Source organism: Enterobacter asburiae (assembly GCF_007035645.1).
In the GTDB taxonomy this organism is placed as follows: Bacteria; Pseudomonadota; Gammaproteobacteria; order Enterobacterales; family Enterobacteriaceae; genus Enterobacter; species Enterobacter asburiae_B.
In genome coordinates this window covers 3,494,796-3,550,874 of sequence record NZ_AP019632.1, presented here as the reverse complement: position 1 = coordinate 3,550,874, position 56,079 = coordinate 3,494,796, and the positions used below count along the sequence as shown (strand labels likewise).

At 55.3% G+C, this 56,079-nt stretch carries 58 protein-coding genes and 1 other RNA gene (2 of these 59 running past the window's edge); 37 read left to right on the top strand and 22 right to left on the bottom strand.

What is annotated here, in order from left to right; genetic code table 11:
* The 7 genes from queA to FOY96_RS16995 all read left to right on the top strand — a co-directional run.
* On the top strand, nt 1-662 hold the 3' portion of the coding sequence (gene queA / locus FOY96_RS17025) for a tRNA preQ1(34) S-adenosylmethionine ribosyltransferase-isomerase QueA (RefSeq protein ID WP_143347476.1). Its footprint begins 409 nt before the window's first position; 662 of the gene's 1,071 nt are visible here — the last part of the coding sequence; its start codon lies off the left edge, out of view; the stop codon is at nt 660-662.
* Between the two features lie 53 nt (nt 663-715).
* Nucleotides 716-1,843, top strand: a complete 1,128-nt coding sequence (tgt, locus tag FOY96_RS17020) for a tRNA guanosine(34) transglycosylase Tgt (protein WP_003859110.1) — start codon at nt 716-718, stop codon at nt 1,841-1,843.
* A 22-nt stretch (nt 1,844-1,865) separates the two neighbouring features.
* A complete protein-coding gene (gene yajC, locus FOY96_RS17015; RefSeq protein WP_003859109.1) occupies nt 1,866-2,198 on the top strand; it encodes a preprotein translocase subunit YajC in 333 nt (110 codons plus the stop codon).
* A 27-nt stretch (nt 2,199-2,225) separates the two neighbouring features.
* Entirely contained in the window at nt 2,226-4,073 is a 1,848-nt protein-coding gene (secD, locus tag FOY96_RS17010; protein WP_071884810.1) for a protein translocase subunit SecD, read from the top strand.
* Nucleotides 4,074-4,083: 10 nt separating this feature from the next.
* Nucleotides 4,084-5,055, top strand: coding sequence for a protein translocase subunit SecF (gene secF / locus FOY96_RS17005; RefSeq protein ID WP_033144760.1), 972 nt, complete (start codon nt 4,084-4,086; stop codon nt 5,053-5,055).
* 142 nt (nt 5,056-5,197) lie between these two features.
* A complete protein-coding gene (locus tag FOY96_RS17000) occupies nt 5,198-5,563 on the top strand; it encodes a VOC family protein (protein WP_143347475.1) in 366 nt (121 codons plus the stop codon).
* 14 nt (nt 5,564-5,577) lie between these two features.
* Entirely contained in the window at nt 5,578-6,258 is a 681-nt protein-coding gene (locus FOY96_RS16995) for a helix-turn-helix transcriptional regulator (protein ID WP_047061231.1), read from the top strand.
* A 145-nt stretch (nt 6,259-6,403) separates the two neighbouring features.
* On the opposite strand, the gene FOY96_RS16990 is transcribed toward FOY96_RS16995, so the two are convergent.
* On the bottom strand, nt 6,404-7,267 hold the full coding sequence (locus tag FOY96_RS16990) for a nucleoside-specific channel-forming protein Tsx (protein WP_028015691.1): 864 nt from the start codon (nt 7,265-7,267) through the stop codon (nt 6,404-6,406).
* A 267-nt stretch (nt 7,268-7,534) separates the two neighbouring features.
* The gene (locus FOY96_RS16985; protein WP_143347474.1) at nt 7,535-8,074 is read right to left on the bottom strand and encodes a SadB/YajI family lipoprotein; all 540 of its coding nucleotides are present in this window, start codon (nt 8,072-8,074) and stop codon (nt 7,535-7,537) included.
* Between the two features lie 152 nt (nt 8,075-8,226).
* Between FOY96_RS16985 and nrdR the strand changes: the two genes are divergently transcribed.
* The 5 genes from nrdR to thiL all read left to right on the top strand — a co-directional run bounded on the left by nrdR (nt 8,227) and on the right by thiL (nt 11,832).
* Nucleotides 8,227-8,676, top strand: coding sequence for a transcriptional regulator NrdR (gene nrdR / locus FOY96_RS16980; RefSeq protein ID WP_008503337.1), 450 nt, complete (start codon nt 8,227-8,229; stop codon nt 8,674-8,676).
* A gap of 4 nt (nt 8,677-8,680) precedes the next feature.
* Nucleotides 8,681-9,784, top strand: a complete 1,104-nt coding sequence (gene ribD / locus FOY96_RS16975) for a bifunctional diaminohydroxyphosphoribosylaminopyrimidine deaminase/5-amino-6-(5-phosphoribosylamino)uracil reductase RibD (RefSeq protein ID WP_143347473.1) — start codon at nt 8,681-8,683, stop codon at nt 9,782-9,784.
* Nucleotides 9,785-9,871: 87 nt separating this feature from the next.
* Nucleotides 9,872-10,342: a 6,7-dimethyl-8-ribityllumazine synthase gene (gene ribH, locus FOY96_RS16970; RefSeq protein ID WP_006176874.1), complete on the top strand. Its 471-nt coding sequence runs from the start codon at nt 9,872-9,874 to the stop codon at nt 10,340-10,342.
* A 21-nt stretch (nt 10,343-10,363) separates the two neighbouring features.
* Complete coding sequence (gene nusB / locus FOY96_RS16965; RefSeq protein ID WP_006809908.1) at nt 10,364-10,783, top strand: transcription antitermination factor NusB; 420 nt, start codon at nt 10,364-10,366, stop codon at nt 10,781-10,783.
* A gap of 77 nt (nt 10,784-10,860) precedes the next feature.
* The gene (gene thiL, locus FOY96_RS16960) at nt 10,861-11,832 is read left to right on the top strand and encodes a thiamine-phosphate kinase (protein ID WP_033144764.1); all 972 of its coding nucleotides are present in this window, start codon (nt 10,861-10,863) and stop codon (nt 11,830-11,832) included.
* Nucleotides 11,833-11,933: 101 nt separating this feature from the next.
* Here the strand turns inward: thiL and FOY96_RS16955 are convergent, their stop codons facing one another.
* From FOY96_RS16955 to xseB, 4 genes are all read right to left on the bottom strand, one after another.
* Nucleotides 11,934-12,908 carry an aldo/keto reductase gene (locus FOY96_RS16955; protein ID WP_143347472.1) on the bottom strand — a complete coding sequence of 325 codons (975 nt, stop codon included), beginning with the start codon at nt 12,906-12,908 and terminating at the stop codon, nt 11,934-11,936.
* A 63-nt stretch (nt 12,909-12,971) separates the two neighbouring features.
* Nucleotides 12,972-14,834, bottom strand: a complete 1,863-nt coding sequence (dxs, locus tag FOY96_RS16950) for a 1-deoxy-D-xylulose-5-phosphate synthase (protein WP_039263929.1) — start codon at nt 14,832-14,834, stop codon at nt 12,972-12,974.
* Nucleotides 14,835-14,858: 24 nt separating this feature from the next.
* Entirely contained in the window at nt 14,859-15,758 is a 900-nt protein-coding gene (gene ispA / locus FOY96_RS16945) for a (2E,6E)-farnesyl diphosphate synthase (RefSeq protein WP_143347471.1), read from the bottom strand.
* Nucleotides 15,759-16,001, bottom strand: coding sequence for an exodeoxyribonuclease VII small subunit (gene xseB / locus FOY96_RS16940; protein ID WP_008503331.1), 243 nt, complete (start codon nt 15,999-16,001; stop codon nt 15,759-15,761). It lies immediately after the preceding gene.
* 191 nt (nt 16,002-16,192) lie between these two features.
* Between xseB and thiI the strand changes: the two genes are divergently transcribed.
* Nucleotides 16,193-17,641, top strand: coding sequence for a tRNA uracil 4-sulfurtransferase ThiI (gene thiI, locus FOY96_RS16935; protein WP_048978945.1), 1,449 nt, complete (start codon nt 16,193-16,195; stop codon nt 17,639-17,641).
* 68 nt (nt 17,642-17,709) lie between these two features.
* On the opposite strand, the gene yajL is transcribed toward thiI, so the two are convergent.
* Both yajL and panE read right to left on the bottom strand, forming a co-directional pair.
* Complete coding sequence (gene yajL, locus FOY96_RS16930) at nt 17,710-18,300, bottom strand: protein deglycase YajL (RefSeq protein WP_033144768.1); 591 nt, start codon at nt 18,298-18,300, stop codon at nt 17,710-17,712.
* Nucleotides 18,263-19,174 carry a 2-dehydropantoate 2-reductase gene (gene panE / locus FOY96_RS16925; RefSeq protein ID WP_045887930.1) on the bottom strand — a complete coding sequence of 304 codons (912 nt, stop codon included), beginning with the start codon at nt 19,172-19,174 and terminating at the stop codon, nt 18,263-18,265. The genes yajL and panE overlap by 38 nt, the downstream gene beginning before the upstream one ends.
* 121 nt (nt 19,175-19,295) lie before the next feature.
* Between panE and FOY96_RS16920 the strand changes: the two genes are divergently transcribed.
* Nucleotides 19,296-19,787, top strand: coding sequence for a YajQ family cyclic di-GMP-binding protein (locus tag FOY96_RS16920; RefSeq protein WP_023334701.1), 492 nt, complete (start codon nt 19,296-19,298; stop codon nt 19,785-19,787).
* A gap of 32 nt (nt 19,788-19,819) precedes the next feature.
* Here the strand turns inward: FOY96_RS16920 and FOY96_RS16915 are convergent, their stop codons facing one another.
* The 8 genes from FOY96_RS16915 to FOY96_RS16880 form a co-directional block, all read right to left on the bottom strand.
* Entirely contained in the window at nt 19,820-21,181 is a 1,362-nt protein-coding gene (locus FOY96_RS16915; protein WP_023310566.1) for an MFS transporter, read from the bottom strand.
* A 148-nt stretch (nt 21,182-21,329) separates the two neighbouring features.
* Nucleotides 21,330-22,217 (bottom strand): heme o synthase, encoded by an 888-nt coding sequence (gene cyoE, locus FOY96_RS16910; RefSeq protein ID WP_013095848.1) that lies wholly within the window; start codon nt 22,215-22,217, stop codon nt 21,330-21,332.
* A gap of 11 nt (nt 22,218-22,228) precedes the next feature.
* Complete coding sequence (locus tag FOY96_RS16905; protein ID WP_006176899.1) at nt 22,229-22,555, bottom strand: cytochrome o ubiquinol oxidase subunit IV; 327 nt, start codon at nt 22,553-22,555, stop codon at nt 22,229-22,231.
* Nucleotides 22,555-23,169, bottom strand: coding sequence for a cytochrome o ubiquinol oxidase subunit III (locus FOY96_RS16900; RefSeq protein ID WP_023334703.1), 615 nt, complete (start codon nt 23,167-23,169; stop codon nt 22,555-22,557). Before FOY96_RS16900 ends, FOY96_RS16905 begins: the two co-directional genes overlap by 1 nt.
* Nucleotides 23,159-25,150, bottom strand: coding sequence for a cytochrome o ubiquinol oxidase subunit I (cyoB, locus tag FOY96_RS16895; protein WP_014168864.1), 1,992 nt, complete (start codon nt 25,148-25,150; stop codon nt 23,159-23,161). Before cyoB ends, FOY96_RS16900 begins: the two co-directional genes overlap by 11 nt.
* Before the next feature lie 16 nt (nt 25,151-25,166).
* Nucleotides 25,167-26,114 carry a cytochrome o ubiquinol oxidase subunit II gene (gene cyoA / locus FOY96_RS16890; RefSeq protein WP_014882770.1) on the bottom strand — a complete coding sequence of 316 codons (948 nt, stop codon included), beginning with the start codon at nt 26,112-26,114 and terminating at the stop codon, nt 25,167-25,169.
* 477 nt (nt 26,115-26,591) lie between these two features.
* Nucleotides 26,592-28,067 carry a muropeptide MFS transporter AmpG gene (gene ampG, locus FOY96_RS16885; protein ID WP_143347470.1) on the bottom strand — a complete coding sequence of 492 codons (1,476 nt, stop codon included), beginning with the start codon at nt 28,065-28,067 and terminating at the stop codon, nt 26,592-26,594.
* A 46-nt stretch (nt 28,068-28,113) separates the two neighbouring features.
* Entirely contained in the window at nt 28,114-28,692 is a 579-nt protein-coding gene (locus FOY96_RS16880; protein WP_023310568.1) for a lipoprotein, read from the bottom strand.
* A gap of 305 nt (nt 28,693-28,997) precedes the next feature.
* Between FOY96_RS16880 and bolA the strand changes: the two genes are divergently transcribed.
* The 11 genes from bolA (at nt 28,998) to FOY96_RS16825 (ending at nt 40,078) form a co-directional block, all read left to right on the top strand.
* Nucleotides 28,998-29,315 carry a transcriptional regulator BolA gene (gene bolA / locus FOY96_RS16875; RefSeq protein WP_021241655.1) on the top strand — a complete coding sequence of 106 codons (318 nt, stop codon included), beginning with the start codon at nt 28,998-29,000 and terminating at the stop codon, nt 29,313-29,315.
* Nucleotides 29,316-29,645: 330 nt separating this feature from the next.
* Nucleotides 29,646-30,944 carry a trigger factor gene (gene tig / locus FOY96_RS16870; protein ID WP_023310569.1) on the top strand — a complete coding sequence of 433 codons (1,299 nt, stop codon included), beginning with the start codon at nt 29,646-29,648 and terminating at the stop codon, nt 30,942-30,944.
* Nucleotides 30,945-31,204: 260 nt separating this feature from the next.
* A complete protein-coding gene (gene clpP / locus FOY96_RS16865; RefSeq protein ID WP_010428105.1) occupies nt 31,205-31,828 on the top strand; it encodes an ATP-dependent Clp endopeptidase proteolytic subunit ClpP in 624 nt (207 codons plus the stop codon).
* Nucleotides 31,829-31,954: 126 nt separating this feature from the next.
* Nucleotides 31,955-33,229 (top strand): ATP-dependent protease ATP-binding subunit ClpX, encoded by a 1,275-nt coding sequence (clpX, locus tag FOY96_RS16860; protein WP_023310570.1) that lies wholly within the window; start codon nt 31,955-31,957, stop codon nt 33,227-33,229.
* A gap of 182 nt (nt 33,230-33,411) precedes the next feature.
* Entirely contained in the window at nt 33,412-35,766 is a 2,355-nt protein-coding gene (lon, locus tag FOY96_RS16855) for an endopeptidase La (RefSeq protein ID WP_023334706.1), read from the top strand.
* Between the two features lie 210 nt (nt 35,767-35,976).
* A complete protein-coding gene (gene hupB, locus FOY96_RS16850) occupies nt 35,977-36,249 on the top strand; it encodes a nucleoid-associated protein HU-beta (RefSeq protein ID WP_002444653.1) in 273 nt (90 codons plus the stop codon).
* 212 nt (nt 36,250-36,461) lie between these two features.
* Nucleotides 36,462-38,333 (top strand): peptidylprolyl isomerase, encoded by a 1,872-nt coding sequence (gene ppiD, locus FOY96_RS16845; protein ID WP_033144773.1) that lies wholly within the window; start codon nt 36,462-36,464, stop codon nt 38,331-38,333.
* Between the two features lie 148 nt (nt 38,334-38,481).
* The gene (locus FOY96_RS16840) at nt 38,482-38,862 is read left to right on the top strand and encodes a helix-hairpin-helix domain-containing protein (RefSeq protein ID WP_064673450.1); all 381 of its coding nucleotides are present in this window, start codon (nt 38,482-38,484) and stop codon (nt 38,860-38,862) included.
* 99 nt (nt 38,863-38,961) lie between these two features.
* Nucleotides 38,962-39,360: a YbgC/FadM family acyl-CoA thioesterase gene (locus tag FOY96_RS16835; protein ID WP_143347469.1), complete on the top strand. Its 399-nt coding sequence runs from the start codon at nt 38,962-38,964 to the stop codon at nt 39,358-39,360.
* A gap of 48 nt (nt 39,361-39,408) precedes the next feature.
* Nucleotides 39,409-39,762: a type II toxin-antitoxin system RelE/ParE family toxin gene (locus tag FOY96_RS16830; protein WP_143347468.1), complete on the top strand. Its 354-nt coding sequence runs from the start codon at nt 39,409-39,411 to the stop codon at nt 39,760-39,762.
* Nucleotides 39,749-40,078 carry an addiction module antidote protein gene (locus FOY96_RS16825; RefSeq protein ID WP_143347467.1) on the top strand — a complete coding sequence of 110 codons (330 nt, stop codon included), beginning with the start codon at nt 39,749-39,751 and terminating at the stop codon, nt 40,076-40,078. The genes FOY96_RS16830 and FOY96_RS16825 overlap by 14 nt, the downstream gene beginning before the upstream one ends.
* 2 nt (nt 40,079-40,080) lie before the next feature.
* Here FOY96_RS16825 and queC read toward each other — a convergent pair whose 3' ends face one another.
* Both queC and FOY96_RS16815 read right to left on the bottom strand, forming a co-directional pair.
* Nucleotides 40,081-40,776, bottom strand: coding sequence for a 7-cyano-7-deazaguanine synthase QueC (gene queC, locus FOY96_RS16820; RefSeq protein WP_023310577.1), 696 nt, complete (start codon nt 40,774-40,776; stop codon nt 40,081-40,083).
* Between the two features lie 66 nt (nt 40,777-40,842).
* Nucleotides 40,843-42,543, bottom strand: coding sequence for an SgrR family transcriptional regulator (locus tag FOY96_RS16815; RefSeq protein WP_143347466.1), 1,701 nt, complete (start codon nt 42,541-42,543; stop codon nt 40,843-40,845).
* 101 nt (nt 42,544-42,644) lie between these two features.
* Between FOY96_RS16815 and cof the strand changes: the two genes are divergently transcribed.
* Nucleotides 42,645-43,463: an HMP-PP phosphatase gene (gene cof, locus FOY96_RS16810; RefSeq protein ID WP_143347465.1), complete on the top strand. Its 819-nt coding sequence runs from the start codon at nt 42,645-42,647 to the stop codon at nt 43,461-43,463.
* 40 nt (nt 43,464-43,503) lie between these two features.
* Here cof and FOY96_RS16805 read toward each other — a convergent pair whose 3' ends face one another.
* The gene (locus FOY96_RS16805) at nt 43,504-44,553 is read right to left on the bottom strand and encodes a PLP-dependent cysteine synthase family protein (RefSeq protein WP_221177595.1); all 1,050 of its coding nucleotides are present in this window, start codon (nt 44,551-44,553) and stop codon (nt 43,504-43,506) included.
* Between the two features lie 112 nt (nt 44,554-44,665).
* On the opposite strand from FOY96_RS16805, the gene FOY96_RS16800 reads away from it, so the two are divergent.
* The 5 genes from FOY96_RS16800 (at nt 44,666) to amtB (ending at nt 50,586) form a co-directional block, all read left to right on the top strand.
* Nucleotides 44,666-45,124, top strand: coding sequence for an Lrp/AsnC family transcriptional regulator (locus tag FOY96_RS16800; RefSeq protein WP_023310581.1), 459 nt, complete (start codon nt 44,666-44,668; stop codon nt 45,122-45,124).
* 30 nt (nt 45,125-45,154) lie between these two features.
* Entirely contained in the window at nt 45,155-46,927 is a 1,773-nt protein-coding gene (locus FOY96_RS16795) for a SmdA family multidrug ABC transporter permease/ATP-binding protein (protein WP_033144778.1), read from the top strand.
* Nucleotides 46,920-48,701, top strand: a complete 1,782-nt coding sequence (locus FOY96_RS16790; RefSeq protein ID WP_143347464.1) for a SmdB family multidrug efflux ABC transporter permease/ATP-binding protein — start codon at nt 46,920-46,922, stop codon at nt 48,699-48,701. The genes FOY96_RS16795 and FOY96_RS16790 overlap by 8 nt, the downstream gene beginning before the upstream one ends.
* 221 nt (nt 48,702-48,922) lie before the next feature.
* Nucleotides 48,923-49,261, top strand: coding sequence for a P-II family nitrogen regulator (gene glnK / locus FOY96_RS16780; protein ID WP_008503304.1), 339 nt, complete (start codon nt 48,923-48,925; stop codon nt 49,259-49,261).
* Between the two features lie 35 nt (nt 49,262-49,296).
* Nucleotides 49,297-50,586, top strand: a complete 1,290-nt coding sequence (gene amtB / locus FOY96_RS16775) for an ammonium transporter AmtB (protein WP_023310584.1) — start codon at nt 49,297-49,299, stop codon at nt 50,584-50,586.
* Between the two features lie 189 nt (nt 50,587-50,775).
* Here amtB and tesB read toward each other — a convergent pair whose 3' ends face one another.
* Entirely contained in the window at nt 50,776-51,636 is an 861-nt protein-coding gene (gene tesB / locus FOY96_RS16770) for an acyl-CoA thioesterase II (RefSeq protein WP_023334719.1), read from the bottom strand.
* A 200-nt stretch (nt 51,637-51,836) separates the two neighbouring features.
* On the opposite strand from tesB, the gene FOY96_RS16765 reads away from it, so the two are divergent.
* Complete coding sequence (locus FOY96_RS16765; RefSeq protein WP_008503301.1) at nt 51,837-52,364, top strand: YbaY family lipoprotein; 528 nt, start codon at nt 51,837-51,839, stop codon at nt 52,362-52,364.
* Between the two features lie 33 nt (nt 52,365-52,397).
* Here the strand turns inward: FOY96_RS16765 and FOY96_RS16760 are convergent, their stop codons facing one another.
* Nucleotides 52,398-52,709 (bottom strand): MGMT family protein, encoded by a 312-nt coding sequence (locus FOY96_RS16760; RefSeq protein ID WP_029741631.1) that lies wholly within the window; start codon nt 52,707-52,709, stop codon nt 52,398-52,400.
* A gap of 170 nt (nt 52,710-52,879) precedes the next feature.
* Here FOY96_RS16760 and ffs point away from each other — a divergent pair.
* The 3 genes from ffs to FOY96_RS16745 all read left to right on the top strand — a co-directional run bounded on the left by ffs (nt 52,880) and on the right by FOY96_RS16745 (nt 53,700).
* Nucleotides 52,880-52,976: signal recognition particle sRNA small type (gene ffs, locus FOY96_RS16755), an RNA gene on the top strand.
* 260 nt (nt 52,977-53,236) lie between these two features.
* Nucleotides 53,237-53,488, top strand: coding sequence for a hypothetical protein (locus FOY96_RS16750; protein ID WP_023310587.1), 252 nt, complete (start codon nt 53,237-53,239; stop codon nt 53,486-53,488).
* Nucleotides 53,485-53,700, top strand: coding sequence for a hypothetical protein (locus tag FOY96_RS16745; protein WP_023310588.1), 216 nt, complete (start codon nt 53,485-53,487; stop codon nt 53,698-53,700). The genes FOY96_RS16750 and FOY96_RS16745 overlap by 4 nt, the downstream gene beginning before the upstream one ends.
* An 81-nt stretch (nt 53,701-53,781) precedes the next feature.
* On the opposite strand, the gene yczR is transcribed toward FOY96_RS16745, so the two are convergent.
* Complete coding sequence (gene yczR, locus FOY96_RS16740) at nt 53,782-55,203, bottom strand: MocR-like transcription factor YczR (protein ID WP_143347463.1); 1,422 nt, start codon at nt 55,201-55,203, stop codon at nt 53,782-53,784.
* Between the two features lie 86 nt (nt 55,204-55,289).
* On the opposite strand from yczR, the gene yczE reads away from it, so the two are divergent.
* Nucleotides 55,290-55,901 (top strand): membrane protein YczE, encoded by a 612-nt coding sequence (gene yczE / locus FOY96_RS16735; RefSeq protein WP_143347462.1) that lies wholly within the window; start codon nt 55,290-55,292, stop codon nt 55,899-55,901.
* A gap of 77 nt (nt 55,902-55,978) precedes the next feature.
* Nucleotides 55,979-56,079 carry the beginning of a LacI family DNA-binding transcriptional regulator gene (locus tag FOY96_RS16730; RefSeq protein ID WP_143347461.1) on the top strand. The gene runs 970 nt beyond the window's last position, so the window shows 101 of its 1,071 coding nt (coding positions 1-101); its start codon is at nt 55,979-55,981; its stop codon lies off the right edge, out of view.

The window sequence follows — 56,079 nt, the reverse complement described above, 5'->3', positions numbered from 1 at the left end:
TGCTCGATATCCTGAACGCCATCGGCCACATGCCGCTGCCGCCGTATATTGAGCGTCCGGACGAAGAGGCCGACCGCGAGCTGTACCAGACCGTATACAGCCAGAAGCCTGGCGCCGTCGCTGCGCCGACCGCGGGCCTGCATTTTGATGAGCCGCTGCTGGAGAAACTGCGCGCGAAGGGCGTGGAGATGGCGTTCGTGACGCTGCACGTCGGCGCGGGAACCTTCCAGCCGGTGCGCGTGGACAGCATTGAAGATCACATCATGCACTCTGAGTATGCTGAAGTGCCTCAGGATGTTGTGGACGCGGTGCTGGCGGCGAAAGCGCGCGGTAGCCGCGTCGTGGCGGTCGGTACAACGTCCGTGCGCTCACTCGAGAGCGCCGCGCAGGCGGCGAAGCGCAACCTTATCGAGCCGTTCTTTGGCGATACGCAGATCTTTATCTACCCGGGCTATCAGTACAAAGTGATTGACGCGCTGGTGACCAACTTCCATCTGCCTGAATCAACGCTGATTATGCTGGTGTCGGCATTTGCCGGTTATCAGCATACGATGGCGGCCTACAAGTCTGCGGTAGAACAAAAATATCGCTTTTTTAGCTACGGGGACGCGATGTTTATCACGTACAATCCGCTGGCTTTGAATGAGCGTGTCGGGGAATAAGTCCGCGGCACCGTTTTACAACGTTGGACTGTTTTTCTGACGTCGGAGAAAAAATGAAATTTGAACTCGATACCACCGATGGCCGAGCGCGTCGCGGTCGCCTGGTGTTTGATCGCGGCGTGGTGGAAACCCCCGCGTTTATGCCTGTGGGCACGTACGGCACCGTCAAAGGGATGACGCCGGAAGAAGTCGAAGCCACTGGCGCACAGATTATCCTCGGCAACACCTTCCACCTGTGGCTGCGTCCGGGTCAGGAGATCATGAAGCTCCACGGCGACCTGCACGATTTCATGCAGTGGAAGGGCCCAATCCTGACCGACTCCGGCGGCTTCCAGGTCTTCAGCCTGGGCGATATCCGCAAGATCACCGAGCAGGGCGTACACTTCCGTAACCCGATCAACGGCGATCCGATTTTCCTCGATCCCGAAAAATCGATGGAGATTCAGTACGATCTCGGCTCTGACATCGTGATGATCTTCGACGAATGTACGCCGTATCCGGCCGACTGGGATTACGCAAAACGCTCCATGGAGATGTCTCTGCGCTGGGCGAAGCGTAGCCGTGACCGTTTTGACTCCCTGCAGAACAAAAATGCGCTGTTCGGCATTATCCAGGGCAGCGTTTACGAAGATTTACGCGATATCTCTGTTAAAGGTCTGGTAGAGATAGGTTTTGATGGCTACGCTGTCGGCGGTTTGGCTGTGGGTGAACCGAAGGAAGACATGCACCGCATTCTGGAGCATGTCTGCCCGCAAATCCCGGCGGATAAACCACGATACCTGATGGGCGTGGGTAAACCAGAAGATCTGGTTGAAGGCGTACGCCGCGGCATTGATATGTTCGACTGCGTCATGCCAACCCGCAACGCGCGTAACGGTCATTTGTTCGTTACCGATGGCGTGGTGAAAATCCGTAACGCGAAGCATAAGAGTGACACCAGCCCGCTCGATTCCGAGTGCGATTGCTATACCTGTCGCAATTATTCTCGCGCGTATCTGCATCATCTCGATCGTTGCAACGAGATTTTGGGCGCGCGTCTCAATACCATTCATAATCTTCGTTATTATCAGCGCTTAATGGCTGGTTTACGTAAGGCTATCGAAGAGGGTAAATTAGAGAGCTTCGTGACCGATTTCTACCAACGTCAGGGGCGGGATGTTCCACCGTTGAACGTTGATTAATTTTAATAATGAGGGAATTTGAATGAGCTTTTTTATTTCTGATGCGGTAGCGGCAACAGGTGCTCCAGCGCAGGGCAGCCCGATGTCTCTGATTCTGATGCTGGTTGTGTTCGGTCTGATCTTCTACTTCATGATCCTGCGTCCACAGCAGAAGCGCACCAAAGAGCACAAAAACCTGATGAACTCCATTGCCAAAGGCGATGAAGTACTGACTAACGGTGGTCTGGTGGGTCGCGTAACCAAAGTGGCTGAAAACGGCTACATTGCTATCGCCCTGAACGACACCACTGAAGTGGTCATCAAACGTGACTTCGTAGCTGCCGTTCTGCCGAAAGGCACCATGAAGGCGCTGTAATCCCAACTTTTCCCAAAGGGAACTGCCGTGTTAAACCGTTATCCTTTGTGGAAGTACATCATGCTGGTCGTCGTGATTCTCGTCGGCCTGCTGTACGCGCTTCCCAACCTGTATGGTGAGGATCCGGCTGTTCAAATCACTGGCGCGCGCGGTGTCGCCGCCAGTGAGCAAACGCTGATCCAGGTCCAGAAAACGTTACAAGAAGAAAAAATTACCGCTAAGTCTGTGGCTCTGGAAGAGGGTGCAATTCTTGCTCGCTTCGACACCACCGACACGCAGCTCCGCGCTCGCGAAGCGCTGATGGGCGTGCTGGGTGACAAATACGTCGTGGCGCTTAACCTTGCCCCTGCAACCCCGCGTTGGCTGGCTGCGATGAAAGCAGAGCCAATGAAACTCGGTCTTGACCTGCGTGGCGGCGTTCACTTCCTGATGGAAGTGGATATGGATACCGCGCTCGGCAAGCTGCAGGAACAGAATATCGACAGCCTGCGCAGCGATCTGCGTGATAAAGGCATCGCTTACACCACCGTGCGTAAAGAAGATAACTACGGCATGAGCATCACGTTCCGCGACAGCGCGGCGCGCGATCAGGCTGTAGATTACCTGACCCAACGTCACCGTGACCTGGTAATCACCTCTCAGGGCAGCAACCAGCTGCGCGCGGTGATGACCGATGCGCGTCTGAAAGAAGCGCGTGAATATGCCGTTCAGCAGAACATCAATATTCTGCGTAACCGTGTAAACCAGCTGGGCGTGGCTGAGCCGCTGGTACAGCGTCAGGGTGCTGACCGTATCGTGGTTGAACTGCCGGGTATCCAGGATACCGCGCGTGCGAAAGAGATTCTGGGTGCGACCGCAACCCTGGAATTCCGTCTGGTGAACTCCAACGTCGATCAGTCCGCTGCCGCCGCAGGGCGTATTCCGGGTGACTCCGAAGTGAAACAGACCCGCGAAGGTCAGCCAGTTGTGCTGTACAAACGCGTGATTCTGACCGGTGACCACATCACCGACTCCACGTCGAGCCAGGACGAATACAACCAGCCGCAGGTTAACATCTCGCTGGATAGCGCGGGTGGTAACATCATGTCTAACTTCACCAAGGACAACATCGGCAAACCGATGGCGACCCTGTTCGTGGAGTACAAAGACAGCGGCAAGAAAGATGCAAACGGTCGTGCGGTGCTGGTGAAAGAGGAAGAGGTGATTAACATCGCCAACATCCAGTCTCGTCTGGGTAACAGCTTCCGTATTACCGGTATCAACAACCCGAACGAAGCGCGTCAGCTTTCTCTGCTGCTGCGTGCCGGTGCGCTGATTGCGCCAATTCAGATTGTTGAAGAACGTACCATTGGTCCAACTCTGGGTATGCAAAACATCCAGCAGGGTCTGGAAGCGTGTCTGGCCGGTCTGGTGGTCTCTATCCTCTTCATGATCTTCTTCTACAAGAAGTTTGGTCTGATTGCGACCTCCGCGCTGATCGCCAACCTGGTGCTGATCATCGGCATTATGTCCCTGCTGCCGGGGGCGACGCTGACCATGCCGGGCATTGCAGGTATCGTTCTTACCCTTGCGGTGGCGGTCGACGCCAACGTACTGATTAACGAACGTATCAAAGAAGAGTTGAGCAACGGTCGCTCTGTTCAGCAGGCGATTGACGAAGGCTATAAAGGCGCGTTCAGCTCCATCTTCGATGCGAACGTAACAACACTGATTAAGGTTCTTATCCTGTATGCAGTGGGTACTGGCGCGATCAAAGGCTTTGCGATTACAACCGGTATCGGTGTCGCAACGTCAATGTTTACCGCTATTGTCGGCACCCGTGCCATCGTGAACCTGCTGTACGGCGGCAAGCGCGTCAAAAAGCTGTCTATCTGAGGAGTGCGTTGTGGCACAGGAATATACTGTTGAACAATTGAACCACGGCCGTAAAGTCTGGGACTTTATGCGCTGGGACTACTGGGCCTTCGGCATTTCAGGTTTCCTGCTGATTCTGTCCATCGGCATTATGAGCGTGAAAGGCTTTAACTGGGGTCTGGATTTCACCGGTGGTACGGTCATCGAGATCTCCCTGGAAAAACCGGTCGATATGGACCAGATGCGCGAATCGCTGCAGAAAGCGGGCTTTGAAGAGCCGCTGCTGCAGAACTTCGGCAGCAGCCGCGACATCATGGTGCGTATGCCGCCGGTGCACGATGCCAACGGCAGCCAGGAGCTGGGCAGTAAGGTTGTTAGCGTGATTAACGAAACAACCAGCCAGAACGCGGCGGTCAAGCGTATTGAGTTCGTCGGCCCAAGCGTGGGTGCTGACCTGGCGCAGACCGGTGCGATGGCGCTGCTGGTAGCGCTGATCTCCATCCTGGTGTACGTCGGTTTCCGCTTTGAGTGGCGACTGGCGGCCGGTGTGGTTATCGCTCTGGCGCACGACGTGGTGATCACCATGGGCATACTGTCGTTGTTCCACATTGAGATTGACCTGACGATTGTGGCATCCCTGATGTCCGTTATCGGTTACTCACTGAACGACAGTATCGTGGTATCTGACCGTATCCGTGAAAACTTCCGTAAGATCCGTCGCGGTACGCCGTACGAAATCTTTAACGTGTCGTTGACCCAGACGCTGCACCGTACCTTGATCACATCCGGTACCACTTTGATGGTGATCCTGATGCTGTTCCTCTTCGGTGGTCCGGTACTGGAAGGCTTCTCACTGACCATGCTGATCGGTGTCACCATCGGTACGGCGTCGTCTATCTACGTCGCATCCGCTCTGGCACTGAAACTCGGCATGAAGCGCGAGCACCTGCTCCAGCAGAAAGTCGAGAAAGAAGGGGCGGATCAGCCGTCCATTCTGCCGTAAGGCGAGGTTTAGCGCGTTATCGAAATCCCGGTCTGTTGACCGGGATTTTTTTTATCTGCTCCTGACAAACACTCCTGACAGTATGCTGTCAGGAGCCCTGTCGTAGACTTCTTCTGAACCCAAACAACAGGCAGGAGAATATATGAAAAGCGTCATTAACTGGTTTGAAATTCCGGTCGCGGATATGGATCGCGCCATCAAATTTTATGAGCCGGTGATGCAGCTCGCGCTGCGTCGCGAGAAAATGGACTGTGCGGAGCTGGCCGTTTTCCCGCATGAGGATCCGTATACCGGCGGGGCGCTGGCAAAATTTGACGGCGTTACACCGTCTTTGCAGGGCACTATTATCTACCTGCATACTGACAATCTGGCGGCCACGCTCGATCGCATCGCCTCTGCGGGCGGCGAGTGCGTGTTTGGCCCGCTGGAACTGCCGCATGGCATTGGCACTATCGCATTGTTTACCGACAGCGAGGGTAACCGCGTCGGCCTCCATCAACCTGCCTGAGAGCGGAATAAGATATGACCCGACGCGCTGACCGTTTGTTTCAGATTGTGCAGATCCTGCGGGGCAGGCGTCTGACAACGGCAGCGCATCTGGCGGACCGGCTTGGCGTGTCCGAGCGCACGGTCTACCGCGATATCCGCGATCTGTCGCTTTCCGGCGTGCCGGTGGAAGGTGAGGCGGGGAGCGGATATCGGCTGATGTCGGGTTTTGACCTGCCGCCGCTGATGCTGACAAATAAGGAGTCAGAGGCGCTGATCGTCGCGATTCGCCTGCTCAAAACCTGGGGAGGGGAATCGCTTTCGCGCGAGCTGGAGTCGGCTCAGGAGAAGGTGCTGGCTATCCTGCCCGAGGAGAGTCGTCGAAAGGCGGAGCAGACGCGGATCTACGCCCCGGATTTTTGCATGCAAAGCCACTCCCGCAGCGATTTTGACATGATCCATCAGGCGATTTCCGCCCAGCGCGTGCTGGCGCTGCATTACCGTGATGAAGCCGGACAGCTCTCAAAGCGCGAGGTTCAGCCGCTGGGCTTGTTCTTCTGGGGGGAGCGCTGGCTGCTGGCGGCGTGGTGCGAACGGCGCGACGACTATCGCTGTTTCCGGCTCGACCGCTGTCTCAATATTGTGCAGACGGAGAGGCGGTTTAGCGAGAGTGCGGACAGATCGCTGGCGGATTTTTTGCGGAAGGTTAAGCAGTAAAAAGCCAGCTCTTGAGCTGGCTTTTTTTGCCCGGCGGCGAGGTAAAAGTAAAACGGCAACGAATGTTGCCGTTTTTTGTATTTGTTCCCTCTCCCTGTGGGAGAGGGTCAGGGTGAGGGCATCAGCCCGCACAGTCCCGAACAGGTTAGAAGTTATAACCTACAACCAGGTAGCCACCCCAACCGGTTGATTTTGACGTGAAGTCACCATCACCCCAGTTCACGGTATCTCCACCTTTCCACTGGCCGCCATTATGGAAATAACGCGCGACTACGGAGTAGTGCCAGTGATCGTAGTTCAGAGCCAGAACGTGGCTGGACGCGATTGAGTTGCTGGTACGGTTCTTGTCATCACCCAGATCTGAGCCCCAGTCGAAGTTGGTGAAGCCGATGTAGGTCAGCTGCCCACCCCAAACCTGAGTGATTGGCACAAAGTATTTCACTTTGAAACGGTAGCCATCCCACTCGTTTTCGTTGGAAGCGCCATAGTTCTGCCACTGGTATTTCGCGTACACGTTCAGAGACAGTCCCATAGGCAGACCGGTATCGATGTCTGTACCCAGACCCATGTACCAGGTGCTCTGACGGCTGCCTTTGTTATCGCCCATATCGTAGATATAGTTGTTGGCGAAGTACCATTCCTTGAACGGACCAAAACTCAGGTCAGTGCCCGTCAGCTTATCGATAGAGAAACGCGGTTCGATTTCCATGAACATCGGGGAACCGTCTGACCAGATACCTTTATCGTTGCCGTTGCCCCAGTCAAAAGTCTTAGGAATATCGATGTAGCCGTAGAAATCAAACCAGTCTTTTTTAGCAAACGCTTCGTATTCCAGGTAGACGTCGTTGTTCAGCTTTGGAGAAAAGCGCGTGTGGTAGCTGCCGACCACGTTAACGCTCTGGTGCCACCAGTCGGAGAGGTATTGTGGTTTATCGTTTTCCGCTGCGTTAACAGTGAAAGAGGAAGAAAGTGCCAGCACGGCGCCGGCTGCGAGTAATGTTTTTTTCATAATCATGCCACTGATTGAAATTCCCTTCCGGGAGTGAAAAATGCGCGAATTGCGTTTCTAAATATTTCGTGTTTCTGCGGTGCCTATTATAGGAATCCCTGCTCACAAAAATATGTGTTGTTTCACATATCTCTCACACGCGTAATCGATTGCGTTCACGTTTGCGTACTTTAAACGGGCGGGATTGTAGCGGCAATCATTTATGTTGCCAATCCATACGAAATGTAAATGTTAGCGGAGTGACATTTCACTCCGCTAAAGGGAGGGTTATTGCGCGGCGGGCTGGATATCGTGAATGCGGATGAAACCTAACCGATCCGGAGTGAGTCCGTTAAGCTGCAGCGGAATGTCAACATCGCTCGGAGCCAGCACGCTGGCCGGTGCGGTGAACAGCTGACTGTTAACATTCACCTCCTGGTAGCTCTCAGTGGTGCCCTGGATCTGTCCCCATTCGACGGTACCACTGAAGGCAGGCAACGGATCGTTGGACTCGCCCTGAATGCGTAATGTTGCGCGAGTACCATTTGCATTCGCCGCCACATTCACCAGAGACATTTTTAGCATGCCAATCTGACTATTGAGACGCGCAGGCGTATTCGCTCCCGGCAGCAGATAAACCCCGCTGCTGGATTTGGCGTTTAGCGCGTTTTGCTGGGTGATCTTCACCGTTTCTTTGTTCAGTTTGTCCATCGCCGCATTGAGCGTGTTCACGCTCTGTTTCATCTGGCGGACTTCGGTTTGCTGTGCACAGGCGCTAAGGGTGAAGAGGCTCCCCACCAGCAAAATTTTAAGGTAACGTCTTGTCATTGCGTTTATTTCCTTGAAATAACGGATCGCCTTAATGGTAGCCAGACTCGACGTGTCAGACATAGATCCTTTGTCTCAAAAAGCTCTTCCTTTGTTGTCAGGCCAGATCAGGGTAAAATGAAAATTAGTTAACCACATAACAGGGATACCGTATGCATTGCCCATTCTGCTCCGCTGTGGATACCAAAGTCATCGACTCTCGTCTTGTGGGCGAAGGGTCCTCCGTACGCCGTCGTCGGCAGTGTCTGGTGTGCAACGAGCGTTTCACGACCTTTGAGGTTGCAGAGCTGGTAATGCCGCGCGTGGTGAAAAGCAACGACGTGCGCGAGCCGTTTAACGAAGAGAAACTGCGCAGCGGGATGCTGAAGGCCCTGGAAAAACGTCCCGTCAGCGCGGATGACGTTGAGATGGCGTTAAACCACATAAAATCTTACCTTCGTGGTTTGGGTGAGCGTGAAGTGCCGAGCAAAATGATCGGTAACCTGGTGATGGAGCAGCTGAAAAAGCTCGATAAGGTTGCCTATATCCGCTTCGCCTCGGTCTACCGCAGCTTCGAAGACATCAAAGAGTTTGGCGAAGAGATCGCCCGCTTACAGGATTAAGCTCATGCAGGATGAGATTTACATGGCGCGAGCCATGAAGCTGGCGCAGCGCGGTCGTTTTACCACCCATCCCAACCCGAACGTCGGGTGCGTTATCGTTAAAGATGGCGAGATCGTGGGGGAGGGGTTTCACTATCGTGCCGGCGAGCCGCATGCCGAGGTTCATGCGTTGCGCATGGCGGGTGAGAAGGCGCGCGGCGCCACAGCCTACGTCACGCTGGAGCCCTGCAGCCATCACGGGCGTACGCCGCCGTGCTGCGAAGCGCTGATCGCGGCAGGCGTTTCACGCGTGGTCGCATCGATGCAGGACCCGAATCCGCAGGTTGCCGGACGCGGTCTGTATCGCCTGCAGCAGGAAGGCATCGACGTCAGCCATGGGCTGATGATGCAGGATGCGGAAGCGATCAACAAAGGCTTTCTGAAGCGCATGCGCACGGGGTTCCCGTATATTCAGCTCAAGCTGGGCGCCTCGCTGGACGGTCGTACGGCGATGGCAAACGGCGAAAGCCAGTGGGTAACCTCACCACAGGCAAGGCGCGATGTGCAACGTCTGCGCGCGCAAAGCCATGCTATTCTCACCAGCAGTGAAACCGTTCTGGCTGACGATCCGGCCATGACCGTGCGCTGGGACGAACTGAATGCCGATACCCAGGCGCTGTACCCGCAGGAGAACCTGCGCCAGCCGCTGCGTATTATTATTGATAGCCAGAACCGGGTGACGCCGGAGCACCGCATCGTCCAGCAGCCGGGTGAAACCTGGATTGCCCGCACTAAAGAAGATACGCGCGAATGGCCGGAAGGCGCGCGCAGCATTATGGTGCCGGAGCATAACGGTCATCTGGATCTGGTGGTGCTGATGATGCTGCTCGGCAAGCAGCAGGTGAACAGCATCTGGGTTGAAGCGGGGCCAACGCTCGCCGGTGCGCTTTTACAGGCCGGACTGGTGGATGAACTGATTGTTTACGTTGCGCCTAAACTGTTAGGTCACGACGCGCGCGGCCTGTTTGTGCTGCCCGGCCTTGAAAAACTGGCCGACGCACCGCAACTCAAATTTAGCGAGATTCGTCCGGTAGGCCCGGATGTCTGCCTGCACTTAACGACAGCGTAATTGCTCCTGAAATAGGGAAGCAGTGCGCAAAGTATTATGATAAAATCCGCCCCCCTGCGGGGCCAAATGAACCCGTAAAGGAAGAGTATGAACATTATTGAAGCTGCTGTAGCTACCCCGGACGCTCGCGTCGCCATCACCATTGCGCGTTTCAACAACTTCATCAACGACAGCCTGCTGGAAGGTGCGATTGACGCCCTGAAACGTATCGGCCAGGTTAAAGATGACAACATTACCGTTGTTTGGGTTCCAGGCGCTTACGAACTGCCACTGGCGGCGGGCGCGCTGGCGAAAACCGGTAAATACGACGCGGTGATTGCGCTGGGTACCGTTATTCGTGGCGGCACTGCGCACTTCGAATACGTTGCGGGCGGTGCAAGCAACGGTCTGGCACACGTTGCGCAGGATGCTGAAATTCCTGTCGCGTTCGGCGTGCTGACCACCGAAAGTATTGAACAAGCCATCGAACGTGCTGGCACCAAAGCCGGTAACAAAGGTGCAGAAGCTGCACTGACCGCGCTTGAAATGATCAATGTATTGAAAGCCATCAAGGCCTGATTTTTTTGTAAGGGGAATTCCGTGAAACCTGCTGCTCGTCGCCGCGCCCGTGAATGTGCCGTCCAGGCACTTTACTCCTGGCAGTTGTCCCAGAACGACATCGCTGATGTCGAATACCAGTTCCTGTCAGAACAGGACGTAAAAGACGTTGACGTTCTGTACTTCCGCGAACTGCTGTCGGGAGTGGCGACTAATAGCGCGTATCTCGATGGCCTGATGAAGCCATACCTGTCCCGTCTGCTCGAAGAGCTGGGCCAGGTGGAAAAAGCAGTGTTGCGTATCGCGCTGTTTGAGCTGTCTAAACGTGATGATGTGCCGTATAAAGTGGCCATCAACGAAGCGATCGAGCTGGCGAAAACCTTCGGCGCTGAAGACAGCCACAAGTTTGTAAACGGCGTACTTGATAAAGCTGCACCTGCGATCCGTCCCCACAAAAAGTGATCCGCAAACCGGAGTCCTGCATTGCCTGACGGGCAGTGCGGCTCCGGTTTTTTCTTTTATTTGCTGAGGCATAACGTATGGCATGCGGCGAATTCTCCCTGATTGCCCGTTATTTCGACCGTGTCAGAACCTCTCGTCTTGATGTTGAAACCGGCATTGGCGATGACTGTGCACTACTCAATATTCCCGAAAAACAGACGCTGGCAATCAGCACCGACACCCTGGTGTGCGGCCGTCATTTCTTACCGGATATCGATCCTGCCGATCTGGCGTATAAAGCCCTGGCGGTTAACGTCAGCGATCTGGCGGCGATGGGTGCCGATCCCGCGTGGCTGACGCTGGCTCTGACCCTGCCTGAGGTAGATGAAGCCTGGCTGGAAGCCTTTAGCGATGCGCTGTTTGAGCAGCTTAGCTATTACGATATGCAGCTGATTGGCGGCGACACGACTGCCGGTCCGCTGTCGATGACGCTGGCGATCCACGGCTACGTGCCGCTCGGCCGCGCGTTGAAGCGCTCAGGTGCAAAACCGGGCGACTGGATCTACGTGACCGGTACGCCGGGCGACAGCGCGGCAGGGCTGGCGATCCTTCAGAATCGTTTAACGGTTGAAGATGCTGACGACGCGGCGTATCTGGTGAAACGCCATCTGCGGCCAACGCCGCGTATTTTGCACGGCCAGGCGCTGCGCGAACGGGCAAGCTCGGCTATCGATCTCTCTGACGGGCTGATCTCGGATCTCGGGCATATCCTGAAGGCCAGTGGCGTAGGCGCGCGCGTTGACCTGGATCTCTTCCCGCTGTCGGAGCAACTGCTTCGCCATGTAGAGCCTGAGCAGGCCCTGCGCTGGGCGCTGTCCGGTGGTGAAGACTATGAGCTGTGCTTCACGGTGCCAGAGCTCAACCGTGGAACGCTGGACGTGGCGTTAGCGCATCTCGGCGCGAAGTTTACCTGCATCGGTCAGATCATGCCGGAGAGTGAAGGGCTGAAGTTTGTGAAAGACGGTGCGCCCGTTACGCTGGACTGGAAAGGGTACGATCACTTCGCGTGAGTTTGTGCGCTCTGTATTGCCGGGTGGCGCTGCGCTTACCCGGCCTACAAACAGGGTGCGATCGTAGGCCGGGTAAGGCGGAGCCGTCACCCGGCAAGTGTTTACTTAAACCCCACTACCGGATGCTGCTGATACGGCGTCTCCAGCTCGGCAACCTGCTCCGGCGTCAGCGTGATATCCACCGCATTCAGCAGCTCATCCAGCTGTTCTTCCCGCGACGTTCCAATAATCGGTGCCGCGACCCCGCGCTTGCCCAGCAGCCACGCCAGGGCCACCTGAGCGCGGGTTGCACCGGTATCGTCGGCGATCCCGGCTAAACGTTCGGCAATCAGCGCATCGCTGGCTTCTGTACCGCCATAGAGATTCTTTCCCACTTCATCCGATACCAGCCGAGCCGTGGTTTCACCCCACGGACGGGTCAGGCGACCGCGCGCCAGCGGGCTCCACGGGATCACCGCCACGCCTTCCTGATGGCATAGCGGCAGCATCTCGCGTTCTTCTTCACGATAAATCAGATTGTAGTGATCCTGCATGGTGACAAAGCGCGCCCAGCCGTGCTGCGCCTGGAGATCCAGCGCCTGAGCAAACTGCGACGCGTGCATAGACGACGCGCCGATGTAGCGTGCTTTACCGGCTTTGACCACGTCGTTCAGCGCTTCAAGCGTCTCCTCGATCGGCGTGTTGTAATCCCAGCGGTGAATTTGCAGCAGGTCGACGTAATCCATGTTCAGGCGTCTGAGGCTGTCATCAATGGAGCGCAGGATCTGCGCGCGAGAAAGGCCCTCAGCCAGGTCGCCCACCGGGTAGTAGACCTTGGTGGCGACGACGACGTCATCACGGCGGGCAATGTCGCGCAGTGCGCGGCCGACAATTTCCTCGCTGCTGCCGTCGGAGTAGCTGTTGGCGGTGTCAAAGAAGTTAATGCCGCCCTCGATGGCGCGTTTGATAATCGGACGGCTGCTCTCTTCCGGTAGCGTCCAGGCGTGGTTTCCCCGATCGGGCTCGCCAAAGGTCATGCATCCCAGACAAAGTCGGGAAACCTTAAGGTCCGTTCTTCCTAATGTTGTGTATTGCACGGTTCCGCTCCTGCTGTTTAAACACCAGCTTTAAGCATAGCAGGAGCGGAAAAGGGGGAGGGGTCAGTCCAGCCAGGTACGGATTTTGGCTTCGATACCGGCGGCGTCCAGGCCAATCGCCGCACGGGCTTCGTCCTGAGTACCTTGCGGAATGAAGCGATCCGGCAGGCCGAGGTTCAGCACCGGCACGGCTTTACGGTTCGCCATCAGTACCTCATTCACGCCGCTGCCCGCGCCGCCCATGATGGCGTTTTCTTCCAGCGTGACCAGCACATCATGCGTCTCAGCCATACTCAGGATCAGAGAGTCGTCGAGCGGCTTCACAAAGCGCATGTCCACCAGGGTGGCATTCAGCGCTTCAGCCGCTTTCGCGGCCTCGGGCATCAGCGTGCCGAAGTTCAGGATCGCCACTTTCTCACCGCGACGCTTCACCAGACCTTTACCGATCGGCAGTTTTTCCAGCGGCTGCAGCTCAACGCCTACCGCATTGCCGCGCGGGTAGCGAACGGCGCTTGGGCCATCCTGATAGTGATAGCCGGTAAACAGCATCTGACGACATTCGTTCTCGTCGCTTGGCGTCATGACAACCATATCCGGAATACAGCGCAGGAACGACAGATCAAACGCGCCCTGGTGCGTCTGGCCGTCGGCACCGACGATGCCCGCACGATCGATAGCAAACAGTACCGGCAGCTTCTGAATCGCCACATCGTGGATCACCTGATCGTAGGCGCGCTGCAGGAAGGTGGAATAGATAGCGACAACGGGCTTGTAGCCGCCAATCGCCAGGCCCGCTGCAAACGTCACCGCATGCTGCTCGGCAATGGCGACGTCAAAATACTGGTCAGGGTATTTTCTGGAGAACTCCACCATGCCGGAACCTTCACGCATGGCCGGGGTGATCGCCATCAGCTTGTTGTCTTTGGCTGCGGTTTCGCACAGCCAGTCGCCGAAGATTTTGGAATAGCTCGGCATGCCGCCGCTGCTTTTTGGCAGACAGCCGCTGGACGGGTCAAATTTCGGTACCGCGTGGAAGGTGATCGGATCTTTTTCCGCTGGTTCGTAACCGCGCCCTTTTTTAGTCATGATATGCAGGAACTGCGGGCCTTTCAGGTCGCGCATGTTCTTGAGCGTGGTCACCAGGCCCAGCACGTCGTGACCGTCAACCGGGCCAATATAGTTAAAGCCCAGCTCTTCAAACAGGGTGCCCGGCACCACCATACCTTTGATGTGTTCTTCGGTACGCTTGAGTAGCTCTTTAATCGGCGGTACGCCGGAGAAGACTTTCTTGCCGCCTTCGCGCAGCGAGGAGTAAAGCTTGCCGGAGAGCAGCTGGGCCAGATGGTTGTTAAGCGCGCCGACGTTCTCGGAGATCGACATTTCGTTATCGTTGAGGATAACCAGCATGTCCGGCTTGATATCGCCCGCGTGGTTCATGGCTTCGAAGGCCATACCGGCGGTAATGGCGCCGTCGCCAATCACGCAGACGGTGCGGCGCTGCTTGTTCTCTTTCTCGGCGGCAACGGCAATACCGATGCCCGCAGAAATGGAGGTGGAGGAGTGGCCGACGCTCAGCACGTCGTACTCGCTCTCACCGCGCCACGGGAACGGGTGCAGGCCGCCCTTCTGACGAATGGTGCCAATTTTATCGCGACGTCCGGTCAGAATTTTGTGCGGATAGGCCTGGTGTCCCACGTCCCAGATGAGCTGATCGAACGGCGTGTTATAGACGTAGTGCAGCGCCACGGTCAGCTCTACCGTGCCAAGCCCGGAGGCGAAATGGCCGCTGGAGCGGCTTACGCTGTCGAGCAGGTAGCGACGCAGCTCGTCGCACAGCTTCGGCAGGCTCTCTTTCGGCAACAGACGTAACTCCTGGGTGGAGTCAACTAACGCCAGTGTCGGGTATTTGGCAATATCAAAACTCATCAAAGGCTCATCGAGATATATAGTTTATTTATCACGCTGGATTATATAGTCCGCTAGCGCTTCCAGTGCCGAGGTATCCAGCGATTGCGCGGCCAGTTCATTTAGCGACTGGCGGGCATCGTCAATCAGATCCCGGGCTTTACGTTGGGCTTGCTCAAGACCCAGCAGGGCGGGGTAGGTACTTTTGCCAAGCTGCTGGTCCGCACCCTGACGTTTACCCAATGTTGCAGTATCGCCCACCACATCCAGAATGTCATCCTGAACCTGGAACGCCAGACCGATACTTTCTGCGTATCTGTCCAGAATCGGCAGGGCTTTGCGCCCTTGTTCACCCGCGCTCAGCGCGCCCAGGCGAACGGCGGAACGAATCAACGCCCCGGTTTTATGGCGATGAATACGCTCCAGCTGTTCCAGATTAACCTGACGTCCTTCCGCTTCAAGATCCAGCGCCTGTCCGCCGCACATGCCGGCCACGCCGCTGGCCATTGCCAGTTCGGAGATCATCGCCAGGCGGTCGCGGTCGGCCACTTCCGCCATCGGCGCGTCGCTCAGAATCGAGAACGCCAGCGTTTGCAGGGCATCACCCGCCAGAATGGCATTCGCCTCGCCAAACTTGATATGGCAGGTGGGTTGACCCCGACGCAAATCGTCGTCGTCCATGGCCGGGAGATCGTCGTGGATCAGCGAGTAGGCGTGGATGCACTCAACGGCGGCTGCCGGGGCGTCCAGCGTGTTATCGCTGATGCCAAACATATTGCCTGTGGCGTACACCAGGAACGGGCGCAGGCGCTTTCCACCCAAGAGTGCGCCATAGTACATGGCTTCAACCAGAGGAGTGTTCTGAAAAGGCTGTGGCGCAATAAAACGGCGCAGGGCGTCGTTGGCGCGTACGACACGCGCCTGAAGCTCGTTGGCAAAATCCATTTACTCGGCGTCCGGTGTGAAAGGCGTGGTTTTCGCGTCTTCGCTGTCGGAAAGCAGGATCTGCACGCGCTGCTCGGCCTGCTGCAGTTTGACCTGCCCCTGGCGCGCCAGCTGCACGCCACGCTCGAATTCATTGAGCGCCTCTTCCAGCGGGAGATCGCCGCTCTCAAGACGGGTAACGATTTGCTCCAGTTCACTCAGCGCAGTTTCGAAACTGGCCGGTGCGTCGTTCTTCTTCGGCATAGTGAATTGACTCTTATATTCTCAGCCCCGACATGGTAACGGACTCAGGGCAATTATCAAATAACGCGCAATGTGCACAGGAGCGGCGCGATGGTGGTATACTTGCGCGCCTGGATGCAGCCACGGGTGTGGGCTGCTGTACTCTTTTCCATTACAAGCCTTAATACGCTTGCCTAAGAAACATTGCCGCCATGAAGTTTATCATTAAATTGTTCCCTGAAATCACCATCAAAAGCCAATCTGTGCGTTTGCGCTTTATTAAAATTCTCACCGGGAACATTCGTAACGTATTAAAGCACTACGACGAAACCCTCGCCGTGGTGCGCCACTGGGACCACGTAGAGGTCCGTGCGAAAGACGAAAACAAACGTCAGGATATTCGCGACGCGCTGACCCGTATTCCGGGGATCCACCATATCCTGGAAGTGGAAGATGTTCCGTTCAGCGATATGCACGACATCTTCGAGAAAGCGCTGGTCCAGTACCGCGACCAGATCGAAGGCAAAACCTTCTGCGTGCGCGTGAAGCGTCGCGGTAAGCACGAGTTCAGCTCTATTGAAGTGGAACGTTACGTCGGCGGCGGTTTGAACCAGCACGTTGAAACGGCGCGCGTTCGTCTGACCAACCCGGACGTAACCGTGAACCTGGAGATCGAAAACGATCGCCTGCTGCTGGTGAAAGGGCGCTATGAAGGTATCGGCGGCTTCCCGATTGGCACCCAGGAAGACGTATTGTCTCTGATCTCCGGCGGCTTCGACTCCGGCGTCTCCAGCTATATGCTGATGCGTCGCGGCTGCCGTGTGCACTACTGCTTCTTCAACCTGGGCGGCGCGGCGCACGAAATCGGCGTTCGTCAGGTCGCACATTACCTGTGGAACCGCTTCGGCAGCTCCCACCGCGTGCGTTTCGTGGCGATCAACTTCGAACCTGTGGTCGGCGAAATCCTCGAAAAAGTGGACGACGGCCAGATGGGCGTGGTGCTGAAGCGCATGATGGTGCGTGCGGCGTCCAAAGTTGCCGAGCGCTACGGCGTACAAGCGCTGGTCACCGGTGAAGCGCTGGGCCAGGTCTCCAGCCAGACGCTGACCAACCTGCGTCTGATCGACAACGTGTCTGATACGCTGATCCTGCGCCCGCTGATCTCCCACGATAAAGAGCACATCATCGATCTGGCGCGCGAAATCGGTACCGAAGATTTTGCCCGCACCATGCCGGAATACTGCGGCGTGATCTCAAAAAGCCCAACGGTGAAAGCGGTGAAGGCGAAGATCGAAGCGGAAGAAGAGAACTTCGATTTCAGCATTCTGGAAAAAGTGGTGGAGGAAGCCTCCAACATCGACATCCGCGAGATTGCCCAGCAGACCGAGCAGGAAGTCGTTGAAGTTGAAACCGTGAGCGGTTTCGGCGCTAACGATGCGATTCTGGATATCCGCTCCATTGACGAGCAGGATGACAAGCCGCTGCAGGTTGAAGGCGTCGACGTGGTTTCTCTGCCGTTCTATAAGCTGAGCACCAAGTTTGGCGATCTCGACCAGAGCAAAACGTATCTGCTGTGGTGTGAGCGCGGGGTGATGAGTCGCCTGCAGGCGCTGTATCTGCGCGAGCAGGGCTTTGCGAACGTGAAGGTGTATCGCCCGTAGTTCATTGCCGGGGAGTGCGGCCTGAAGCCCTCACCCCCGGCCCTCTCCCACAGGGAGAGGGAGAACACCTATTCGTAATAATTATAAATCCCCGCCGGCATCACCAGCGACGACGCCACTTCGTACGCTTTCTCGCGCCCGACCAGCAGGTCAATAATCTTTAAGCCAAAATCAATCGCGGTGCCTGGCCCCTGGCTGGTCAGCAAGTTGACGCGCGGATCCCAGACGACGCGTTTATCCACCCAGTGCTCTTCCGGGATCGTATCCTTCAGCCCCGGGAAGCCGGTCATGTTGCCGATGGGGAAGATATCGTGCGGAACCAGAACCGTTCCTGCTGCGGCACAGATTGCCGCGACGATGCGGCCGGATAAATGAAACTGACGCACGGTCTCGACCAGCAGCGGGCTATCGCGAAAACATTCCGCGCCTTTTAAGCCGCCGGGCAGCACGATGATGTCGTAATCGCCGTCAGCCACCTGAACGAGGGGGGCATCCGCAAGGATTTTCACCCCGCGCGAGCAGGTGATTGCCAGATTACCGTCGCTGGCGACGCTGGCGGTGGTGACCTTAATGCCGCCGCGCACCATCAAATCAATGGTGGTGACCGCTTCCATCTCTTCGCTACCAGGGGCGAGGCAGATCAGTGCTGACGCGCTCATATTCACTCTCCTTACGTTTAACCAGGTCATACAGACGGGCGTTTTCCGGCACGGAAATGCCGTGCGCGCGGGCGCGTTTTAGCAGATAGCCGGTAATGTAGTCGATCTCCGTGTGGCGTAAAGCCCGAACATCCTGCAGCATCGAGGAGATGTTTTCTGCCGTGCTCTCAATGACCTGCTCGACATAACAGCGCAAATCGTCGGCCGAGGTATGCAGGCCTTCCCGCTCAACGACCGCCGCGACTTCCGCACACAAAATCGCAACGTCCTGCGGATGATTTTTCAGCTCCCCGTTCGGGCAGTTCCACAGCGCCGTCAGCGGGTTGATTACGCAATTTACCGCCAGCTTGCGCCACAGCTGAGGGCGGATGTTGTTGTGCCAGGCGACGTCCGGCAGCACCTTCTGCAGCACATCGGCAAGATAGCTGTAATCTCCATCCTGAGTTCTGGCGGGCCCGATGTGCGTCACGCCGCTGGCGACATGCACGATGATGTTGCCGTCGCGACGGGCAGCGTGCGTGGTCGTCGCCATCAGCAGGGGCTGCGGTACGCTTTTCAGCTCATCAAGGGTCCCCATGCCGTTATGCAGCAGCAGTATGGGCGAAGTGGGGGGGAGCTGCGCGGCCAGTGTCTTTACCGCGTCTGAGACCTGCCACGCTTTGAGCGTCACCAGTAAAAGATCGCTTTGCGCCAGGAAATCAGGATCGTTCGCGGTGAGGGATTCGTTAAAGATGCTTCCGTCTTCACCTATCAGGTTTACACTGCAATAGGGCTGGGGCACGCGCAGCCAGCCCTGAACCTCATGTCCGTGCTTGCACAGCGCGGTCAGCCACAGCTGACCAAGCGCTCCGCATCCGAGCACCGTAATTTTCATTGTTCCTCCTCACCTGCAACTGCGCCAGGTGTTACAGCTTAATTATACAGCTAAGCTTCTGTTGAGTTATGCCTCGTAGCGGGTATTATGCAACGCAACAAAAGTGAAGGGAGAAGAAAAGATGCCATCTTTCGATATTGTTTCCGAAGTTGATATCCAGGAAGTTCGCAACGGCGTTGAGAACGCAACCCGCGAAGTTGAGTCACGTTTCGATTTTCGTGGCGTTGAGGCGTCGTTTGAGCTGAACGACGCAAATAAGACTATTAAGGTGCTGAGCGAGTCTGATTTCCAGGTGAATCAGCTGCTCGACATTCTGCGCGCCAAGCTGTTAAAGCGCGGCATCGAAGGGACGTCTCTGGACGTGCCGGAAGAGTTTGTGCACAGCGGTAAAAACTGGTTTGTTGAAGCCAAGCTGAAGCAGGGCATCGAGAGCGCGGTGCAGAAGAAGATCGTTAAGCTTATTAAAGACAGCAAGCTGAAGGTGCAGGCGCAGATCCAGGGCGAAGAAATTCGCGTGACCGGTAAGTCCCGCGATGACCTCCAGTCCGTAATGGCGCTGGTGCGCGGCGGCGATCTTGGGCAACCGTTCCAGTTTAAAAACTTCCGCGATTGATATAAAAAAGCCCGGTTTAACCGGGCTTTTTTTCACGCTTTGAGCGCCTGCTCAACCTCGAAGCGGTTGGTCATTTTACTGTCTATTTTGACGTAAGCGCTGCGCTCTTCCGGGACGATGAGCACTTCTGTCACACCCTCTTTGGCTTCCAGACGCTGCTTCAGCATATCGCTGATTTCCACATCATCCGGGATTTCCACGCGCAGGCTGCTCACGTAGCGCGGCTCTTTCATGGTGCTGGCGACCAGTAGCCAGACTGTTGCCAATAGCGCACCGGCGAGGAACACGGTTTGTGAATCAAACAGGCCGTCCACCCAGCCGCCGAGCGAGCCGCCGATCGCCACGCCGAGAAACTGGCTGGTGGAGTAGATGCCCATCGCGGTGCCTTTATATCCGGCGGGGGACTCTTTGCTGATCAGCGACGGCAGTAGGGCTTCCATCAGGTTAAAGGCCAGGAAGAACAGCTGTACGCCGGCAATCAGTTCCCAGAAGTGCGGGCCGGCACCCCAGAGCACAATTTCGGCAATCAGCAGGACCGCCACGCAGCCCACGAAGACGCGCTTCATTTTGCGCTTCACTTCGGCGTAGATGATGAACGGCACGACGGAGACAAACGAAATCAGCATCGTGACCAGATAGATTTTCCAGTGCTCAGCCGCCGGGAAACCCGCTGCGGCAAGCTGGCCGGGCAGGGCGACAAAGGTCGACATCAGCAGGATGTGCAGACACATAATGCCAAAGTTAAGCTTGAGCAGGCGCGGCTCGACAATCACTTTGCTGAAGCAGCCTTTTACCATCCCCGATTCGCGGTTCAGGACGTGGTTTTTGCTGTCCGGCACGACCCACAGGGTTAAGGCAATACCGATGGTCGCCAGCACGGCAATCATCCAGAACAGGGCGTGCAGACCCAACGTGTGCGTAATGATGGGGCCCAGCACCATCGCAATCGCAAAGGTCACGCCAAAGCTCACGCCGATGAACGCCATCGCTTTGGTGCGGTTCTGCTCGCGGGTTAAGTCGGACAGCAGCGCCATCACCGCGGCGGCAATCGCGCCGGAACCCTGCAGGGCGCGGCCGAGAATAATCCCCCAGATGGAGTGGGAGAGGGCGGCAATCACGCTTCCGAGCACAAAGACCAGCAGCCCGCCGACGATCAGCGGCTTTCGGCCCACCCGGTCAGACAGCAGGCCAAAGGGGATCTGGAAAACCGCCTGCGCCAGACCGTAGATGCCGATCGCGAGCCCAATCAGCGCCTCGCTGGCCCCCTGCAGCGCCATACCGTACGTGGTCAGAACAGGCAGGACCATAAACATGCCAAGCATCCGTAGCGAGAAGACAGTCCCTAAGCCCCAGGTCGCGCGTAGCTCGCCTGGCGTCATTTTATAATCGTTCATTACCACCTCAGTTCAAAAGCAGGCCATAGTGTAGTGCGGGGAAGGGGCGGGGTAAATAAAGGGTTATTTAACAAATATTACATGCGTTATTAGTAGATTCAGTGAATAAAAAAGGGTGCCGAAGCACCCTTTTATTGACCTGTTTGGCTTACCAGACGTAAGTCAGCAGGTTGTGTGAATCTGGCACCATGAAGTCCACGGACATCATCACGGACAGCGAGGTGATGGCCACAATCGAGAACACAAACAGTTTGCGCGCCCAGACTTTGTCATCTTCCACTTTGTAACCGCGCAGCGCCATACCGAGCCACCAGACGCTCACCGCAGCCGCTACCGCCAGATATTTATACCCGGCGTAACCACCCAGAGAGAGCATCAGCGTTGCCACGGCAAAGGCGATGATGTACAACGTGATGTGGTTCTTGGCAACAGAAATGCCCTTCACGACCGGCAGAACCGGGATGTTCGCTGCCTGATAATCCTTAAAGCGGAAAATCGCGATGGCATAGGAGTGCGGCATCTGCCACAGGCTAAAGATAGCCAGCAGGATCAGCGCACCGCTGTCGAACTCGTTCGTGACCGCGCAGTAGCCAATCACCGGCGGCGCAGCGCCGGAGAGAGAACCAATCAGCGTGCCGTAGACGGAGTGGCGTTTCATATACAGGCTGTAGACGCCCACATACACCACGAACCCCATCACCCCCAGCCAGCAGGCCAGCGGGTTAGCACCAAACCACAGCAGCATAAAGCCAGCAATACCCAGCAAGGTGGCGTACACCAGCGAGACGGAAGGGGCGATCAGGCCTTTCACCAGCACCCGATTTTTGGTCCTTTCCATCTTCTTGTCGATATCCATGTCGATGTAGTTGTTAAATACACAACCGGACGCAACAACCAGTGACACACCGACCAGCGTGTAGATAAAGAGGGTGTAATCAATGCTGCCCTTAGAGGCCAGCAGGAACCCTCCGATCACGGAGATCAGGTTGCCAAAGATGATGCCTGGTTTCGTTACTTGCAGGTATTGCTTAAACATACTCGCCGCTCTTAGTGAACCATCATGTTGTAGTTGAGGTTCCACATAATCCAGATGGAACCGACTACCAGGATAGCGATGATAATCACGGTAAAGATAAAGGCGGTCATATTCCAGCCTTCATCGGACTTGGTGTTCATGTGCAGGAAGCAAACCAGATGCACCAGAATCTGAATCACCGCGGTCACCAGGATTGCACCCAGAATAACCGGCTTAGACGCAGAACCGCTCATCACCATCCAGAACGGGATCACCGTCAGGATGATCGACAGGATGAAACCTGTCATGTAGGTTTTTACGCTACCGTGGGAAGCGCCATGATCGTTTGAATGACTCATTACATCGCCCCCATCAGATATACAACAGAGAACACACAGATCCACACCACGTCCAGGAAGTGCCAGAACAGGCTCAGGCACATGATACGGGTACGGTTAGTGCTGGTCAGGCCGCGACGGGATACCTGGAACATCAGTACCGCCATCCAGATCAGACCAGAGGTCACGTGCAGACCGTGGGTACCGACCAGCGCGAAGAACGCTGACAGGAAGCCACTGCGATCCGGACCGAAACCTTCCAGAATCAGGTGATGGAATTCATAGATTTCCATCCCGATAAATCCAGCACCAAACAGCCAGGTCAACGCCAGCCAGGACACAACCTGGCTCTTGTTGTTTTTGTACATGGCGATAGCCGCCATGCCGTAGGTGATGGAGCTGAATAACAGCAGTGCGGTTTCAACCAGAACGAACGGCAGTTCAAAGATGTCCTTGCCAGCCGGGCCGCCCGCCGTGCCGTTCACCAGAACGGCGTAGGTCGCGAACAGACAGCAGAACAGAATGCAGTCGCTCATCAGGTAGATCCAGAAACCGAAGACTTTGGTCGGTCCTGTATCGTGGTGCGCATGTTCATGCGCGTGGGCAGTTGAGTGCGCCAGAGTATCAGTTGCCATTTTTCAGCCCCGCTTTAGAAATCTCGTCGAAATGCTGATTTTCCAGCTTCTCAACTTCACGGACTGGTACGTAGTAGTCCACGTCCTCGTCAAAGCTCTTCACAATCCAGCTGATTACGATGCCAGCGAAGCCAACAATCGCCATCCACCAGATGTGCCAGATCATTGCGAAACCAAATACCGTTGCGAAGGCGGCAATCACAATGCCCGCACCGCTGTTTTTCGGCATGTGGATTTCTTCGTAATGAGCAGGTTGCTTGTACGCTTCACCTTTTTCTTTCATTTCCCAGAATGCGTCGCGTTCATGAACCTGCGGCACGATGGCAAAGTTATAGAAAGGAGGTGGAGAAGAGGTCGCCCACTCCAGCGTACGGCCACCCCATGGGTCACCGGTCAGGTCACGGTTCTGGTCGCGGTCGCGAATAGACACGTAGAACTGAATCAGCTGAGACGCGATACCGCAGGCAATCAGCACGGCGCCGCCCGCTGCAACCATCAGCATTGGGTGGAACTGCGGATCGATCTGCTGGCTCAGACGACGGGTCATACCCATGAAGCCCAGCACGTACAGAGGCATAAATGCCACGAAGAAGCCGATGATCCAGAACCAGAACGCGCGTTTACCCCATTTTTCGTTCAGCGTGAAGCCGAACGCTTTTGGCCACCAGTAGGTTACGCCAGCGAAGCAGCCGAAGACCACGCCACCGATGATAACGTTATGGAAGTGCGCAATCAGGAACAGGCTGTTGTGCAGAACGAAGTCAGCACCTGGTACCGCCAGCAGTACGCCGGTCATCCCACCTACGGAGAAGGTCACGATGAAGCCGATAGTCCACAGCATCGCTGAGTGGAACACGATACGGCCCTGGTACATGGTGAACAGCCAGTTGAAGATCTTCACCCCGGTAGGGATGGCGATAATCATGGTGGTAATACCGAAGAAGGCGTTTACGTTCGCGCCCGCACCCATGGTGAAGAAGTGGTGCAGCCAAACGATGAACGACAGAACGGTAATACACACGGTTGCCCACACCAGAGAGGTGTAACCAAACAGACGTTTACGCGAGAAGGTTGCCGCGATTTCGGAGAACACACCGAACACAGGCAGAACCAGAATGTACACTTCCGGGTGACCCCAGGCCCAAATCAGGTTGATGTACATCATCATGTTGCCACCCATATCATTCGTGAAGAAATGGGTGCCCAGGTAGCGGTCCAGGGTCAGCAGCGCGATGGTAACGGTCAGAATTGGGAAGGAGGCAATAATCAGGATGTTGGCGCACAGAGATGCCCAGGTAAATACCGGCATCTTGAACATGGTCATGCCAGGGGCACGCATCTTGATAATGGTCACGAAGAAGTTGATACCGGTCAGGGTAGTACCGACACCGGAGAGCTGAAGCGCCCAAATCCAGTAGTCGACGCCAACGCCCGGACTGTACTCAATTCCTGACAGCGGCGGGTAAGCCAGCCAGCCGGTCTGCGCGAATTCGCCCACACCCAGTGACAGGTTAACCAGGATAACGCCGACAACAGTGAACCAGAAGCTCAGGTTGTTCAGGAACGGGAACGCCACGTCGCGCGCGCCGATTTGCAGCGGAACGACAACGTTCATCAGACCGATAACCAGCGGCATCGCCACGAAGAAGATCATGATAACGCCGTGGGCGGTAAAGATCTGATCGTAGTGGTGCGGTGGCAGGAAGCCGGCTTCACCCGCAGAAGCGAGTGCCTGCTGGCTACGCATCATGATCGCATCCGCAAAGCCACGAATTAACATGACGATACCGACGATGCAGTACATGATACCGAGTTTTTTGTGGTCAACCGAAGTCAGCCACTCGTTCCACAGGTAGCTCCACTTACCGAAGTAAGTGATCAGGGCCAGTAAGGCCGCGCCACCAATGATAATTGCAGCCACCGTAACCACGATAATCGGTTCATGGTAGGGCACTGCATCCAGTGTCAATTTTCCGAACATTTTCTTCCTCGGCCCCTTAGTGAGCGGTTTCCGCGTGGCTCATGTCCATGCCTTCCATACCTTCGTGCGCGCTGTGCTCGCCTTCAGGCTGGGTCATGTCCATGCTCTTGCCGTGATCCATAAATTTGCCAATAACGTCTTTGAACAAATCAGGTTTCACATTAGAGAAGTACTCCACCTTGTTGTATTCGCTTGGTGCAGCCACTTTTTCGAACGCCGCCATGTCAGACATGGTGTTTGGAGACTGCTTCGCTTTTTCAACCCACTGGTCGAAAGCGGCACGGTCTGGCGTCGCAATAGCTTTGAACTTCATACCTGAGAAGCCCGGGCCGCTATAGCTGGCGGAGATACCATCATAGGTGCCTGCTTCATTCGCGATCAGGTGCAGGTTGGTCTGCATACCGGCCATCGCGTAAATCTGGCTACCCAGACGTGGGATGAAGAAGGAGTTCATTACGGAGTTGGAGGTCACTTTGAACTGAACCGGAGTGTTCGCCGGGAAGGCGATTTCATTCACGGTAGCAATACCCTGCTCTGGATAGATGAAGAACCATTTCCAGTCCATGGAGACCACTTCAATGGTAATAGGTTTCTCATCGTGAACCAGCGGTTTGCTTGGCTCAAGTGCGTGAGTGGTTTTCCAGGTCAGTACGGCAAGGAACAGGATGATCAGAATAGGTACCGTCCAGACCACAGCTTCCACTTTATTGGAGTGTGACCAGTTAGGGCTATACTTCGCATCTTTATTGCTCGCACGATACTTCCAGGCGAAACCAACAGCCATCAAAATGGCAGGAATAACCACAATCAACATCAGGCCAAAAGCCGTCAATATCAGTGAACGTTGTTCCAGTCCAATCTGTCCTTTGGGGTCTAGTAGTGCAGAATCGCAGCCACTGAGTAATACAGTGCCCGCGAATAATGACAACCATCCCAAACTTTTATTGTATTTCCCGAGTCTCATTTAACGACCTCAATTCCACGGAGTCTGGTGGCGTTTAAAGTGTGCGGGCATTTTACGGGAAGGTTACATTACTGTAAACATCATTAGGCCTGTGTCAGGAAGGTGTTACCGGGTTCTGCCGCACGTGTCACAAGTGTTGCAAATTATGTCGGTTTTTATGACCGAAGCCGCATGGCATGGGCTTTATAACGAAAGGACCCCCAAGCATACCTTAAAAGGGGCAATTGGTATAACCATTGTTGAAAATAAACAAAAAATTAACAATTAATTATCAATAAAAAGACATCTGAAAAACGAAAAATCAAACTCTCGTATGCTGAATCGTTTAATGAAAAATAGCGTTTTGGAATGGGAGCCAATAATTTCCAAATCCTATCCCGCACAAAACAACAAATATTTTTTTTGCGCCTGGCGGCTATTTCGCCGTTATAATTTCGGTTAGTGATTACAACGGGAAATAACCTTTCGCATTTTTCTTCAGGTCATCTGCGTTTTACGCAACGCCATGAAATCAAGCAGACCTCCGATCAGGATCCCGGCGATAGCCAGCAGGGCGCCTGCGTCCAGCAGAAGGGCTTCGAAAGGGAGTACCAGAGAGGTGCTGGCATTGATAATAAGCACCACAAGCCAGAGCGCCAGAGCAATGCAGCCCGCCATTAACAGACGTAGCGCAAAACGATAGGCGCGGCGATATTCGGTGCGCGGCATAAAATGTTCTGTCCGCTGGGTATATTCCAGCGTCTGACGGCAGACCAGCAGCAATAAAATCCCCGGCACGGCAGCCACGACCGAGAAGAGATAAAATGTTGGCCAGCCGTGGGCTTCCACGAACCAGCCGGCAATCGGGCCAACGTACACGCGGCCAACTGCGGAAAGCGCCGAGAGCAGCGCGAACTGGGTAGCGGAAAACGACTTATTGCACAGGGTCATCAGCAGGGCGACAAACGCCGCTGTTCCCATGCCGCCGCAGAGGTTTTCGAAGAACACCGCCGCGGCCATGCTGATCGTATGTTTGTCGGTAATCGACAGCAGCCAGTAGCCTGCGTTAGAGGCGCCCTGAAGGATGCCGAAAATCAGCAGCGCGCGAAACAGCGTCAGGCGTTGCATCAGCACGCCGCCATAAAGCGCGCCGACAATCGTCGCAAACAGCCCCAGCGTTTTATTCACCACACCCACTTCACCGGCGTCAAAACCGACGCCCCGGATCAGGAAGGTGGTGGTTAAACTCATGGCAAAGGCATCGCCCAGCTTATAAAGGACGATGAGCAGCAGGATCAGCCAGGCGTTGTTGCGGCCAAAGAAGTCACGGAGCGGTTCGGCGACGGCCTGCTCCAGCGTGCGGGGAACCGGGATGACGTCACTCGGTTCGGGCGCGAACAGCGTCGCGATAATGCAGGGGATCAGCAGGGCGGCCATCAGCCAGTACATGCCCTGCCAGCCGAGGTAACGGTCGGCCAGCCACAGCGCCAGCCCGCCGGAGACCAGCATTCCGAGGCGATAGCCCAGCACGCTGATTGCTGCACCAGCACCGCGCTCTTCAGCAGGTAACACGTCCGTCTTCCAAGCGTCGAACACAATATCCTGAGAGGCGGAACAGAAGGCAATCACCACCGCAAGCGCTGCCATCCAGCGAAGCTGGGTGGTGGGTTCAAGAAATCCCATCGCCGCAATAGCCAGCAGCAGCAGGATCTGCGTCATCACTAGCCAGCCGCGTCGACGTCCGAGGAAAGGCGGCGTGTAGCGATCCATGACCGGAGACCACAGGAACTTAAAGACATAGGCCTGGCCGACAAGCGAGAAGAAACCGATGGTTTTAAGATCGATGTTCTCAACCGTCATCCACGCCTGAAGCGTGCCGGAAGTAAGTGCGAGGGGTAAACCCGAGGCGAAGCCGAGGATCAGCAGAATCGCTGATTTCGGTTGCTGGAAAATGCGTAAGTAATGGCTGGACATGTTCTTATAAAACTGACCCGGTGATACACCGGGTCAGCGAGCGGGATTAACGCGCGTTCTGCTTGATGAAGTCGTGAATGCTGGTGTCCTGCGCCATATCGGCGATGGTATCGGTCAGCACGCTGTTCACGGCGTTAGCAATGTTCTGGTTAGAAGCCTGGAAGGCACCTTCAACAGAGTAGCTGGCGCGGTAGTTTTTAGTCATCTTGTTGCCATTCTTCGCGGTGGCAATGATGGCGATATCCGCTTTGGTCGCAATGTTGTAGCGCACGTTGCCCTGAGACACGTCAGCGTACAGGTTATTCACGATGATCTGCAGATCAACCGCGCCGCTTGGGCCAATCATGTAGCCGCGAGCGGTCATCTGTTTCTCCAGCACTTCCTGGAGCAGGAAGCGCAGGTCGCGGGAGGCGGTGAGAGTAACCTGCTGGTTATCGCGGGTCACTTTAGCCAGCGCCTGATCCTGACGCTGATCGGCACCGTTAATGCTCACGGTGACGCCCATCAGGCTTGGATCCTGCTGAGGCAGGGTGATTTTTGGTGAGACATCAATGGTGGTAGGCGGGGTAGCACAGCCTGCCAGCATAAAAAGGGCTACCAACGGAAAGAAGAGTTTTTTTAACATTTTCGGGTTCTCAACGAATCGTAAGCATATAAAGAGAAAAATTGCCGCCATCATAACATCGCCAACGGCGAGGGGAAGTGGTCAACGCATGTAAATTCATCGCCTTGTCCGAAAACTGACCAGATCACCCTTTTTCCCAATCCTTGTATGACAAAACGTATGAGTCTCACAGTGAACTTCATTCGTTTGAATGAGAAAATCAGACGAAAGCTAAATATTTGTTGTCAAGGTGTAATGGAAACGGTAAAAGCGGCTAACATTTAAAGGGATGGGTGACATCCTGGCGTTGTCGGAGGAGTAATTTCATGATGATACGTGAGCATATAGAAGATAAATTAAGGGCAGCGTTCAACCCTGTGTTCCTCGAAGTCGTCGACGAAAGCTATCGTCATAACGTGCCGGCAGGTTCTGAAAGCCACTTTAAAGTGGTTCTGGTTAGCGATCGCTTCACGGGAGAGCGTTTCCTGAATCGACACCGCTTGATCTACAGCACCTTGACGGAAGAGCTCTCCACGACCGTGCATGCGCTGGCACTGCATACCTACACCATTAAGGAATGGGAAGGTTTGCAGGATACGGTTTTCGCATCGCCGCCCTGTCGCGGTGCAGGCACTATCGCCTGATAAATCGGATTTGCAACGGCTGGAGCTTTTCCAGTATGTTGCTTACAGATTTCCTCAAAACGGCCTCCGGGCCGTTTTGTTTTGTCTGAGTTTTGAGCGAATGGAGCGATTTTAAGACTAAAAATAGCCTTAAAGTGTGAAAAAAGCCGCAGCAACATGCCCCAACCGTTCTCGACTCACCTAAGTGATGCCGCTATAATGCCGCGTCTTATTGAATGTCTTCGGGATGATTCTGGCGACAGGGAATGTGAATCTGCACTAAGAGAGCATCCCGGTATAACAGACAGATTCAGAGTTGACCGAGCACTGTGATTTTTTTGAGGTAACAAGATGCAAGTTTCAGTTGAAACCACTCAAGGCCTTGGCCGCCGTGTAACGATTACTATCGCTGCTGACAGCATCGAAACTGCTGTGAAAAGCGAGCTGGTCAACGTAGCAAAAAAAGTACGTATTGACGGCTTCCGCAAGGGCAAAGTACCAATGAATGTTGTTGCTCAGCGTTATGGCGCTTCCGTGCGTCAGGATGTGCTGGGTGAACTGATGAGCCGTAACTTTATTGATGCGATCATCAAAGAAAAAATCAATCCGGCCGGCGCGCCTAACTACGTTCCAGGCGAATACAAACTGGGCGAAGACTTCACCTACTCCGTAGAGTTCGAAGTGTACCCGGAAGTTGAGCTGAAAGGTCTGGAATCTATCGAAGTTGAAAAACCAGTTGTTTCCGTGACTGACGAAGACGTTGACGGCATGCTGGATACCCTGCGCAAGCAGCAGGCGAACTGGAAAGAGAAAGAAGGCGCTGTTGACGCTGAAGACCGTGTCACCATCGACTTCACCGGTTCTGTAGACGGCGAAGAGTTCGAAGGCGGTAAAGCGTCTGACTTCGTACTGGCGATGGGCCAGGGTCGTATGATCCCAGGCTTCGAAGACGGTATCAAAGGCCACAAGGCTGGCGAAGAGTTCACCATCGACGTGACCTTCCCGGAAGAATACCACGCTGAAAACCTGAAAGGGAAAGCAGCGAAGTTCGCTATCAACCTGAAGAAAGTTGAAGAGCGCGAACTGCCAGAACTGACTGAAGAATTCATCAAGCGTTTCGGCGTGGAAGATGGTTCCGTAGCGGGTCTGCGTACCGAAGTGCGTAAGAACATGGAACGCGAACTGAACGGCGCTGTACGTAACCGTGTGAAATCTCAGGCGATCGAAGGTCTGGTGAAAGCCAACGAAATCGACGTTCCAGCTGCCCTGATCGACAGCGAAATCGACGTTCTGCGCCGTCAGGCTGCACAGCGTTTCGGTGGCAACCAGCAGCAAGCGATGGAACTGCCACGCGAGCTGTTTGAAGAGCAAGCGAAACGCCGCGTTGTTGTTGGCCTGCTGCTGGGCGAAGTGATTCGTACCCACGAGCTGAAAGCTGACGAAGAGCGTGTGAAAGGCCTGATCGAAGAGATGGCTTCTGCATACGAAGATCCATCAGAAGTGATCGAGTTCTACGGTAAGAACAAAGAATTGATGGACAACATGCGCAACGTTGCCCTGGAAGAGCAGGCTGTTGAAGCGGTACTGGCGAAAGCGAAAGTGACCGAAAAAGCGACCTCTTTCAACGAACTGATGAACCAGCAGGCGTAATTTCGCCCCAACGGTTTAAAGTTTGAACAGAAAACCCGTTGCCTTGCGGCAGCGGGTTTTTTTTATCGCAGCGATAGCCCAGGAAGAGTGCTAAAACGCCCTTTCGGTGTTAGCGTAACAACAAAAGGTTGTTATGCTTGAAATAGGGCACTGTGAACCCCATAAGTACGTAATCATGATGAATGAGACTGGCTGATAATCCGTCCGTAAGGTTACAATCAGTACAGCAGGTGTTTTCAATTTTGATCCAGGAGACGGAAATGTCATACAGTGGCGAACGAGATAACTTTGCACCCCATATGGCTCTGGTGCCAATGGTTATTGAACAGACCTCACGTGGTGAGCGTTCTTTTGATATCTATTCCCGTCTGCTCAAGGAACGCGTTATCTTTCTGACCGGCCAGGTGGAAGACCACATGGCTAACCTGATCGTGGCGCAGATGCTGTTTCTGGAAGCGGAAAACCCGGAAAAAGACATTTACCTGTACATTAACTCCCCGGGTGGCGTGATTACAGCAGGAATGTCCATTTATGACACCATGCAATTCATCAAGCCTGATGTAAGCACTATCTGTATGGGTCAGGCTGCATCTATGGGCGCGTTCCTGTTAACAGCAGGGGCGAAAGGTAAGCGTTTCTGCTTGCCAAATTCCCGCGTGATGATTCACCAGCCGCTGGGCGGTTACCAGGGGCAGGCGACGGATATCGAAATCCACGCCCGCGAAATTCTGAAAGTAAAAGCGCGCATGAATGAACTTATGGCGCAGCATACGGGTCAACCACTCGAGCAGATCGAGCGCGATACCGAGCGCGATCGCTTCCTCTCTGCTCCAGAGGCAGTTGAGTACGGCTTAGTCGACTCCGTGTTGACCCATCGTAATTGATGCCCGCGACGCGAGTGTGCCGCTATACTAAGGTAGGGCGGCACGCTGCTGATTGCAGCTTGCGTCTTAGAATGGCATTTGCGTCGTCATGTGCGGCACAAAGAACTTAAAAAGAGGTTTGGACTCATGACAGATAAACGCAAAGATGGTTCGGGCAAACTGCTGTACTGCTCTTTTTGCGGCAAAAGCCAGCATGAAGTGCGTAAACTGATTGCCGGGCCGTCCGTGTATATCTGCGACGAATGTGTCGATTTATGTAACGACATCATTCGCGAAGAGATTAAAGAAGTCGCACCGCACCGTGAGCGCAGCGCGCTGCCAACGCCGCATGAAATTCGTCATCACCTTGACGACTACGTCATCGGACAGGAGCAGGCCAAGAAAGTGCTGGCGGTAGCGGTCTATAACCACTACAAACGTCTGCGTAACGGCGACACCAGCAATGGCGTAGAACTGGGTAAAAGTAACATTCTGCTGATCGGCCCAACCGGTTCCGGTAAAACGCTGCTGGCTGAAACCCTGGCGCGTCTGCTTGATGTTCCGTTTACGATGGCGGATGCCACCACCCTGACCGAGGCCGGTTATGTGGGTGAGGACGTCGAAAACATCATTCAGAAACTGCTGCAGAAATGCGATTACGACGTACAGAAAGCCCAGCGCGGGATTGTTTACATCGATGAGATCGACAAGATCTCCCGTAAATCTGACAACCCGTCCATTACCCGTGACGTATCGGGTGAAGGCGTACAGCAGGCGCTGCTGAAGCTGATTGAAGGTACGGTTGCTGCCGTTCCGCCACAGGGTGGTCGTAAACATCCGCAGCAGGAGTTCCTGCAGGTTGATACCTCCAAGATCCTGTTCATCTGTGGTGGCGCGTTTGCTGGTCTGGACAAAGTCATCTCCCACCGTGTTGAAACCGGCTCCGGCATTGGTTTTGGCGCAACGGTGAAATCGACGTCCGAAAAACCAAACGAAGGCGAACTGCTGTCTCAGGTTGAACCGGAAGATTTGATCAAATTCGGTCTGATCCCTGAATTCATCGGCCGTCTGCCGGTTGTGGCAACGCTGAATGAGCTGAGCGAAGACGCGCTGATCCAGATCCTGAAAGAGCCGAAAAATGCGCTGACCAAGCAGTATCAGGCGCTGTTCAACCTGGAAGGCGTTGATCTGGAATTCCGCGACGAAGCGCTGGATGCTATTGCCAAGAAAGCGATGGTCCGTAAAACCGGTGCCCGTGGTCTGCGTTCAATTGTTGAAGCGGCACTGCTCGACACCATGTACGATCTGCCGTCGATGGAAGACGTTGAGAAAGTGGTGATTGACGAGTCCGTGATTAGCGGCCAAACCAAGCCGCTGCTGATTTACGGCAAACCGGAAGCACAGCAGGCATCTGGCGAATAATTAACCAAATCATACAAGCAGTTAATCAAAAAGGGGGGATTTTATCTCCCCTTTACTTTTTCCGTATTCATAGCGTTGAATGTGTGGGAAACATCCCCATATACTGGATACATGTTAATGGTTATGTGAAGCACAGTGACATGACCAGCTTACCTGGCGGACACTAACTAAGAGAGAGCTCTATGAATCCTGAGCGTTCTGAACGCATTGAAATCCCCGTATTGCCGTTGCGCGATGTGGTGGTTTATCCGCACATGGTCATACCCTTATTTGTAGGGCGGGAAAAATCTATCCGTTGCCTCGAAGCCGCCATGGATCATGATAAAAAAATCATGCTGGTGGCGCAGAAAGAAGCATCAACGGATGAGCCGGGTGTAAACGATCTTTTCACCGTCGGGACCGTGGCCTCTATTTTGCAGATGCTGAAGCTGCCTGACGGCACCGTAAAGGTGCTGGTAGAAGGCCTGCAGCGTGCGCGTATTACCACTCTGTCAGACGACGGCGAGCACTTCTCTGCAAAGGCAGAGTACCTTGATTCGCCTGAGCTTGATGAGCGTGAACAGGAAGTGCTGGTTCGCACCGCGATTAGCCAGTTTGAAGGCTATATCAAGCTGAACAAGAAAATTCCACCAGAAGTGCTGACGTCGCTGAACAGCATCGACGATCCTGCGCGTCTGGCGGACACCATCGCTGCACATATGCCGCTGAAGCTGGCTGACAAGCAGTCCGTGCTGGAAATGTCCGACGTTAACGAACGTCTGGAATACCTGATGGCGATGATGGAGTCTGAAATCGATCTGCTGCAGGTTGAGAAGCGCATTCGTAACCGCGTGAAAAAGCAGATGGAGAAATCTCAGCGTGAGTACTATCTGAACGAGCAAATGAAGGCCATTCAGAAAGAACTGGGCGAGATGGACGACGCGCCGGACGAAAACGAAGCGCTGAAGCGTAAGATCGACGCGGCGAAGATGCCGAAAGAGGCGAAAGAGAAGGCTGAAGCAGAACTGCAGAAGCTGAAAATGATGTCTCCAATGTCGGCTGAAGCGACCGTTGTACGCGGCTACATTGAGTGGATGGTGCAGGTTCCGTGGAACGCCCGCAGCAAGGTCAAAAAAGACCTGCGTCAGGCGCAGGAAATCCTGGATACCGACCACTACGGTCTGGAACGCGTGAAAGACCGCATTCTTGAGTACCTCGCGGTACAAAGCCGTGTAAACAAAATTAAAGGCCCAATTCTGTGCCTGGTTGGACCGCCGGGGGTGGGTAAAACCTCTCTGGGTCAGTCCATCGCCAAAGCGACCGGACGTAAGTATATCCGTATGGCGCTGGGTGGCGTACGTGATGAAGCGGAAATCCGCGGTCACCGCCGTACCTACATCGGTTCTATGCCGGGTAAACTGATCCAGAAGATGGCGAAAGTGGGGGTTAAAAACCCGCTGTTCCTGCTCGATGAGATCGACAAGATGTCGTCGGACATGCGTGGCGACCCTGCGTCTGCACTGCTGGAAGTGCTTGATCCAGAACAGAACGTAGCGTTCAGCGATCACTACCTGGAAGTGGACTACGACCTGAGCGATGTGATGTTCGTGGCGACCTCCAACTCCATGAACATTCCGGCCCCGCTGCTGGACCGTATGGAAGTGATCCGTCTCTCCGGTTATACCGAAGATGAGAAGCTGAACATCGCTAAGCAGCACCTGCTGCCGAAACAGATTGAGCGTAACGCGCTGAAAGCCAACGAGCTGACCGTCGAGGACAGCGCGATTATCGGCATCATTCGCTATTACACCCGTGAAGCGGGCGTGCGTAGCCTTGAGCGTGAAATCTCTAAACTGTGTCGTAAAGCGGTGAAACAGCTGCTGCTGGATAAGAGCCTTAAGCACATTGTGATTAACGGCGACAATCTGCATGCCTATCTCGGCGTTCAGCGCTTCGACTACGGTCGAGCGGACAACGAAAACCGCGTTGGCCAGGTGACCGGCCTGGCATGGACGGAAGTGGGCGGCGATCTGCTGACCATCGAAACCGCCTGTGTCCCGGGCAAAGGCAAGCTGACCTACACCGGCTCTCTGGGTGAAGTGATGCAGGAATCCATCCAGGCAGCGCTGACCGTGGTGCGCGCGCGCGCGGAGAAACTGGGTATCAACCCTGATTTCTACGAAAAACGCGACATCCACGTGCACGTTCCGGAAGGGGCGACGCCGAAAGATGGCCCAAGCGCGGGTATTGCTATGTGTACCGCTCTGGTTTCCTGCCTGACAGGTAACCCGGTGCGTGCCGATGTGGCAATGACCGGTGAAATTACGTTGCGTGGTCAGGTTCTGCCGATTGGTGGTTTAAAAGAAAAACTGCTGGCGGCACACCGCGGTGGGATCAAAACCGTATTGATCCCTTACGAAAACAAACGCGATCTGGAAGAGATTCCGGACAATGTGATTGCCGACCTGCAGATCCATCCTGTGAAGCGAATTGAGGAAGTTCTCAGTCTCGCACTGCAGAATGAACCCTCCGGAATGCAGGTTGTAACCGCAAAATAGTGACCTCGCGCAAAGAGCGTCAATAAAAACAAGGCTGGTAAGTCATTTCGCACTTGCCAGCCTTTTTTTGTATAGCTAATTTAGATTGCTGATTAGGTCCGTCATCAACAACGGGTGTTGTAAGGTCATGGCAGGCCTGATATAACTGCTGCGCGGTCGCGTTGTGAAGGATTCAGGCGCGATATAAATTATAAAGAGAGGAAGAGAACAGTGAATAAATCTCAACTGATTGACAAAATTGCTGCGGGTGCTGATATTTCTAAAGCTGCAGCTGGACGTGCGTTAGATGCCTTAATTGCTTCTGTTACTGAATCTCTGCAGGCTGGGGACGACGTTGCACTGGTAGGTTTCGGTACTTTTGCTGTTAAAGAGCGTGCTGCCCGTACTGGCCGCAACCCTCAGACCGGTAAAGAGATCACCATTGCTGCTGCTAAAGTGCCGGGTTTCCGTGCAGGTAAAGCGCTGAAAGACGCAGTAAACTGATTGCTTTCCCGTTTCAGGGAAGCCGGAAAGTACAAGGGCGCATCATTTGATGTGCCTTTTTTGTTTGTCCAGACCTGATTTGTGCGAGTTTATGCGAGTTGTGGGCTGACAATCGCCCCGTTTTCTTGTCACAATACGCCTTCACGCGCGACGGGCAGGATTTTCCGTCAGCGTCAGGTAACCAGTCACCTACAGCGGAGTGTTGTTACACCATGATGGACAGCTTACGCACGGCTGCTAACAGTCTCGTGCTCAAGATTATTTTCGGTATCATTATCGTGTCGTTCATATTGACCGGCGTGAGCAGTTACCTTATTGGCGGTGGCGCAAACTATGCCGCAAAAGTGAATGGCCAGGAAATCAGCCGTGGTCAGTTCGAGAATGCTTTTGCCGGTGAACGTAACCGTATGCAGCAACAGCTGGGCGACCAATTCTCTGAACTGGCGGCGAACGAAGGGTACATGAAGACCCTGCGCCAACAGACACTGAACCGTCTTATCGACGAAGCGCTGCTTGATCAGTATGCCAAAAAACTGGGCCTTGGCATCAGCGATGAGCAGGTGAAAAAAGCCATCTTCTCCACGCAAGCCTTCCAGTCTAACGGTAAATTCGACAACGCGCGTTACAACAGCATCGTCAATCAAATGGGGATGACGGCCGACCAGTACGCTCAGGCGCTGCGTAACCAGCTGACCACCCAGCAGCTCATCAATGCCGTCGTGGGCACCGATTTCATGCTCAAAGGTGAAACGGATGAACTGGCCGCGCTGGTGGCGCAGCAGCGTGTTGTACGCGAAGCGACCATTGATGTGAACGCCCTGGCGGCGAAACAGCAGGTGAGCGACGCTGACGTCAACGCTTACTACGAGCAGAACAAGAATTCCTTTGTTTCTCCAGAGCAGTTCCGCGTGAGCTACATCAAGCTGGATGCGGCCGCGCTGCAGGAAACCGCGTCTGATGCTGAAATCCAGTCTTACTACGATCAGCATCAGGATCAGTTCACTCAGCCGCAGCGTAACCGCTACAGCGTAATTCAGACGAAAACCGAGGCTGATGCTAAAGCGGCGCTGGATGAGCTGAATAAAGGCGCTGATTTCGCGACCGTTGCGAAAGCGAAATCCACCGACATTATCTCTGCGAAAAACGGCGGCGATATGGGCTGGCTGGAAGATGCGACCACCCCTGACGAGCTGAAAAATGCCGGTCTGAAAGAGAAAGGCCAGCTTTCTGGCGTCATTAAGTCTTCCGTTGGTTTCCTGGTCGTGCGTCTGGACGACATCACCGCGGCGAAAACTAAGCCGCTGGCTGACGTTCGTGATGATATCGCGGCGAAAGTGAAACAGGAAAAAGCGCTGGATGCCTACTACGCGCTGCAGCAGAAGGTAAGCGATGCTGCCAGCAACGACAACGAATCTCTGGCAGGCGCAGAGCAGGCGGCTGGCGTGAAGGCGGTTGAGACAGGCTGGTTTGGTCGTGACAACCTTCCGGAAGAGCTGAATTTCAAACCGGTTTCCGATGCCATCTTCAACGGTGGTCTGGTGGGCGAAAACGGCACGCCGGGCAGTAACTCTGACATCATTACCGTCGACGGCGATCGTGCGTTTGTGTTGCGCGTCAGCGAGCACAAGCCAGAAGCGGTCAAACCGCTGGCGGAAGTGAAGGATCAGGTCGTCGCTCAGGTTAAGCACAACAAAGCGGAACAGCAGGCGAAACTGGATGCTGAGAAGATTCTGTCCGATCTGAAAGCGGGTAAAGAAGACGCGCTGAAAGCGGCTGGCCTGAGCTTCGGTGAAGCGAAAACGCTGAGCCGTACCGGCCAGGACCCAATCAGCCAGGCCGCGTTTGGTCTGACTCTGCCTGCGAAGGACAAGCCAAGCTTTGGTACCACCACCGATACGCAGGGTAACGTTGTTCTGCTGGCGCTGGATGAAGTGAAAGCCGGTACCCTGCCAGAAGCGCAGAAGAAAGCGATGGTTCAGGGGATTACCCAGAACAATGCTCAGATTGCCTTCGAAGCCATGATGAGCAACCTGCGTAAAGAAGCCAAAATCAAGCTGGGTGATGTAATGACTCAGCAGCAGTAATTACGTGTCTGCTCGCAGATTTTCGTAACGCTCTGCAAAAACTAAAGGCCGCTTTCGCGGCCTTTTCCATTTCTGCAATCTGCTGTTTGTGCCGGTTTTAACTGGCGGCTATCGTGACGTGGCTGTCAACAAACAAGGAGATAACAGCATGAAATGTGGAATCAAAGCACTGTTAATTACGCTGGCTATTGCCACCACCGGGATGAGCGCGGGCGCGCTGGCGGCGACGCCTGCTGCCAAAGCACAGGCTACGCAGAGCAAGGCCGACGCGGCAGCGCCGGTGCAGGGGCAAACCAAAGCGACAGACGCTGGTAAAAATGCGGATGATGACGGTACGCGGGTCAGTATCAATTCGGCCTCAGCGGAAGATCTCGCCCGTGCGTTGAACGGCGTGGGCCTGAAAAAAGCGCAGGCCATCGTCAGCTACCGCGAAGAGTATGGTCCTTTCAAAACGGTCGACGATCTCAAGCAGGTGCCGGGCATGGGCAGCGCGCTGGTTGAGCGCAACCTCTCACACCTGACGCTGTAATTACGCAATTTCTTGCACTGCGGCAAAATTTTGCCAGGATAAAGAGGTCATACCAGTTATGACCTCTCTTCCTACAATAACAGTAAAGGCTATTGCGCTATGCAGACAAAAATCAAAGTACGCGGTTTTCATCTCGACGTTTATCAGCATGTGAACAATGCTCGCTATCTTGAGTTTCTTGAAGAAGCGCGCTGGGACGGGCTGGAAAACAGCGAAAGCTTTCAGTGGCTGACCGCGCACAACATCGCGTTTGTGGTCGTCAATATCAACATCAACTACCGCCGTCCAGCCGTGCTGGGTGATGTGCTCACGGTCACCAGCCAGGTGCAACAGATCAATGGCAAAAGCGGGGTCTTAAGCCAGGTGGTGACGCTCGATCCAGAAGGGCAGGTGGTCGCAGATGCGTTGATCACGTTCGTCTGTATCGATCTGAAAACGCAGAAAGCGCTGCCGCTGGAAGGGGAATTGCGGGAAAAGCTGGAGGTGATGATCGCTTAGAAAGGTTGTCTCTTATAAAAGACAAAAGGATTTTTCAGGGATAGAATAATGGACAGGGACTATGTCGTTGAACGCTACCGGACCCGTGACGGGAAAGTACCGTTTGAGGAGTGGGTAGCCAGAATGAATCGAAGGGATCCGGATATGGTTTTCCGGATCCTTATGCGGATTAACCGCGCGATAAAACGTAATTTTGGCGATTACAGGTATCTCAGGGAAGGTGTTTGGGAGATGCGAGTCGACAGTGGCCCCGGCTACAGAATCTATTTTTCAGTAGAGAATCGGCAGGTTTTATTGTTACTGATCGGTGGTGACAAAAAGAGCCAAAAAGCGGATATCAAACTGGCAATAGATTACTGGATAGATCATCAAACAAAAGGACATTCCTATGAGCGCCACTGAACGAAAATATTCGAGTTCCGTTAGCCACCATGATGCTGTTGTGAAAATGCTGCGAGAGAATCCTTCCTACGCTCAGCGTTATTTGCAAACAGCCCTGGAAGAGAGCTATGAAGACCAGGGGATCCCCGCCTATCTCATTGCACTCCGTCAGGTCATTGAAGCGCGAGGCGGTATTGGAGAAATTTCTGCCAAAGCAGGTCTGTCCCGTCAGCAGCTATACCGAACCCTATCAGATAACGGCAACCCAACGCTGACAACGCTGATGAAAGTCACCCGTGCTGCCGGTGTGAAACTGTTCGACAGCACGGTCAAGTAGCCCTATTTAAGACCAGTCTTTTTCTGCATCGCGGCCATCACGCCGGATTTATCGGCAAGATAGTGGTTCAGCCCGTTAGCGCGCAGATTACAGGCCGCGCACTGGCCGCAACCGTCGCCTTTGATACCGTTATAGCAGGTAAGCGTTTCGCTGCGAACAAGGTCCAGCTTGCCCCAGTAGTCCGCCAGCGCCCAGGTTTCGGCTTTATCCAGCCACATGAGCGGAGTTTCAAAGCGCGTCTCTTTCGCCATCCCCAGATTGACGGCGTGGTTTAACGCTTTTACGAACTCATCACGACAGTCCGGGTAGCCGGAGAAGTCGGTCTCGCACACGCCCGTGATCACCGCTTCGGCTTTTACCTGGTAGGCGTAGATCGCCGTCAGAGTCAGGAACAGGATATTACGGCCCGGCACGAAGGTATTTGGAATGCCGCTGGCATCGGGTTCATAGTCTGGCACAGGAATACTGTCGCGGGTGAGGCTGCTCACGGCCAGTTCATTTAACAGCGTAACGTCCAGCACCTTGTGAGCGCGTGCGCCCAGTTTCAGGGCTAGTTCACGGGCAACGTCGATTTCAGCGCGATGACGCTGACCATAATCGAAAGTGACACAGTGAACTTCATCGTACTGATGAAGGGCCTGGACCAGGCAGGTAGTAGAGTCTTGTCCTCCGCTGAACACGACGACGGCACGTTTCATAAATCATCTCGACTGTTACGGTAAAAACGTTATGTTACCGTCTGACCACGACGGCGACCAGCTTCTTCACGATTTGGGCGCGGGCAGCCAGGCTTCGGTAAAGTCAAACCAGCCGCGGGTGTTGAGGCGTATACCATTCACGCCAGGCGGAGCACTGATTTGGTATTGATAATTAAAGAGTGGCGTCAGCACCGCACTCTCCATTAACCGGTTAAAGATGGCTTGCAGTCCCGCGCGTCTATCCCGAGCCTCGGCCTGAGTCTGTACCGCATCCAGCGTGGCTTGCAGATGGGCGTAAGCCGGTGCGCTAAGAACGTGCGGCCAGAGGGCATCGCAGCGCAGCCACTGTTCAAGCGTATATTCCGGCGCTTCGCCAATCAGCCTGTCCCCCATCATGATGTCTGCATCGGCAAGCTCCAGGCATCCGTCCCACGTCTTGGCGTCGTGAAAGATGACGGTCAGTTCACACCCCTGTAGCGCCAGGTATGCCTTCAACTGGCTGGCCATGGTGTGAAGCTCAACAGGGAGATGGTAAACCAGCGTCAACGCTTCAGGGAGGGTGACGTCCGATAAATCAGGCCATTCGGGGATGGTCCAGCCGGGAAGCAGTTCCTGGGTGGGCGTGATGAGCCCTTCGTTTAGCGGAAGTGTGTGGAGAAGCCTGGAGAGATGAATGATATTGATAAGCCGCTTTGCCTGAATCTCACTCAGGCGCGCGCTCTGTTTTAGCGTGAGGTAACAGAACCCCAGGCTGGTGCTGCTGCTTACCAGCCGCAGACTTTCCAGCTCGTCGGCCTCGCCGATCGCGATTTGCACCGGGTGACGACAGCTGGTGCCCAGGCTGTAATCAAAAAGCTGGGGAGTGATCCAGTATTCGATGGCTTTGAGCAGCGGATGGCTCAGGTGATACTGCTCATGGCTTTCCAGACGAACCAGGTCGGGCTCAAAGGCGGCCAGCCGAAACGGGCCACTGCCAACCGCAGGATGGTCGGGATGCGCCAGACGGCTGCAGTAGGTTGCCAGCCTGTGCGGCAGCCAGTAGTCCGGTTGATGCAGCGTAAACGTCAGACACTGTGGATGCGTTGTTTCAATACATAAGACGCTCTGAAACAGAGTGCGCAGGGCGGGAAGCGTCAACAGCGCTGTCAGACTTCGCTGGAGTTGCGCCGTTTCTATTTTATCGCCGTTATGCCAGTGCAGGGTGGAGCGAATGTAGAAATGCCAGCGCAGGCCGTCAGCAGAGACATCCCAGTGATGCGCCAGATCGCCCGTAGGTTCACTGCTGTTACCGTTAAAACGCGTCAGGCCTGAGAACACCTCTCCCGCCAGATGCTGCTCCGCCCGGCCCGGTAAAAAACCCGGCTGAAGCGGTTCCAGCGAGCGATAGTAGGGGATGCGCAGCGTCGGCGTGTCGTTTTGCCACTGCCCGCCCAAAAAAGGATGCAGTAATGACCGCAGCGCTTCAGGGGCAAGCTGGGCCAGTTCCAGCGCGTTATGCTGCTGCCCGCTTTTCAGCGCTTCTTCCATCATCGCATTGCGCAGTGACTCCGGGGCGACATGGAACGTGAGCTCACCGCGCTTACCGCGGCCAGACTGCGCTCGCCAGCTGAGCCAGCCCGCCTCCTGGGCCTGGCGCAGCAGGGTTCGGACATGCCGCTCGCTACAAAAACAGCGGGCGGCCAGCTCGCTGATGGTGACCTGTTGCGTTGCACCCTGCGAAGGCTGCCAGAGGCGGTGATACCGGTTGAGTCGATTGAGCTGGCGCATAAGAAACCCGGAACAATAATTTTCATCTATTCACTATTACTTCCGTATATCTCACACGATACTGTTGCACAAGTTAACCGCATCACATTTCGGGAGTAATCATGGCTCGGCTCGCTGCATTTGATATGGACGGTACGCTGTTAATGCCGGATCACCGTTTAGGGGAAAAAACCCTGAACACGCTGAAGCGCCTGCGCGAGCGTGATGTCACCCTGACGTTTGCAACTGGCCGCCATGTGCTGGAGATGCGCCATTTGCTGGGCGCGTTTTCCCTCGACGCCTTTCTAATTACCGGCAACGGGACGCGAATTCACACCGTAGAAGGCGATGTGCTGCACCGGCAGGATCTCAACCCGGAAGTGGCGGACATCGTGCTGCACAGCACCTGGGACACGCAGGCCAGTATCCACGTCTTTAACGATCGGGGCTGGTTTACCGGACGTGAAATTCCTGAACTGCTGCACGCGCATGTATACAGCGGTTTCAAATATCAGCTTATCGATCTGCGTCGGATCCCCGCTCATGCGGTAACCAAGATCTGCTTCTGCGGCGATCATGACGATCTGTGTCGCTTACGGATTCAGCTGAATGAGGCGCTGGGCGACCGGGCGCACCTTACTTTCTCGGCGGTGGATTGTCTGGAAGTTCTGCCGGTGGGCTGTAACAAAGGCTCCGCTCTGGCGGTACTCAGCGACCACCTGGGCTTAACGCTGCAGGAGTGTATGGCGTTTGGTGACGCCATGAACGACCGCGAAATGCTGGGTAGCGTTGGTCGCGGTCTGATCATGGGGAATGCGATGGCGCAGCTGAAAGCAGAACTTCCCCATCTGGCGGTTATTGGCCACTGCCGCAATGAAGCAGTGTCCCATTTTTTGACGCATTGGCTGGACAACAACAATCTCCCGTATTCCCCCGAATAGTGAGACCCTTCCAGCAAGCCAGACTTCGGTCTGGCTTTTTTTATTTCACCAGGTCTGCAATCTGCGCTTTCCACGGAGCGATATCGCCGATGTTGGCCTGCACCCACTCCGCGTTGTAGTAAGTTTCAAGGTAGCGTTCGCCGCTGTCGCACAGCAGCGTGACGATGGAACCGGTACGGCCCTCTTCGCGCATACGGGCGGCAAGCTGCAGTGCGCCCCACATATTTGTGCCCGTCGATGCGCCCACTTTGCGCCCCAGCTGCGTTTCCAGCCAGTGCGCCGTTGCCACGCTTGCGGCATCCGGCACGCGCATCATCTCATCCACGACGTCGGGGATGAAAGAGGGCTCCACGCGCGGGCGGCCAATCCCTTCAATTTTACTGCCCACCGGGCTGCGCAGCTCCGCATTGCGGTTTTGCCAGTAGTCGAGGAACACGGAGTTCTGCGGGTCAACCACCATCAGTTGGGTATCGTATCCCTGACAGCGGATGTAGCGTCCAATCGTGGCTGACGTGCCGCCGGTACCGGCGCTCATGACGATACAGGACGGAACCGGATGCGGTTCGTGGGTCATCTGGCGGAAAATACTGTCGGCAATGTTGTTATTGCCGCGCCAGTCGGTCGCGCGCTCGGCGAAGGTGAACTGGTCCATATAGTGACCGTTCAGCTCACGGGCCAGCATTTCGGAGGCGGCGTAGATTTCGCAGGCGCTTTCCACAAAGTGGCAGCGTCCGCCGTAAAATTCGATCTGTTCGATTTTGCGTTTTGCGGTGCAGGACGGCATCACCGCGATAAACGGCAGGCCCAGCAGGCGGGCGAAATAGGCTTCGGACACCGCCGTTGAACCGGACGAAGATTCAATAATAGTGGTGCCTTCTTTAATCCAGCCGTTACATAAACCGTATAAAAACAGCGAGCGCGCCAGGCGATGCTTCAGGCTACCGGTGGGATGGGTGCTTTCATCTTTCAGATAGAGCTGAATGCCGTCAAATCCCGGCAGGGAAAGGCGAATCAGGTGCGTATCCGCCGAGCGCTGATAGTCGGCATTGATTTCGCTGATCGCATGTTTAACCCAGGTGCTATTCATCATCGTTATCCGTTTGTCATTTTGTGCCTAGGATAGCGAAAAGCACAGAAAAAATTGTTGCTATCTGGCCTTTAAAATAGAATGAAGAGAGAAAAATTTTCTCTGTGAGGTGGGTATGCTAGATAAAATTGACCGCAAGCTCCTTTCATTGCTGCAAAATGACTGTACCCTCTCTTTGCAGGCGCTGGCAGATGCCGTTAATCTGACCACCACCCCGTGCTGGAAGCGGCTTAAGAAGCTGGAAGATGACGGCATTCTTCTGGGGCGCGTCGCGTTGTTAGATCCCGAAAAACTGGGGCTTGGGCTGACGGCATTTGTGCTGATAAAAACCCAGCATCACAGCAGCGAGTGGTATTGCCGCTTCGTCACTCAGGTGTCTGAGATGCCCGAGGTGCTCGGTTTCTGGCGTATGGCCGGAGAGTATGATTACCTGATGCGCGTCCAGGTGGCCGACATGAAGCGCTATGATGATTTCTACAAGCGGCTGGTGAACAGCGTTCCGGGTTTGTCGGACGTCACCTCAAGCTTTGCCATGGAACAGATTAAATACACCACAGCATTACCCATTGAATAAATTCGTAAAATACCTTCAGGAACAAACCGCGTGCGATTATTTGCCCAACTAAGCTGGTACTTTCGTCGGGAGTGGCAACGCTACCTCGGTGCAGTCGCCCTGCTTATTATTATTGCCATCCTGCAGCTGATCCCGCCGAAAGTGGTGGGGTACGTCGTGGATGGCGTCACCGAACAGCATTACACCACCGCACGGGTGTTGATGTGGGTCGGCACGCTGGTGCTGACGGCGGTCATTGTTTATCTGCTGCGCTACGTCTGGCGCGTGCTGCTGTTTGGTGCGTCCTATCAGCTGGCCGTTGAGCTGCGTGAAGATTTTTACCGCCAGCTGAGCCGACAGCATCCCGAATTTTATCTTCGTCATCGCACCGGGGATCTCATCGCCCGCGCGACGAACGACGTCGATCGCGTGGTCTTTGCCGCCGGGGAAGGAGTGCTGACGCTGGTGGACTCGCTGGTGATGGGCTGTGCGGTGCTGATCGTTATGTCCACGCAGATCAGCTGGCAGCTGACCCTGCTCGCCCTGCTGCCGATGCCGATCATGGCGCTGGCGATCAATCGCTATGGCGAACAGCTGCACGAGCGCTTTAAGCTGGCGCAGGCGGCGTTTTCGTCGCTGAACGATCGCACCCAGGAGAGCATGACCAGCATCCGCATGATCAAAGCGTTTGGCCTGGAAGACCGTCAGTCTGCGCTGTTTGCCGCCGATGCGGCAGACACGGGGGCGAAAAACATGCGCGTCGCGCGTATCGACGCCCGTTTTGACCCGACGATTTATATCGCAATCGGCATGGCAAATATGCTGGCGATTGGCGGCGGAAGCTGGATGGTGGTGCAGGGCACGCTTACCCTGGGGCAATTGACCAGCTTTGCGATGTATCTGGGGCTCATGATCTGGCCGATGCTGGCGCTGGCCTGGATGTTTAACATCGTGGAGCGCGGCAGCGCTGCCTACAGCCGCATTCGCGCCATGCTGGCCGAAGCGCCGGTGGTCATCGACGGTAGCGAGGCCGTACCGGAAGGGCGCGGCGTCATGACCGTCGACGTCCGCAAGTTTGTCTATCCGCATACGGAGCATCCGGTGCTGGAGAACGTTAGCTTTACGCTTCAGCCGGGCCAGATGCTGGGGATCTGCGGCCCTACGGGATCCGGCAAAAGTACCGTGCTCTCTCTGCTTCAGCGCCACTTTGACGTCACCGAGGGCGATATCCGCTTCCACGATATTCCCCTGACCAGACTGCTGCTGGACGAGTGGCGCGGTCGCCTGGCGGTCGTCAGCCAGACGCCGTTTTTATTTTCGGACACCGTGGCGAACAACATTGCCCTGGGACGCCCCGGGGCGACGCAGGAAGAAATTGAACATGTGGCGCGTCTGGCCAGCGTTCATGATGATATTTTGCGTCTGCCGCAGGGGTACGAAACGGAAGTCGGGGAACGCGGCGTCATGCTGTCCGGCGGGCAAAAGCAGCGTATCTCGATTGCCCGCGCGCTGCTGCTGAATGCTGAAATTCTGATCCTGGATGATGCGCTTTCCGCCGTGGACGGCCGTACCGAGCATCAAATTCTGCATAACCTGCGCCAGTGGGGCGACGGACGCACGGTGATTATCAGCGCCCACCGCTTGTCGGCGCTCACCGAAGCCAGCGAAATTGTGGTCTTACAGCACGGGCACATTGCCCAGCGCGGGCAGCATGAAACCCTTGCCGAGCAGCCGGGCTGGTATCGCGATATGTACCGCTATCAACAGCTTGAGGCGGCGCTGGATGATGCGCCGGAGCAGGATGAGGAGGCCGCCAATGCGTAAGCTCGGAACGATGTGGCCGACGCTCAAGCGTCTGCTGGCCTACGGCTCGCCGTGGCGTAAACCGCTCTCCGTGGCCGTGCTTCTACTCTGGATTGCGGCGATTGCTGAAGTGAGCGGTCCGCTGCTCATCAGCTATTTTATCGACAACATGGTTGCCAAAAGCCACCTTCCGCTGGGGCTGGTGGCGGGCTTAGGCGTGGCCTACGTTGGCCTGCAGCTGGCGGCGGCAGGGCTGCACTATGCGCAGTCGCTGCTGTTTAACCGTGCTGCCGTGGGCGTTGTTCAGCAGCTGCGTACGGATGTGATGGACGCGGCGCTTCGCCAGCCGCTCAGCGAGTTTGATATCCAGCCGGTCGGGCAGGTGATTTCGCGCGTGACCAACGATACCGAGGTAATCCGCGATCTGTACGTTACCGTGGTCGCGACGGTGTTACGCAGCGCGGCGCTGATTGGCGCGATGCTGGTGGCGATGTTCAGCCTCGACTGGCGCATGGCGCTGGTGGCGATCACTATCTTCCCGGCGGTGCTGATTGTCATGGTCATTTACCAGCGCTACAGCACGCCGATTGTGCGTCGGGTGCGCGCGTATCTGGCCGACATTAACGATGGCTTCAACGAAGTGATCAACGGCATGAGCGTCATCCAGCAGTTCCGCCAGCAGGCGCGCTTTGGCGAACGCATGGGGGAAGCCAGCCGTTCGCACTACATGGCGCGTATGCAGACGCTGCGGCTTGATGGTTTCCTGCTGCGTCCGCTGCTGAGCCTTTTCTCGGCGCTGGTGCTTTGCGGGCTGCTGATGCTCTTCGGGCTGAGCTCAAACGGTACGATTGAAGTGGGCGTGCTGTACGCCTTTATCAGCTATCTCGGGCGTCTTAACGAGCCGTTGATCGAGCTCACCACCCAGCAATCGATGCTGCAACAGGCGGTAGTTGCCGGTGAGCGCGTGTTTGAGCTGATGGACAGGCCGCGCCAGGCCTACGGCAATGACGAGCGTCCTCTGCAAAGCGGGACTATCGCCTTTGATAACGTCTCGTTTGCCTATCGCGAAGACCGGCTGGTGCTGCAGGACATCACGCTTGACGTTCCGTCGCGCGGTTTCGTGGCGCTGGTAGGGCATACCGGCAGCGGTAAGAGCACGCTTGCCAGCCTGTTGATGGGCTATTACCCGGTCACGCACGGCGAAATCCGCCTCGATGGGCGCCCGCTCGCGTCTCTCAGCCACACCGTGTTGCGTAAAGGCGTCGCGATGGTGCAGCAGGATCCGGTCGTACTGGCCGATACCTTCTACGCCAACGTGACCCTGGGGCGAGACTACTCCCAGGAGCAGGTCTGGGACGTGCTGGAAAAAGTGCAGCTGGCAGAGCTGGCGCGCGGGTTTAGCGATGGGATCAATACCAAACTGGGCGAGCAGGGGAACAATCTCTCCGTCGGGCAAAAGCAGCTCCTGGCGCTGGCGCGGGTGCTGATTGAAACGCCGCAGATACTGATTCTGGATGAAGCCACGGCCAGTATTGACTCCGGCACCGAACAGGCCATTCAGCAGGCGCTGGCCGCCGTACGCGACCATACGACGCTGGTGGTGATTGCCCACCGTCTTTCCACCATCGTCGATGCCGATACCATTCTGGTGTTACATCGCGGACAGGCCGTTGAACGCGGTACGCACCGTGAACTGCTGGAAGCCAAAGGGCGCTACTGGCAGATGTACCAGCTGCAGCTGGCGGGTGAAGAGCTGGCGGCCAGCGTGCGTGATGAAGAGTCGCTTAGCGCCTGATGCACCAAAATGAGGCGACGCGCTAACAGTCATTCCTGTTGGTGCAAAACTGAAACGCACCCTGCACCGGCATGGTGCGTTTTTTTTTCACCTGTTTGTTTATTACGGCCGCGTAATGCTCTGTGCGCCGCCGTTCCCCCTCGTTTTCATTTCTGGCACACCCCTTGCAATACCTTCTGCGTAAGCTGCGGCCATTACCGAATTCTGACTGGAGGGGATCTATGAAGCTGGTTACGGTTGTAATCAAACCATTCAAACTCGAAGACGTGCGTGAAGCGTTGTCTTCAATGGGTATTCAGGGACTGACTGTCACCGAAGTGAAAGGCTTTGGTCGTCAGAAGGGTCATGCCGAGCTTTATCGCGGGGCGGAATACAGCGTTAACTTTCTGCCAAAAGTAAAAATTGATGTCGCGATTGCTGACGATCAGCTTGATGAAGTCATTGATGTCATTAGCAAAGCGGCCTATACCGGCAAAATTGGCGACGGCAAAATTTTCGTTGCCGAACTGCAGCGCGTCATTCGCATCCGTACCGGCGAATCTGACGAAGCGGCATTGTAAATAACGCCTGGCACACAGTGATAGGGATCGAGAAAATGAAGATAGCAACACTTAAAACGGGTCTGGGTTCGCTGGCTCTGCTGCCGGGCCTGGCGCTGGCTGCTACCCCTGCGGTGGTCGACAAAGCCGATAACGCCTTTATGATGATCAGCACCGCGCTGGTGCTGTTCATGTCAATTCCGGGCATTGCGCTGTTCTACGGCGGCCTGATCCGTGGCAAAAACGTTCTCTCCATGCTGACGCAGGTTGCCGTGACGTTCGCACTGGTCTGCGTGCTGTGGGTGGTTTACGGTTACTCGCTGGCGTTCGGCACGGGCAACGCGTTCTTTGGTAACTTCGACTGGGTGATGCTGAAAAATATTGAGCTGACCGCGCTGATGGGCAGTTTCTATCAGTACATCCACGTTGCGTTCCAGGGCTCCTTCGCCTGTATTACCGTCGGGCTGATTGTGGGCGCGCTCGCCGAGCGTATCCGTTTCTCTGCCGTGCTGATCTTCGTGGTGGTCTGGATGACGCTCTCCTATGTGCCGATTGCGCACATGGTCTGGGGTGGCGGTCTGCTGGCAACGCACGGCGCGCTGGACTTCGCGGGCGGTACCGTTGTACACATCAACGCCGCGGTAGCGGGTCTGGTGGGTGCCTACCTGATTGGCAAACGCGTGGGCTTCGGTAAAGAAGCGTTCAAACCGCACAACCTGCCGATGGTGTTTACCGGTACGGCTATCCTCTACTTTGGCTGGTTTGGCTTCAACGCCGGCTCGGCAAGTGCAGCAAACGAAATCGCCGCGCTGGCCTTCGTGAACACCGTTGTGGCGACGGCGGGTGCAATCCTCTCCTGGGTGTTTGGCGAGTGGGCGGTACGCGGCAAACCTTCTCTGCTGGGTGCCTGCTCGGGTGCCATTGCCGGTCTGGTTGGCATTACGCCAGCGTGTGGTTATGTCGGAGTGGGTGGCGCGCTGCTTGTCGGCCTGGTGTCCGGTCTGGCGGGTCTGTGGGGCGTGACCGCACTGAAACGTGTGCTGCGCGTTGACGACCCATGCGATGTGTTTGGTGTCCACGGCGTGTGCGGTATCGTGGGTTGTATCATGACCGGTATCTTCGCCGCGAAATCGCTCGGTGGCGTGGGCTACGCAGAAGGCGTGACCATGGTTCATCAGGTGCTGGTGCAGCTGGAAAGTATTGCTATCACCGTTGTCTGGTCTGCCGTTGTGGCCTTCATTGGCTATAAGCTGGCGGATATGACGGTGGGTCTGCGCGTACCGGAAGAGCAGGAGCGCGAAGGTCTGGACGTCAACAGCCACGGCGAGAATGCGTATAACGCCTGATAAACAGCAAAACGGCAACCCAGGTTGCCGTTTTTATTGTGTATTCCCTCTCCCCGTGGGAGAGGGTCAGGGTGAGGGCATCAGGCCGCACAAGGCAAAAGCAAAACGGCAACTTCGGTTGCCGTTTTTAATGTGTATTCCCTCTCCCCGTGGGAGAGGGTCAGGGTGAGGGCATCAGGCCGCACACAATCACCCGCGATTACGCATTACCCCTTCCTGCACCGTAGACGCGACCAGCACGCCGTCCTGAGTATAAAATTCCCCGCGCACAAACCCGCGCGCGCTCGACGCTGACGTACTCTCCACGCTGTAAAGCAGCCACTCATTCATGTTGAACGGGCGGTGGAACCACATGGAGTGATCGATCGTCGCGACCTGCATCCCTTTTTCCAGGAAACCAACCCCGTGCGGCTGCAGCGCCACCGGCAGGAAGTTGAAATCTGACGCATAGCCGAGCAGATACTGATGCACGCGGAAATCTTCCGGCACGGTCCCGTTGGCACGGATCCAGACCTGGCGCTTCGGTTCGGCGGTATGGCCTTTCATCGGGTTGTGGAACTCAACCGGGCGGATCTCCAGCGGCTTATCGCAGAGAAACTTCTCTTTGACCTGCGGCGGAAGCAGATGCGCCAGCGCGCGGGCGATATCCGTCTCTGATTTTAAAGAGTCGGGCGACGGAGCCGGGGGCATCACTTTTTGATGTTCGTAGCCGGGTTCCGGCGCCTGGAAAGAGGCGGTCATGTAAAAGATCGGCTTGCCGTTTTGAATGGCCGCTACGCGGCGTGCGCTGAAGCTGTTGCCGTCTCGCAGGACTTCAACGTCATACACAATCGGTTTTGCGCTATCGCCAGGGCGTAAGAAGTAGCTGTGGAACGAATGCACCAGACGGTCTGCCGGGACAGTCTCCTTTGCTGCGTACAGAGCTTGTCCAACGACTTGCCCCCCGAAGACCTGGCGTAAGCCGAGATCTTCGCTCTGTCCGCGAAAGAGTCCTTCCTCAATTTTTTCCAGATTCAGTAATGTCAGCAGATTGTTCAGTGCCTGACTCATAGTTGTCCTCAATAAACGCCGTAGCGAAAGATAGGCAGAGTATAACGCAGAAATGAAAGTGGTCCGATGGGTAGAATAATCTGAATATCGGCACGTTTTCAGGCATAAATCGGTGATCTGTGCCACACTTGAATACGTTATGTGATTGAAACGACATCGGATGGGATCGATCCCGCTGGTGCATTGATAAGGAGACTTCAATGAAACTCGTGCCCATGCTAAGTGGTGTAGCTATTGCGGTGGCGTTGTCCGCCTGTGCCGGTAAAAGCGCCCAAGTGCCAGTACCAGCAGCCGACCCGAACGGGATTAATACCCTTTCGCAGCAATCCATTCAGCAGCCTAATGTTTCCGGTACCATCTGGATTAAACAGAAAGTGGCGTTGCCGCCGGATGCGGTACTAACCGTAACGCTGTCTGATGCTTCTCTGGCCGACGCACCGTCGAAAGTCGTGGCCCAGCGCGCCGTTCGTACTGAAGGTAAGCAGGCGCCGTTTAGCTTCGTGTTGCCGTATAACCCGTCGGACGTGCAGCCTAACGCCCGTATCCTGCTGAGCGCAGCGGTAACCATCAACGGCAAGCTGGTCTTTATCACCGATACGGTCCAGGAAGCGATCAACAACGGTGGGACAAAAATCGACCTGAACCTGGTGCCGGTGCAGCAGACCGAAGTGCCGGTCGCACCGCAGACCAATCAGCCGTCTCTGCCAACTCCACCGACTCAGATGTAATTTCTGCATTTCCCCTCTCCTCCGGGAGAGGGGTCAATATACCCAGCGAAACTTCTGCAAATCGATCTGACCCGACCCTGACACCTGCACACCCTCTGAAAGTAACGCCTGACGCTGACGCTGAAGATCCGGCCCGGTGAGTGAAATGGCGCCATGACGGTTCACCACCCGATGCCAGGGCAGCGTGCTGCCTTCCGGCAGCCGTTTCAGGACGCCTCCAACCTGTCGCGCCGCGCGCGGGGAACCGGCCAGACGCGCGACATCACCATAGGTGGTGACGTAGCCTTCCGGGATTGAGGCCACGATTTGCCATACGCGCTGTGGAAAGGAGTCGTGTTCGTCCATACCTTTACCTGTGGGGAGTTTCTGGAAAGCTATGGTAAACGAAGATCTTCATGATTGCTGCGCCTGTTTGCGCAAGAAACCAGCATCCGGTTGCTGGTCGCTTGCAATTGGGCTTTAGCACAGGGATAATGCGCCAGCGCGTTGGTTATCAACGCTCTCAATGGGGGCTCTGTTGGTTCTCCCGCAACGCTACTCTGTTCACCAGGTCAGGTCCGGAAGGAAGCAGCCAGGGCAGACGACGTGTGTGCCGGGATGTAGCTGGCAGGGCCCCCACCCATTTGTGGCCTCGTAAGATTCTTCAGCTTCATCTCTCCCTCAAAGCATTACTCCACAATAAAACTACGCCTGTATCGTGTAATATATATTTCATTGCACTGAAATATTATTGTCATAAACCTGTAATAATAGACTGTCATTTTATAATCGGACGGTTATTTTGTTCCATAACTCAAAAAAATATATATCTGGATAACATTGTTAAGTTCGTGTATTAAATAAAGTACTTATTCCGAAGGGAAGTGACAAACATGGCTACAGCGGTATTAAACGTTAAGATTGATGACGCGCTAAAAGAAAGACTTCGCCATTATGCGGAAGTCAATAACGAGAATTTAAGCGTGACGACAGAGAAACTGCTGCTGCTGGCGTTCGAAGCAGTAGAAGAGGCGGGAGTATCGGAAGAGGATATTGATAATCAGCATACGGAAGAAGAGAGTGTTTCTCCTTTTACTCCTAAAGAAATCAAGGCTCTACGTAAACTTCTGAAGAAGAGAAAATGAAACAACAACTGTCAACCGCCAGTGACTACAACGAGGCCTGCGATCTGTTGCGTTCAGGCTACGTGAAGCATGTACGTCTTGGCTGGAATGTTGGAAGCGATGAGTTCTTTCGTATTGCGTCTGACTGGTGTGATACCGGTGCAAAAATAAAGAAAGACGGTGATAACTTCGTTATTTCACTAAAAGGCTTTCCTATTCCTCCTCAGCATTAAACCCTGACCAGTGAAAACTGCTGACTGCATATATTACAGTCAGCAGTTTTTATTTTATGATCTGCTTCAAATATTTAAATATCAGATCACGCTGCGTTTTAACGATGGCACGTTTTTATTCAGGGCGAGCCATAACGGTTTGATCCTCAGCAACGCCTGCTCAAGCTCTGTCGATTCCAGCGAGAAGGGCATACGTAAATAGCGGTCAAACGCCCCCGATAAACCAAACCGCGTCCCGGTTCCCAGGTTAATCCCGATTATTTCTGCCCGTGCGGCAAGCTGTGTCGCCAGCATGCCCGGGAGCTCTATCCAGTAAGATAGCCCGCCTTCCGCCTCGTGGAATTTCCACTCCGGGAAATGTTCGCGCAGCAGGTCACCGCATCGATCGCGCCGTTCCGCCAGCATCTTCCGGCGTGCGGGCAGAAACGTCTCGCTGTTGTTAATGAGCCACCGCATTGCCAGCTGTTCGAGCAGCGGCGAGCCTAAATCCAGAGTATCCCGCGTCTGGGCAAGGGTGGCGATGATGCGCGATGAGGCACGGATCCAGCCGAGACGCAGCCCGCCCCAGAAGCTTTTTCCGGCAGAGCCTAAGGTGATGACGGTGGCCTGCGGGTTAAAGGCGGCCAGCGGTGGCGGGGGAGGCGCATCAAACCAGAGATCCACCATCGTTTCATCCACCACCAGCGCCGTGCGGGTTTGGGCTGCAATATCCGTGATGGCCTGACGGGTGGCGATATCCATACAGCGCCCGGTCGGATTATGAAAATCTGGCATCAGGTAGGCCAGACGCGGCGCCGTCTGGGCAAGCGTTGCGGCAAAGCCATCCGTATCCCAGCCGGTTTCCGGCAGCGACACCCCGACTGGCCGACACTGCGCCCCCTGAATGGCGGCAATCGCCAGCGGATAGGTGGGGTGATCGACCACGACGCGGTCCCCCGGCCCGGTCATCATCCGCAGCACCAGCGCAAAGCCGCTGACGGCGCCATTGACCACCATCACTTCATCTGCGCGGGTGGGAAGACCCCGCGCGGTATAGCGCGCAGCGATGGCCTCCCGCAGCGTCGGTAGCCCCAGCTGATCGTAGCCCGTCAGCGAGAGATGCGGGGTAATGGCCGTGAGCGCATGGGCATAAGCCTGATGGATCTCCGGCCCGGCATTCAGGGCGGCAGTGGAGAGATCCAGTGCGGCGCTCGCCGCGGAAAGGGTGGGAACGGCGCGCGTGTCAGGGAGAATGACCCGTGACCCGCTGCCGTGGCGGCTTTCAAGGTACCCCTCTTCACGCAGGTGGGCGAGCGCGCTGCTGATGGTGGTTCGGCTCACGTCCAGCGCCGTGGCCAGCTCACGCTCGCCCGGCAGCCGCGTATTCAGTGCCAGACGCCCATCAAGAATTAACAAACGCAGCGCGTCGGCCAGCTGTCGCCAGAGCGGGGTGCGGGATGAGGCTTGCTGCCAGTGGCCTAAAAGGCGTACCAGAGACTGGCTTCCGAAGCGACGTGATGACATATGCAGTCCACTATTTGAAAACTGGACATTAATCATAGTGCCATTTTAGGTCAGGATGAAAGCATGGTTCACTGGAGAAGATAAAAATGGTACGTCGTCTGCTACAACTCTATGTCGGTTTAGGACTGTATGGCCTTTCCACCGCGATGTTTATTCGTTCCGATTTGGGTGTCGATCCCTGGGATGTGTTTCACCTCGGGGTGGGGATGCAGCTGGGGATGACTATCGGGACGGTGATCATTGTGACCGGCGCGGCGGTGCTGCTGCTGTGGATCCCGCTGCGCCAGATGCCGGGCCTTGGCACGATCAGCAACGTGATTTGTATCGGTCTGGCGGCGGACGCCAGCATGGCGCTTATCCCGGAGCTGGATTCGTTACCCGTTCGAATTGCTTTCCTGGTGTCGGGCATCGTGATGAACGCGATTGCGACCAGCATGTACATCGGGGCCGGTTTCGGGCCAGGCCCGCGCGACGGCCTGATGACCGGCATTCACGCCCGGCTGGGGTGGTCCATTCGCAGCGTGCGTACCTCAATTGAGGTATCCGTTCTGCTGATTGGGTGCGTGCTTGGCGGCACGTTTGGGGTGGGAACCGTACTGTATGCACTGACCATTGGCCCGCTTATCCAGCTCTGCCTGCCCTGGTTCCGCCAGAAGCCACGCATTGCGGAAATACCCCAGCCGGAGCGGGGTGTTTAATTTTGCGAAGCGCTCACATGTTTTAACGGCGTCGCTGTGCCAGAATAGACGCTTCGAAAATCGCGATGCCAGAAAGCATGAAAGCAATCACTCTCTATGATGTCGCCCTCCTTGCGGGGGTTTCTTATCAGACCGTTTCCCGCGTCATTAACGACGCGGAACATGTGTCTGCCCGCAC

Excerpts from the sequence above, each read along its gene's own strand:
- FOY96_RS16765 (WP_008503301.1), top strand. The coding sequence starts at position 51,837 with ATGAAACTCGTGCCCATGCTAAGTGGTGTAGCTATTGCGGTGGCGTTG.
- clpX (WP_023310570.1), top strand. The coding sequence starts at position 31,955 with ATGACAGATAAACGCAAAGATGGTTCGGGCAAACTGCTGTACTGCTCT.
- ispA (WP_143347471.1), bottom strand. The coding sequence starts at position 15,758 with ATGGATTTTGCCAACGAGCTTCAGGCGCGTGTCGTACGCGCCAACGAC.
- FOY96_RS16830 (WP_143347468.1), top strand. The coding sequence starts at position 39,409 with ATGGACAGGGACTATGTCGTTGAACGCTACCGGACCCGTGACGGGAAA.
- FOY96_RS16990 (WP_028015691.1), bottom strand. The coding sequence starts at position 7,267 with ATGAAAAAAACATTACTCGCAGCCGGCGCCGTGCTGGCACTTTCTTCC.
- tgt (WP_003859110.1), top strand. The coding sequence starts at position 716 with ATGAAATTTGAACTCGATACCACCGATGGCCGAGCGCGTCGCGGTCGC.
- FOY96_RS16790 (WP_143347464.1), top strand. The coding sequence starts at position 46,920 with ATGCGTAAGCTCGGAACGATGTGGCCGACGCTCAAGCGTCTGCTGGCC.
- yajC (WP_003859109.1), top strand. The coding sequence starts at position 1,866 with ATGAGCTTTTTTATTTCTGATGCGGTAGCGGCAACAGGTGCTCCAGCG.
- cyoB (WP_014168864.1), bottom strand. The coding sequence starts at position 25,150 with ATGTTCGGAAAATTGACACTGGATGCAGTGCCCTACCATGAACCGATT.
- FOY96_RS16745 (WP_023310588.1), top strand. The coding sequence starts at position 53,485 with ATGAAACAACAACTGTCAACCGCCAGTGACTACAACGAGGCCTGCGAT.
- thiI (WP_048978945.1), top strand. The coding sequence starts at position 16,193 with ATGAAGTTTATCATTAAATTGTTCCCTGAAATCACCATCAAAAGCCAA.
- xseB (WP_008503331.1), bottom strand. The coding sequence starts at position 16,001 with ATGCCGAAGAAGAACGACGCACCGGCCAGTTTCGAAACTGCGCTGAGT.
- thiL (WP_033144764.1), top strand. The coding sequence starts at position 10,861 with ATGGCATGCGGCGAATTCTCCCTGATTGCCCGTTATTTCGACCGTGTC.
- FOY96_RS16995 (WP_047061231.1), top strand. The coding sequence starts at position 5,578 with ATGACCCGACGCGCTGACCGTTTGTTTCAGATTGTGCAGATCCTGCGG.
- FOY96_RS16835 (WP_143347469.1), top strand. The coding sequence starts at position 38,962 with ATGCAGACAAAAATCAAAGTACGCGGTTTTCATCTCGACGTTTATCAG.
- FOY96_RS16800 (WP_023310581.1), top strand. The coding sequence starts at position 44,666 with ATGCTAGATAAAATTGACCGCAAGCTCCTTTCATTGCTGCAAAATGAC.
- yczE (WP_143347462.1), top strand. The coding sequence starts at position 55,290 with ATGGTACGTCGTCTGCTACAACTCTATGTCGGTTTAGGACTGTATGGC.
- dxs (WP_039263929.1), bottom strand. The coding sequence starts at position 14,834 with ATGAGTTTTGATATTGCCAAATACCCGACACTGGCGTTAGTTGACTCC.
- ribD (WP_143347473.1), top strand. The coding sequence starts at position 8,681 with ATGCAGGATGAGATTTACATGGCGCGAGCCATGAAGCTGGCGCAGCGC.
- ampG (WP_143347470.1), bottom strand. The coding sequence starts at position 28,067 with ATGTCCAGCCATTACTTACGCATTTTCCAGCAACCGAAATCAGCGATT.
- cyoE (WP_013095848.1), bottom strand. The coding sequence starts at position 22,217 with ATGTTTAAGCAATACCTGCAAGTAACGAAACCAGGCATCATCTTTGGC.
- tesB (WP_023334719.1), bottom strand. The coding sequence starts at position 51,636 with ATGAGTCAGGCACTGAACAATCTGCTGACATTACTGAATCTGGAAAAA.
- panE (WP_045887930.1), bottom strand. The coding sequence starts at position 19,174 with ATGAAAATTACGGTGCTCGGATGCGGAGCGCTTGGTCAGCTGTGGCTG.
- ribH (WP_006176874.1), top strand. The coding sequence starts at position 9,872 with ATGAACATTATTGAAGCTGCTGTAGCTACCCCGGACGCTCGCGTCGCC.
- FOY96_RS16805 (WP_221177595.1), bottom strand. The coding sequence starts at position 44,553 with ATGATGAATAGCACCTGGGTTAAACATGCGATCAGCGAAATCAATGCC.
- FOY96_RS16900 (WP_023334703.1), bottom strand. The coding sequence starts at position 23,169 with ATGGCAACTGATACTCTGGCGCACTCAACTGCCCACGCGCATGAACAT.
- amtB (WP_023310584.1), top strand. The coding sequence starts at position 49,297 with ATGAAGATAGCAACACTTAAAACGGGTCTGGGTTCGCTGGCTCTGCTG.
- cyoA (WP_014882770.1), bottom strand. The coding sequence starts at position 26,114 with ATGAGACTCGGGAAATACAATAAAAGTTTGGGATGGTTGTCATTATTC.
- yczR (WP_143347463.1), bottom strand. The coding sequence starts at position 55,203 with ATGTCATCACGTCGCTTCGGAAGCCAGTCTCTGGTACGCCTTTTAGGC.
- FOY96_RS17000 (WP_143347475.1), top strand. The coding sequence starts at position 5,198 with ATGAAAAGCGTCATTAACTGGTTTGAAATTCCGGTCGCGGATATGGAT.
- queC (WP_023310577.1), bottom strand. The coding sequence starts at position 40,776 with ATGAAACGTGCCGTCGTCGTGTTCAGCGGAGGACAAGACTCTACTACC.
- FOY96_RS16840 (WP_064673450.1), top strand. The coding sequence starts at position 38,482 with ATGAAATGTGGAATCAAAGCACTGTTAATTACGCTGGCTATTGCCACC.
- FOY96_RS16760 (WP_029741631.1), bottom strand. The coding sequence starts at position 52,709 with ATGGACGAACACGACTCCTTTCCACAGCGCGTATGGCAAATCGTGGCC.
- cof (WP_143347465.1), top strand. The coding sequence starts at position 42,645 with ATGGCTCGGCTCGCTGCATTTGATATGGACGGTACGCTGTTAATGCCG.
- yajL (WP_033144768.1), bottom strand. The coding sequence starts at position 18,300 with ATGAGCGCGTCAGCACTGATCTGCCTCGCCCCTGGTAGCGAAGAGATG.
- FOY96_RS16920 (WP_023334701.1), top strand. The coding sequence starts at position 19,296 with ATGCCATCTTTCGATATTGTTTCCGAAGTTGATATCCAGGAAGTTCGC.
- FOY96_RS16750 (WP_023310587.1), top strand. The coding sequence starts at position 53,237 with ATGGCTACAGCGGTATTAAACGTTAAGATTGATGACGCGCTAAAAGAA.
- FOY96_RS16915 (WP_023310566.1), bottom strand. The coding sequence starts at position 21,181 with ATGAACGATTATAAAATGACGCCAGGCGAGCTACGCGCGACCTGGGGC.
- FOY96_RS16985 (WP_143347474.1), bottom strand. The coding sequence starts at position 8,074 with ATGACAAGACGTTACCTTAAAATTTTGCTGGTGGGGAGCCTCTTCACC.
- FOY96_RS16825 (WP_143347467.1), top strand. The coding sequence starts at position 39,749 with ATGAGCGCCACTGAACGAAAATATTCGAGTTCCGTTAGCCACCATGAT.
- FOY96_RS16815 (WP_143347466.1), bottom strand. The coding sequence starts at position 42,543 with ATGCGCCAGCTCAATCGACTCAACCGGTATCACCGCCTCTGGCAGCCT.
- FOY96_RS16905 (WP_006176899.1), bottom strand. The coding sequence starts at position 22,555 with ATGAGTCATTCAAACGATCATGGCGCTTCCCACGGTAGCGTAAAAACC.
- glnK (WP_008503304.1), top strand. The coding sequence starts at position 48,923 with ATGAAGCTGGTTACGGTTGTAATCAAACCATTCAAACTCGAAGACGTG.
- FOY96_RS16880 (WP_023310568.1), bottom strand. The coding sequence starts at position 28,692 with ATGTTAAAAAAACTCTTCTTTCCGTTGGTAGCCCTTTTTATGCTGGCA.
- tig (WP_023310569.1), top strand. The coding sequence starts at position 29,646 with ATGCAAGTTTCAGTTGAAACCACTCAAGGCCTTGGCCGCCGTGTAACG.
- lon (WP_023334706.1), top strand. The coding sequence starts at position 33,412 with ATGAATCCTGAGCGTTCTGAACGCATTGAAATCCCCGTATTGCCGTTG.
- bolA (WP_021241655.1), top strand. The coding sequence starts at position 28,998 with ATGATGATACGTGAGCATATAGAAGATAAATTAAGGGCAGCGTTCAAC.
- ppiD (WP_033144773.1), top strand. The coding sequence starts at position 36,462 with ATGATGGACAGCTTACGCACGGCTGCTAACAGTCTCGTGCTCAAGATT.
- nrdR (WP_008503337.1), top strand. The coding sequence starts at position 8,227 with ATGCATTGCCCATTCTGCTCCGCTGTGGATACCAAAGTCATCGACTCT.
- clpP (WP_010428105.1), top strand. The coding sequence starts at position 31,205 with ATGTCATACAGTGGCGAACGAGATAACTTTGCACCCCATATGGCTCTG.